The organism is Massilia jejuensis, from assembly GCF_042656795.1.
In the GTDB taxonomy this organism is placed as follows: Bacteria; Pseudomonadota; Gammaproteobacteria; order Burkholderiales; family Burkholderiaceae_D; genus Telluria; species Telluria jejuensis.
Window position 1 is genome coordinate 1 of the sequence record NZ_JBHSMS010000079.1, and the last position, 55,859, is coordinate 55,859.

Annotated in this window: 51 protein-coding genes, 1 tRNA gene and 1 pseudogene (1 of these 53 running past the window's edge); 20 read left to right on the plus strand and 33 right to left on the minus strand. The window is 65.3% G+C overall.

All coding sequences use genetic code 11. The features are described 5' to 3' along the window. Window positions 1-138: 138 nt before the first annotated feature. From rlmD to ACFPOU_RS21730, 7 genes are all read right to left on the minus strand, one after another. Window positions 139-1,488 (minus strand): 23S rRNA (uracil(1939)-C(5))-methyltransferase RlmD, encoded by a 1,350-nt coding sequence (gene rlmD, locus ACFPOU_RS21700; protein ID WP_379726422.1) that lies wholly within the window; start codon window positions 1,486-1,488, stop codon window positions 139-141. Between the two features lie 165 nt (window positions 1,489-1,653). Further along, complete coding sequence (rpoS, locus tag ACFPOU_RS21705; RefSeq protein ID WP_379726425.1) at window positions 1,654-2,670, minus strand: RNA polymerase sigma factor RpoS; 1,017 nt, start codon at window positions 2,668-2,670, stop codon at window positions 1,654-1,656. A 9-nt stretch (window positions 2,671-2,679) separates the two neighbouring features. Continuing rightward, window positions 2,680-3,615 carry a peptidoglycan DD-metalloendopeptidase family protein gene (locus ACFPOU_RS21710; protein WP_379726428.1) on the minus strand — a complete coding sequence of 312 codons (936 nt, stop codon included), beginning with the start codon at window positions 3,613-3,615 and terminating at the stop codon, window positions 2,680-2,682. Window positions 3,616-3,642: 27 nt separating this feature from the next. Further along, window positions 3,643-4,530 carry a protein-L-isoaspartate(D-aspartate) O-methyltransferase gene (locus ACFPOU_RS21715; protein ID WP_379726431.1) on the minus strand — a complete coding sequence of 296 codons (888 nt, stop codon included), beginning with the start codon at window positions 4,528-4,530 and terminating at the stop codon, window positions 3,643-3,645. Further along, entirely contained in the window at window positions 4,527-5,264 is a 738-nt protein-coding gene (surE, locus tag ACFPOU_RS21720) for a 5'/3'-nucleotidase SurE (RefSeq protein WP_379726434.1), read from the minus strand. The genes ACFPOU_RS21715 and surE overlap by 4 nt, the downstream gene beginning before the upstream one ends. A 274-nt stretch (window positions 5,265-5,538) precedes the next feature. Then, a complete protein-coding gene (locus tag ACFPOU_RS21725; protein ID WP_379726437.1) occupies window positions 5,539-8,181 on the minus strand; it encodes a tetratricopeptide repeat protein in 2,643 nt (880 codons plus the stop codon). A gap of 8 nt (window positions 8,182-8,189) precedes the next feature. Continuing rightward, window positions 8,190-8,798, minus strand: a complete 609-nt coding sequence (locus ACFPOU_RS21730; protein WP_379726440.1) for a toll/interleukin-1 receptor domain-containing protein — start codon at window positions 8,796-8,798, stop codon at window positions 8,190-8,192. A gap of 179 nt (window positions 8,799-8,977) precedes the next feature. Here ACFPOU_RS21730 and ACFPOU_RS21735 point away from each other — a divergent pair, with 179 nt between their 5' ends. Next, window positions 8,978-9,952: an NADPH:quinone oxidoreductase family protein gene (locus ACFPOU_RS21735; protein ID WP_379726442.1), complete on the plus strand. Its 975-nt coding sequence runs from the start codon at window positions 8,978-8,980 to the stop codon at window positions 9,950-9,952. Between the two features lie 9 nt (window positions 9,953-9,961). Here the strand turns inward: ACFPOU_RS21735 and ACFPOU_RS21740 are convergent, their stop codons facing one another. Together ACFPOU_RS21740 and ACFPOU_RS21745 are read right to left on the minus strand one after the other, a co-directional pair. Next, window positions 9,962-11,995 (minus strand): ATP-dependent DNA helicase, encoded by a 2,034-nt coding sequence (locus ACFPOU_RS21740; RefSeq protein WP_379726445.1) that lies wholly within the window; start codon window positions 11,993-11,995, stop codon window positions 9,962-9,964. A gap of 28 nt (window positions 11,996-12,023) precedes the next feature. Beyond that, the gene (locus ACFPOU_RS21745) at window positions 12,024-12,224 is read right to left on the minus strand and encodes a YdcH family protein (protein ID WP_056333185.1); all 201 of its coding nucleotides are present in this window, start codon (window positions 12,222-12,224) and stop codon (window positions 12,024-12,026) included. A 183-nt stretch (window positions 12,225-12,407) separates the two neighbouring features. Between ACFPOU_RS21745 and ACFPOU_RS21750 the strand changes: the two genes are divergently transcribed. Next, window positions 12,408-13,208, plus strand: coding sequence for a PP2C family protein-serine/threonine phosphatase (locus ACFPOU_RS21750; RefSeq protein ID WP_379726450.1), 801 nt, complete (start codon window positions 12,408-12,410; stop codon window positions 13,206-13,208). 34 nt (window positions 13,209-13,242) lie between these two features. Here the strand turns inward: ACFPOU_RS21750 and ACFPOU_RS21755 are convergent, their stop codons facing one another. From ACFPOU_RS21755 to ACFPOU_RS21780, 6 genes are all read right to left on the minus strand, one after another. Beyond that, on the minus strand, window positions 13,243-13,932 hold the full coding sequence (locus tag ACFPOU_RS21755; protein WP_379726453.1) for a hypothetical protein: 690 nt from the start codon (window positions 13,930-13,932) through the stop codon (window positions 13,243-13,245). A 16-nt stretch (window positions 13,933-13,948) separates the two neighbouring features. Next, complete coding sequence (gene zapE, locus ACFPOU_RS21760; RefSeq protein ID WP_379726456.1) at window positions 13,949-15,046, minus strand: cell division protein ZapE; 1,098 nt, start codon at window positions 15,044-15,046, stop codon at window positions 13,949-13,951. A gap of 137 nt (window positions 15,047-15,183) precedes the next feature. After that, entirely contained in the window at window positions 15,184-16,617 is a 1,434-nt protein-coding gene (lpdA, locus tag ACFPOU_RS21765) for a dihydrolipoyl dehydrogenase (protein ID WP_379726459.1), read from the minus strand. 14 nt (window positions 16,618-16,631) lie between these two features. Next, complete coding sequence (locus ACFPOU_RS21770) at window positions 16,632-17,003, minus strand: PspC domain-containing protein (protein ID WP_379726462.1); 372 nt, start codon at window positions 17,001-17,003, stop codon at window positions 16,632-16,634. A 90-nt stretch (window positions 17,004-17,093) separates the two neighbouring features. Further along, a complete protein-coding gene (gene odhB / locus ACFPOU_RS21775; RefSeq protein ID WP_379726465.1) occupies window positions 17,094-18,347 on the minus strand; it encodes a 2-oxoglutarate dehydrogenase complex dihydrolipoyllysine-residue succinyltransferase in 1,254 nt (417 codons plus the stop codon). An 88-nt stretch (window positions 18,348-18,435) separates the two neighbouring features. Continuing rightward, on the minus strand, window positions 18,436-21,297 hold the full coding sequence (locus ACFPOU_RS21780) for a 2-oxoglutarate dehydrogenase E1 component (RefSeq protein WP_379726468.1): 2,862 nt from the start codon (window positions 21,295-21,297) through the stop codon (window positions 18,436-18,438). A 427-nt stretch (window positions 21,298-21,724) separates the two neighbouring features. Between ACFPOU_RS21780 and ACFPOU_RS21785 the strand changes: the two genes are divergently transcribed. Further along, on the plus strand, window positions 21,725-22,186 hold the full coding sequence (locus tag ACFPOU_RS21785) for a DUF421 domain-containing protein (RefSeq protein WP_379726471.1): 462 nt from the start codon (window positions 21,725-21,727) through the stop codon (window positions 22,184-22,186). Window positions 22,187-22,415: 229 nt separating this feature from the next. After that, the gene (locus ACFPOU_RS21790; RefSeq protein WP_379726473.1) at window positions 22,416-23,036 is read left to right on the plus strand and encodes a CHRD domain-containing protein; all 621 of its coding nucleotides are present in this window, start codon (window positions 22,416-22,418) and stop codon (window positions 23,034-23,036) included. On the opposite strand, the gene gluQRS is transcribed toward ACFPOU_RS21790, so the two are convergent. Together gluQRS and ACFPOU_RS21800 are read right to left on the minus strand one after the other, a co-directional pair. After that, a complete protein-coding gene (gene gluQRS, locus ACFPOU_RS21795; protein ID WP_379726476.1) occupies window positions 22,997-23,944 on the minus strand; it encodes a tRNA glutamyl-Q(34) synthetase GluQRS in 948 nt (315 codons plus the stop codon). The genes ACFPOU_RS21790 and gluQRS overlap by 40 nt on opposite strands. A 53-nt stretch (window positions 23,945-23,997) precedes the next feature. Continuing rightward, window positions 23,998-24,492, minus strand: coding sequence for a nuclear transport factor 2 family protein (locus tag ACFPOU_RS21800; RefSeq protein WP_379726479.1), 495 nt, complete (start codon window positions 24,490-24,492; stop codon window positions 23,998-24,000). A 122-nt stretch (window positions 24,493-24,614) separates the two neighbouring features. Between ACFPOU_RS21800 and ACFPOU_RS21805 the strand changes: the two genes are divergently transcribed. Next, the gene (locus ACFPOU_RS21805; RefSeq protein WP_379726482.1) at window positions 24,615-24,980 is read left to right on the plus strand and encodes a hypothetical protein; all 366 of its coding nucleotides are present in this window, start codon (window positions 24,615-24,617) and stop codon (window positions 24,978-24,980) included. 141 nt (window positions 24,981-25,121) lie between these two features. Here the strand turns inward: ACFPOU_RS21805 and ACFPOU_RS21810 are convergent, their stop codons facing one another. The 7 genes from ACFPOU_RS21810 to ACFPOU_RS21840 all read right to left on the minus strand — a co-directional run bounded on the left by ACFPOU_RS21810 (window position 25,122) and on the right by ACFPOU_RS21840 (window position 31,310). Then, window positions 25,122-26,423: a citrate synthase gene (locus tag ACFPOU_RS21810; protein WP_379726485.1), complete on the minus strand. Its 1,302-nt coding sequence runs from the start codon at window positions 26,421-26,423 to the stop codon at window positions 25,122-25,124. Between the two features lie 64 nt (window positions 26,424-26,487). Beyond that, window positions 26,488-26,766: an FAD assembly factor SdhE gene (locus tag ACFPOU_RS21815; protein WP_379726488.1), complete on the minus strand. Its 279-nt coding sequence runs from the start codon at window positions 26,764-26,766 to the stop codon at window positions 26,488-26,490. Window positions 26,767-26,947: 181 nt separating this feature from the next. After that, window positions 26,948-27,658: a succinate dehydrogenase iron-sulfur subunit gene (locus tag ACFPOU_RS21820; RefSeq protein ID WP_379726491.1), complete on the minus strand. Its 711-nt coding sequence runs from the start codon at window positions 27,656-27,658 to the stop codon at window positions 26,948-26,950. A 50-nt stretch (window positions 27,659-27,708) separates the two neighbouring features. Next, the gene (sdhA, locus tag ACFPOU_RS21825; protein ID WP_379726494.1) at window positions 27,709-29,490 is read right to left on the minus strand and encodes a succinate dehydrogenase flavoprotein subunit; all 1,782 of its coding nucleotides are present in this window, start codon (window positions 29,488-29,490) and stop codon (window positions 27,709-27,711) included. 2 nt (window positions 29,491-29,492) lie between these two features. Beyond that, on the minus strand, window positions 29,493-29,861 hold the full coding sequence (gene sdhD / locus ACFPOU_RS21830) for a succinate dehydrogenase, hydrophobic membrane anchor protein (RefSeq protein WP_379726497.1): 369 nt from the start codon (window positions 29,859-29,861) through the stop codon (window positions 29,493-29,495). Between the two features lie 2 nt (window positions 29,862-29,863). Next, on the minus strand, window positions 29,864-30,289 hold the full coding sequence (gene sdhC / locus ACFPOU_RS21835) for a succinate dehydrogenase, cytochrome b556 subunit (RefSeq protein ID WP_379726500.1): 426 nt from the start codon (window positions 30,287-30,289) through the stop codon (window positions 29,864-29,866). Between the two features lie 253 nt (window positions 30,290-30,542). Next, window positions 30,543-31,310 carry a GntR family transcriptional regulator gene (locus tag ACFPOU_RS21840; protein ID WP_379726503.1) on the minus strand — a complete coding sequence of 256 codons (768 nt, stop codon included), beginning with the start codon at window positions 31,308-31,310 and terminating at the stop codon, window positions 30,543-30,545. A gap of 273 nt (window positions 31,311-31,583) precedes the next feature. On the opposite strand from ACFPOU_RS21840, the gene ACFPOU_RS21845 reads away from it, so the two are divergent. From ACFPOU_RS21845 to ACFPOU_RS21870, 6 genes are all read left to right on the plus strand, one after another. After that, window positions 31,584-32,573, plus strand: a complete 990-nt coding sequence (locus ACFPOU_RS21845) for a malate dehydrogenase (RefSeq protein WP_379726506.1) — start codon at window positions 31,584-31,586, stop codon at window positions 32,571-32,573. Window positions 32,574-32,672: 99 nt separating this feature from the next. Beyond that, entirely contained in the window at window positions 32,673-33,662 is a 990-nt protein-coding gene (locus ACFPOU_RS21850) for an HpcH/HpaI aldolase/citrate lyase family protein (protein ID WP_379726509.1), read from the plus strand. Beyond that, on the plus strand, window positions 33,662-34,186 hold the full coding sequence (locus ACFPOU_RS21855) for a hypothetical protein (protein ID WP_379726516.1): 525 nt from the start codon (window positions 33,662-33,664) through the stop codon (window positions 34,184-34,186). The genes ACFPOU_RS21850 and ACFPOU_RS21855 overlap by 1 nt, the downstream gene beginning before the upstream one ends. An 81-nt stretch (window positions 34,187-34,267) precedes the next feature. Beyond that, window positions 34,268-36,976, plus strand: a complete 2,709-nt coding sequence (acnA, locus tag ACFPOU_RS21860) for an aconitate hydratase AcnA (RefSeq protein WP_379726519.1) — start codon at window positions 34,268-34,270, stop codon at window positions 36,974-36,976. A 186-nt stretch (window positions 36,977-37,162) separates the two neighbouring features. Next, window positions 37,163-37,669 carry a hypothetical protein gene (locus ACFPOU_RS21865; protein ID WP_379726522.1) on the plus strand — a complete coding sequence of 169 codons (507 nt, stop codon included), beginning with the start codon at window positions 37,163-37,165 and terminating at the stop codon, window positions 37,667-37,669. A 292-nt stretch (window positions 37,670-37,961) separates the two neighbouring features. Beyond that, window positions 37,962-39,224 carry a DUF2863 family protein gene (locus ACFPOU_RS21870; protein WP_379726525.1) on the plus strand — a complete coding sequence of 421 codons (1,263 nt, stop codon included), beginning with the start codon at window positions 37,962-37,964 and terminating at the stop codon, window positions 39,222-39,224. Between the two features lie 79 nt (window positions 39,225-39,303). Here the strand turns inward: ACFPOU_RS21870 and ACFPOU_RS21875 are convergent, their stop codons facing one another. The 5 genes from ACFPOU_RS21875 to ACFPOU_RS21895 form a co-directional block, all read right to left on the minus strand. Continuing rightward, window positions 39,304-40,452: a serine hydrolase domain-containing protein gene (locus ACFPOU_RS21875; RefSeq protein WP_379726528.1), complete on the minus strand. Its 1,149-nt coding sequence runs from the start codon at window positions 40,450-40,452 to the stop codon at window positions 39,304-39,306. Next, entirely contained in the window at window positions 40,449-40,925 is a 477-nt protein-coding gene (locus ACFPOU_RS21880; RefSeq protein WP_379726531.1) for a CYTH domain-containing protein, read from the minus strand. Before ACFPOU_RS21880 ends, ACFPOU_RS21875 begins: the two co-directional genes overlap by 4 nt. Window positions 40,926-40,939: 14 nt before the next feature. After that, window positions 40,940-42,061: a M14 family metallopeptidase gene (locus tag ACFPOU_RS21885; RefSeq protein ID WP_379726534.1), complete on the minus strand. Its 1,122-nt coding sequence runs from the start codon at window positions 42,059-42,061 to the stop codon at window positions 40,940-40,942. A 94-nt stretch (window positions 42,062-42,155) separates the two neighbouring features. Further along, a complete protein-coding gene (locus ACFPOU_RS21890; RefSeq protein WP_379726537.1) occupies window positions 42,156-42,521 on the minus strand; it encodes a hypothetical protein in 366 nt (121 codons plus the stop codon). A gap of 204 nt (window positions 42,522-42,725) precedes the next feature. Then, a complete protein-coding gene (locus tag ACFPOU_RS21895) occupies window positions 42,726-43,016 on the minus strand; it encodes a KGG domain-containing protein (protein WP_379726540.1) in 291 nt (96 codons plus the stop codon). A gap of 352 nt (window positions 43,017-43,368) precedes the next feature. Here ACFPOU_RS21895 and ACFPOU_RS21900 point away from each other — a divergent pair, with 352 nt between their 5' ends. The 4 genes from ACFPOU_RS21900 to ACFPOU_RS21915 all read left to right on the plus strand — a co-directional run bounded on the left by ACFPOU_RS21900 (window position 43,369) and on the right by ACFPOU_RS21915 (window position 47,265). After that, window positions 43,369-44,238 (plus strand): hypothetical protein, encoded by an 870-nt coding sequence (locus ACFPOU_RS21900; RefSeq protein ID WP_379726543.1) that lies wholly within the window; start codon window positions 43,369-43,371, stop codon window positions 44,236-44,238. A gap of 354 nt (window positions 44,239-44,592) precedes the next feature. Further along, window positions 44,593-45,573: a glycosyltransferase family 2 protein gene (locus tag ACFPOU_RS21905; RefSeq protein WP_379726546.1), complete on the plus strand. Its 981-nt coding sequence runs from the start codon at window positions 44,593-44,595 to the stop codon at window positions 45,571-45,573. A gap of 56 nt (window positions 45,574-45,629) precedes the next feature. Continuing rightward, window positions 45,630-46,196 carry a D-glycero-alpha-D-manno-heptose-1,7-bisphosphate 7-phosphatase gene (locus tag ACFPOU_RS21910; RefSeq protein WP_379726550.1) on the plus strand — a complete coding sequence of 189 codons (567 nt, stop codon included), beginning with the start codon at window positions 45,630-45,632 and terminating at the stop codon, window positions 46,194-46,196. Further along, window positions 46,180-47,265, plus strand: a complete 1,086-nt coding sequence (locus tag ACFPOU_RS21915) for a glycosyltransferase family 9 protein (RefSeq protein WP_379726552.1) — start codon at window positions 46,180-46,182, stop codon at window positions 47,263-47,265. Before ACFPOU_RS21910 ends, ACFPOU_RS21915 begins: the two co-directional genes overlap by 17 nt. 6 nt (window positions 47,266-47,271) lie before the next feature. Here the strand turns inward: ACFPOU_RS21915 and ACFPOU_RS21920 are convergent. Both ACFPOU_RS21920 and ACFPOU_RS21925 read right to left on the minus strand, forming a co-directional pair. Further along, window positions 47,272-47,348, minus strand: a tRNA-Pro gene (locus ACFPOU_RS21920). Between the two features lie 112 nt (window positions 47,349-47,460). Next, a complete protein-coding gene (locus ACFPOU_RS21925) occupies window positions 47,461-49,347 on the minus strand; it encodes an MFS transporter (protein WP_379726556.1) in 1,887 nt (628 codons plus the stop codon). A 269-nt stretch (window positions 49,348-49,616) separates the two neighbouring features. On the opposite strand from ACFPOU_RS21925, the gene ACFPOU_RS21930 reads away from it, so the two are divergent. After that, window positions 49,617-49,835, plus strand: a complete 219-nt coding sequence (locus ACFPOU_RS21930) for a hypothetical protein (protein ID WP_379726559.1) — start codon at window positions 49,617-49,619, stop codon at window positions 49,833-49,835. Window positions 49,836-49,840: 5 nt separating this feature from the next. Here the strand turns inward: ACFPOU_RS21930 and ACFPOU_RS21935 are convergent, their stop codons facing one another. Next, complete coding sequence (locus ACFPOU_RS21935; RefSeq protein ID WP_379726562.1) at window positions 49,841-51,160, minus strand: homoserine dehydrogenase; 1,320 nt, start codon at window positions 51,158-51,160, stop codon at window positions 49,841-49,843. 20 nt (window positions 51,161-51,180) lie between these two features. Next, a complete protein-coding gene (locus ACFPOU_RS21940) occupies window positions 51,181-52,407 on the minus strand; it encodes a pyridoxal phosphate-dependent aminotransferase (protein ID WP_379726565.1) in 1,227 nt (408 codons plus the stop codon). Between the two features lie 181 nt (window positions 52,408-52,588). Between ACFPOU_RS21940 and ACFPOU_RS21945 the strand changes: the two genes are divergently transcribed. The 4 genes and pseudogenes from ACFPOU_RS21945 to ACFPOU_RS21960 form a co-directional block, all read left to right on the plus strand. Beyond that, the gene (locus tag ACFPOU_RS21945; protein ID WP_379726568.1) at window positions 52,589-52,975 is read left to right on the plus strand and encodes an Mth938-like domain-containing protein; all 387 of its coding nucleotides are present in this window, start codon (window positions 52,589-52,591) and stop codon (window positions 52,973-52,975) included. Between the two features lie 166 nt (window positions 52,976-53,141). Next, a complete protein-coding gene (locus ACFPOU_RS21950) occupies window positions 53,142-53,612 on the plus strand; it encodes a peroxiredoxin (RefSeq protein WP_379726571.1) in 471 nt (156 codons plus the stop codon). 220 nt (window positions 53,613-53,832) lie between these two features. Next, entirely contained in the window at window positions 53,833-55,617 is a 1,785-nt protein-coding gene (locus ACFPOU_RS21955) for a PhoH family protein (protein WP_379726575.1), read from the plus strand. Window positions 55,618-55,750: 133 nt separating this feature from the next. Continuing rightward, a pseudogene (locus tag ACFPOU_RS21960) lies at window positions 55,751-55,859 on the plus strand (IS110 family transposase); its annotated part runs 216 nt beyond the window's last position; the annotation flags it as partial.

Sequence of the window (55,859 nt, forward strand, 5' to 3'; positions counted from 1 at the left end):
AGGCCTTACCTCAGCGTTATACCGTACGTGTCCTCAAGAGAGACCTTAACTGAACGGCATTAGACTCGCGGGTCGGCTTTTTTGCGTCCAGGGACAGGCTTCGGTCCTGCGGCACCTTGCCCGCCTGCCCCGGCCTGGTCACGTCCCAGGCAAGTCGAATACCCCGATCGATTCAACGTGCGAGGTATGCGGGAACATGTTGACCACGCCCGCCTTCTTGAGCACATACCCGGCGCCGTTGACCAGCGCGCCGGCATCGCGCGCCAGCGTCGACGGGCTGCATGAGACGTAGACGATACGCTTCGGCAAAAACTCCGCGCGGCCAGCCGCGCGCAGCCCGGCCAGGGCCTCGGCCAGGGCAATGGCGCCATCGCGCGGCGGATCGATCAGCATGCGGTCGAAACGCCCGAGCGCCACCAGGTCTTCCGGCCTCACCTCGAACAGGTTCCGCGTATAAAAGCGTGTCTTTTCCGACAGCCCGTTGGCCCTGGCGTTTTCCAGCGCCCGCTCGCTCAGGATCGGGCTGCCTTCGATGCCGACCACTTCGCGCGCCTGCGTCGCCAGCGGCAGCGTGAAGTTGCCCAGGCCGCAGAACAGGTCGGCCACGCGGTCGTCCGGCTGGACGTCGAGCAGGCCGAGCGCCTTGTGCACGAGCGCGCGGTTGATCTGGTGGTTCACCTGGGTGAAATCGGTCGGCTTGAAGGGCATGCGCACGCCGAACTCGGGCAGCGTGTAATACAGCTCCTTGCCCAGCGGATAGAACGGGTAAACGGAATCCGGGCCCTTCGGCTGCAGCCACCACTGGATGCCCCACTCGTCGGCGAAAGCCTTGACCAGTTCCTCGTCCTTGGCGGTGAGCGGCGCCATGTTGCGCATTACCAGCGCCGTGCTTTCCTCGCCGACGGCCACTTCGATCTGCGGGACCTGGTTGTAGAGCGACATCGCGCCGATCAGTGCGCGCAGCGGCACCAGCATGGCGCCCAGCCGCGGCGGCAGGATATGGCAGAAGGTGATGTCGGCGACAAAGGCCGAGCCGCGCTCATGGAAACCGACCAGCACGGTTTCCTTCTTGGCCACCCAGCGCACCGACAGGCGCGCGCGGAAACGGTAGCCCCAGGTCGGCCCGACCATCGGGCGCATGATGTTTTCCGCCTTTACCTTCGAGATATGCCAGAGGTTGTCTTCCAGCGTGCGCCCCTTGATCGCCACCTGCGCCGTCGGTTCGAGATGCTGCATCGAGCAGCCGCCGCAGACGCCGAAATGCCGGCAGCGCGGCTCGACGCGCATCGAGGAAGCGCGCTGCAGCGTGACCATGCGGCCCGCTTCCCAGTTCTTCTTCTTGCGCTTGACCTCGTAGCTGACGCGTTCGCCCGGCAGCGCATCCTCGACGAAAACGACCTTGCCCTGGCTGCCGTCCTCGTTCTCGAGGTGGCCGACGCCGCGCGCGTCCGCGTCGAGCGACTTAATTTCAATAAAAGTTTCTTGCATTGGATAGGGGCGGGGCACAGGTCCCGCGCAGAAATCGTGAATATAGGGTGGGCGCTCCGGCCCACGCGCACGCGTGAACGGTGCAAAGCGGGTCAAGGACCGGGCCGATCGCCGCGAGCCCGCGACGGCAAGGCAGGCGCCTGACGGCTTACAAGACCGGCGGCATCATAACAAGGAATCGCGGACGACGCCACGGGCCGCCATCGCCCGCTTCAGCTTGACCAGGGCTTCCTGCTGGATCTGGCGCACGCGCTCGCGCGTCACGCCCATCTCCTCGGCCAGGGTCTCGAGCGTGGCCGGATCGTCGTTGTCCAGGCCGAAACGGCGCATCACGACCAGGCGCTGCTTGTCCGGCAGGCGCGTCAGCCAGTCGCGCACCAGCGCGGTCATTTCGTGCTGCTCGGCACGCGCATCCGGGCCGTCTTCCGGCTCGCCCGGCAGCATGTCCATCAGGCTCGAGCCGGGATCGTTGTCCAGCGGCGCATCGAGCGAGGCGGCATGCTCGGACAGGGCCAGGATGTCCTGCACCTCTTCCGGCGGGCGGCCGACCAGGCTGGCGATGTCCTCGACGCTGGCCTCCTTGCCGTCATGGTGCTGGGCTTCCAGGTGGTATTTGGCGCGCAGCACGCCATTGAGTTCGCGCACCATGTGCACCGGCAGGCGTACCGTGCGCGCCTGGTTCATGATGGCGCGCTCGATGCTCTGGCGAATCCACCAGGTGGCATAGGTGGAGAAGCGGAAGCCGCGCTCGGGCTCGAACTTGTCGATGGCGCGCATCAGGCCGATATTGCCTTCCTCGATCAGGTCGAGCAGGACGACACCGCGGTTGATATAGTGCTTGGCGATCGAGACGACGAGGCGCAGGTTGTGCTCGATCATCTTCTGGCGCGCCGCGAAGTCGCCCGCCTTGGCCAGGGTCGCGTAATGTGATTCCTGCTGGGCCGACAGCAGCGGCCGGGTGCCGATCTGGTTCAGGTAATGCTGGGTGGTATCGGTCGAGAGCTCGGCGGCGAGCACTTTCTTGAGTTCGTCGACACTGTCGACCTCGGCGACGGCGCCAGGAAGCAGCGCCCCGTCCCCGGGCACCTCGCGCTCGGCGCCGAAGCCCGCCTCGTCCGACGCGCCCTCGCCTTCCAGTTCGTCAGGCAGCTCGTCCTCCTGGGAATGCGGCGGCAGCGTCATTGGCTCTCTCTAACGGCTGGGCAAGAACCTCGACGGATCGACCGGTTTGCCCTGCTGGCGAATCTCGAAATGCAGCTTCACCGTATCGGCATCGGAATCGCCCATTTCGGCGATCACCTGGCCCTTGGCCACGTTATCGCCTTCCTTGACGACGATGGCGCGGTTGTGGGCATAGGCCGACAGCAGGCTGTTGCTGTGTTTGACGATGACGAGGTTACCATAACCTCGGATGCCGCTACCAGCGTACATTACTTTGCCGGCGCCCGCCGCCATGACTTGCTGTCCCGCGCGGCCCGCGATGTCGATACCCTTGCTCTTGCCTTCGTCGAAGGTGGCGATGATGCGCCCGTCCGACGGCCACATCCAGCTCAGCTTCTCGTCGTCGGTCGCGGTCACGGTGCTGCCGATGCGCGAGCCGTTCGCCACCACGGCGGCGTTCGCCGCGGGCGATACGGCCGCGGCGGCGGCCACGGTTTCGGCGCGCTCGCCGGCCTTGTCGCTGCGCGGCGCCTCGGCCGTGTCTTCGCCGTAGGCCTTCTTGTCGGCACGCGGCGTGGTCTTGCGGGGTACCACCGGACGGCTGTCGGGCGGCATCGGCACCGGCTGGGTCACGACGGCGGTGCTGGCGGGGCGCTCGTTCGGCACGACCCGCAACACCTGGCCGACCTTGATATCGTCCGGGTCGGCCAGGTTGTTCCAGGTAACCAGGTCGCGGTAGCTCTGGCCATGGTCGAAGGCAATGCGCAGCAGCGTGTCGCCGCGCCGCACGGTATAGGTGCCCTTGGCATCCTGGCGCGGTTCTTCCGTGCGCACCGGCGCCACGCGCGGCTTGGAGGGGGAGCCAACGGGACGCTCGATGACCGGCGCCTGGCGGGAAGTGGTGGTACAGCCGGCAACCAGGCCGAGCATGAGGGTCAGCAGGACTGAACGGGGTGTTAGTTTCATTCTCATCTAAAATTTATTTTGCAGCGCTCAAGCGGTGCCCGGCCGCAATGGCACGAAATGGCAGGCTTCCAGGGTTTCGCTGGTCCACTCCGACTTGCCGGTGCGGGTGATGCGCTGCAGATGTTGAACCTGGCCGCCGACGGGGGCCACCAGGCGCGCGCCAATGGCGAGCTGTTCAAGCAGGGCGCGCGGTACTTCCATCCCCGCCGCGGCGAGGATGATACCGTCGAATGGCGCAACCTGTGCGAGCCCGAGCATACCATCTCCGTAGTGCAAACGCAGGTTGGACAGGCGCAGCGAGCGCAGATTGGCCTTGGCAAGCTCATGCAGGGGCTTGATGCGCTCGATCGAATACACGTCTTGCGCGACCCGCGCCAGCACGGCCGCCTGGTAGCCGCAACCGGTGCCGATCTCGAGGACGCGGTTCATGGTTTTGCCGTCGGGCACGGCTTCGCGCATTGCCTCGATCATGCGCGCCACGATATACGGCTGGGAAATCGTCTGGTGATGGCCGATCGGCAGCGAGGCGTCGATATACGCCTGGCTCGACAGTGCCGGCTCGATGAACAGGTGGCGCGGCACCGCTTCGAGCGCGGCCAGCACCAGCTGGTCGCGCACGCCCTGCCCCGCGACGCGCGCGACCATGGCGCGGCGGATCGCCGCCGTCGCCATCAGGTCCGAGCGCTGCGCGGTCGGAATGCTTTGCGTGGGCGAAGCCGCATAGCCCGGCGGCTTGGGGCCGGGCTGGGGCGTGCGCGGCGGCTGGGAGCCGCCGATGGCATGCGCGGCGTTCCGGGTCGCGGTCTGGGGCGTGGCCACCGGTGCCGGCGTCCCCGGCTTGCGCGCGCCCCCGGTCACCGACGACAGCGGCAAAGGGAAGGTGCTGCGCTCCGGATGCTTGGTGCGGTCGTTCATGCCAGCCCCTGCGCCAGCAAGGCAAGCTGGGTCTTGTGCGTCAAGTCGACTTGCAGCGGGGTGATCGAAACCTGCCCCTGCAAGGTGGCGTGGAAATCGGTGCCTTCGCCGGCATCGCGGCAGGCACCCGGGGCGCCGATCCAGAAAATCTCGCGGCCGCGCGGATCTTGCGAGCGGATCACGGGCTCGGCCTGGTGGCGGCGTCCGAGGCGGGTCGGGGTCAGGGGGCCGAGCGCCTCGTAGGGCAGGTTCGGAATGTTCACGTTCAGCAAATACGGCGACGGCAACATGTCGAAACGGCGCTGCACCACGTCGCGCGCGACGCGGGCGGCGGAATCGAGGTGCTCCCAGCCGTGGTTGACCTGCGAAAAAGCGATGGCCGGGATGCCAAACAGGAAAGCTTCGGTTGCGGCGGCAACAGTGCCGGAATACAGGGTGTCGTCGCCCATGTTCTGGCCGTTGTTGATGCCGGAGACGACCAGGTCGGGCGGTGCGTCGCCCATGCCGGTGAGGGCGATGTGGACGCAGTCGGTGGGCGTGCCGTTGACAAAATAAAACCCGTTGGGAGCGCGCGTGACCGTCAGCGGACGGTCGAGCGATAGCGAGTTCGACGCGCCCGAGCGGTTGCTGTCGGGCGCGACCACGATGATTTCGGCGATGCTCGCCAGGGCATCGGCCAAGGCGTTGATACCAGGGGCGAGATAGCCGTCGTCGTTACTGATAAGAATTCGCATCCGGGGATTTTACCTGAAGCAACGCTTTTAACGCGCATTCGGGGGAGATAATTTCTCAGCCGTGGGGCATAACGAAGCTGCAACAAAACCAAGCTACGCCCCGCCGCCCCGTCCGTCAAGCCGGCACCGCGGCGTTGTCGCGAGACGACGCAAGGCTAGTGTGAGGCGCCGGGCGGGCCGTCGACGCCGGTGCGGCCGCCGCGTGACGGCGCACCGCACGACCGCGCTTGCCAGTCATTACCCGAGGCTTCCTCCTGCCTGCAAGAATAGGGTCTCAGCGCAAGGCAAGCGGGCGGCCGCCGGCGGCTTCGATCAGCGCGCCTTCGAGCGACGCGACCTCGTCTTCGGCGAAGGCCAACAGCGCATCCTTGTCGCCGGCATCCTGGTAGACCTGCTTGATCAGCCCCACTCCGCGCCGCCGCAGCGGCTGGGCGACCGTCGGCCGCAGGATCGTCTCGCGCAGGCTGTCGGCCAGCTGGCGCGCCTCGCGCGCGCGTCCGCCTTCGACCAGCTTGTGCAATTGGGAAAGCTTGTGTTCGAGCGGTTCGAACGACGCCGACTGGCCGGGTCCGGCCCGCCCCGGCGCCGGGCGCCCCGCGCCCATGGCACCGGGCACCGCGTCGCGCGGCGCAAAGTCGCCCGGCGCGGCGGCGCCCGGCGCGGCGGCGCCCGGCGCATCATGCAGGCCGGCCGACATCGCGCGCAGCTGCAGCAGGCGGTTGCCGCCCTCCTCCACGCTTTGCTCGAGACGGCGCGCGGCGGCGCTGTTGCCCTGGCTGGACAGGGTCTGGGCCAGCATCTGTTTGCTGCGCAGGGTTTCATGGTCGTCCATGCCGCGCAGGCGTTCGTGCAGGCTGACCACGTGCTGCTGCAGCCGGCGCGCTTCTTCCAGTTCGCCCTGCTGGCTGAGCGTGCTGGCCAGGCGCAGCAGCACGCCGAGCGTGTCGGGATGCTCCGAGCCGAGGCGGCGCTCGCGCGCCATGGCGAGCGATTGCTGCATGTCGCGCACCGCACCCAGGTCGCCCTGGGCGGCGAAGATCTCGGCCAGCGCCTCGCGCGCCTGCAGGGTGAGGGCGGCGTCGGCCCCGGCCAGGCGTTCGCGCACCCGCACCACGCTCTCCTGCAGCTTGCGCGCGTTGCCGAGGTCGCCCATGTCGCGCAGCAGCGTGGCCAGCTGCTGGGTGCAGCGCAGCGTGTCTTCATGCTCGGTGCCGAGCACGCGCTGGCGTCCCTCCAGCACCCGTTCGTAGAGCATGCGCGCGCGCGAATATTCGCCCTGCAGCGCCAGCGTGCGCGCCTGGCCCGCCACGGCCTCGAGCGTGGCGATGTGGTCCGGGCCGTACAGGCGCTCGCAGGCGTCGAGCACGGCGTCGTGCAGGGCAAGCGCCGGGCCGAACTCGTCCTGGCACGCCAGGGTGGCGGCCAGGCCCGAGCGTGCCGCCAGGGTCTCCGGATGGTCGGCGCCGGCCGCGCTCAGGCAGTGTTCGAGCAGCACTTCATACTGCGCGCGCGCTTCGGCCAGCCGCCCGCTGTCGCGCAGGACGGCGGCCAGCGCGGCGCGGCTGGCGCGGGTATCCGGATGGGCGTCGCCCAGCAGGCGCTGGCGCAGCACGGCGCTCTCGGCGAAGCAGTCGCAGGCGCCCTGCAGGCGCGCGCCGTGCAGGTAGAGTTCGCCCAGGCGCAGCAGCTCGCGGGCCAGCAGCACGGCGTTCGGATCGAGGGCCGGGGACGCGCCGCCGTGCCTGGCGCCGGCGGCCAGGCGCACGCGCGCGGCGTCGACCGCCTCGACCAGCTCGATCTCCAGGCGCGACTGCCACGGGAAGCGCCCCGCCGCCGCCCAGCCGAGCAGCGCCTCGATGGCGCGCGTCTGCGACAGGCGGTCGCCGTCGCGTTCGGGCAGCGCGCCCAGGTGCTGGGCGGCGCCGGCCGCCAGCGCGCCGTGCAGCTGGACTTCGTCGAGATAGCTGTCGAGCGAGAGCTGGGACAGGCCGTAGCAGTCGCGCAGCAGCTGTTCGAGCCGGGGCTGGTAGCCGGTGACGCCCTTCTGCGGGTCGCCCCGGCGCCACAGCATGCGGCGTTCCGGGTCGAAGCCGTCGACCCCGCAGGGCACCGGATAGACGAGCAGCGGGCGCTGGGCTTCCTCGTGGCTGCAGCGGTACTCGATGGCGCGCGTGACGACGCCCGCCAGCCCATCGAGGCTGCGCCCGTTCGGCGTGAACAGGCCGACCAGGCGGTCGGGCAGCAGCGTGGTGCAGACGCTCACGGCCGCCGAACGCCCGCCGCGGCAGTCGATGAGCACATGGCGGAAGTGGCGCGCGAGATGGGCCGCGAAGGCGCGGTACAGTGCCGGACAGGTCGCGAACAGGCCGTCCCAGTCCATGCGGTCGGCGCGCTCGCCGAAGCTGTCGTCGAAACAGCCGGCGCGCATCAGGTAGAGCGTGCGGCCCTGGTCGACGCGCTCGACATAGGCTTCCCAGTCGATGGCGTCGAGCACCAGCCGGGCGCGCTCCTCGTGGTCGTCGCCCCCGGTGCGGCCCAGGGCCTTGAGCTGCTCGCGGCAGGCTTCGAAGTATTCGAGCAGGCCGGGACGCGAGGACGGGGGCCGGGACCCGGGCCGTGCCGGCTCGTGCCGTGCGGGAGCGGTGCGTGCGCCGCCCGCGCGCGCGCCGCCGCGGTCGTCGTCGGTGCGCGCTCCGTCGTAACGCTCGTCGCGGCTCGGAAACAGGTGGTGCAGGCCCGGCGCCTCGGTGTCCCAGTCGATCATCAGCACCGGGGTCGTCGCATTCGCACGGCCGGCCAGCAGCACGGCGCTGTCGGCCAGCGCGATGCTGCGCGCGGCGCCGCTCTCGAAGGAATAGAAGGTGGTGACTTCGCCGGAACCGCCGATCGGCGGCAGCGTCAAACGGTTAATTTCCATGGAGCTCCTCATTTTTTTGGGAAAGTGAGATCCGGGACGGCACGCCACTCCGGTGGGACATCGGGGAGCACGAATTGGTTGCAGTCATGCCCGGGCGGCATGTAGATTTTCTGGTACTGGTAGTGCGTGGCGATCCGTTTCACCATCTTGCCGATATCGGGCAAAAAATCCGGATTCGATTTCAGGTCGGCCGTGGCCATCGTGTAATGGGAAAAATCGACGTAGAAGGACGAGGTGGCGATCTGCGGCGGCAGCCGGTCCGGGTGCTGGGTCATGACGACCGGGATGATCAGGTGGCTGGGCAGCGTGTACCACTGGCTGCGCTCGGCCTCGATCCGGCGCATGGCCTCGTATTCGCGCCGCGTATAGGCGTGCGCCTCGTACTTCGGGGTGTAGATCAGGACCATGCACACGCTCTCGCACATCGCGCGCGCGATTTTGCTGTCGAGGTCGTCTCCGCCGCCGAGCTGTTCGGTGTCGACGAAGAGTTCGTCCTCGTTGTCGAAATAGGGTTCGAGATAGCAGTGCAAGGCCTCCGCCAGCGCCGTCTTGAAGCGCTGCATCAAGGCGTGCTTTCCGTGGGCGTAACTGAAGAAACAGCCGTACCGAATCGCCATTGCCATTCCCCCAGTCAAGGCGCCGCCGGCCGCAGGCGCATCCATCACTCTAGCGCCGTGTTCTCTCATCATTTTGCGGACGCACAAACGCGTCAGCCACGCGGGGGCATTGCCAATATTTCGATTCCGTGAGGCATAATCTTAAAGAACCGGCAAGCAAACCAACCGAAGGAGATGGGATGAAAGCGATCGTATGCAAGGATTGGGGTCCGCCAGACAACCTGGAAGTGCAGGATCTGCCCGACCTGGTGCCGGGTCCGGGCCAGGCCGTGGTCGACGTGCGCGCGGCCGGCGTGAATTTTCCCGACGTGCTGACGGTGCAGGGCAAATACCAGGTGCGTCCGCCGCTGCCTTTCACGCCGGGTAACGAATTCGCCGGCGTGGTGCGCGCCCTGGGCGAGGGCGTGAGCGGCCTGGCCGTCGGCGACCGCGTGATCGGCTTCACCCAGACCGGCGCTTTTGCCGAGCAGGTGCTGGCGCCCGCCGCCGTGCTGATGCCGATGCCGCCCGGGATGGACTTCGCTACCGCCGCGGCGATCACCCTCACCTACGGCACCTCGCACCACGCCGTGGTCGACCGCGCCCGACTGCAGGCCGGCGAGACGATGCTGGTACTGGGCGCGGCCGGCGGCGTCGGGCTGGCGGCGATCGAGATCGGCAAGGCCCTCGGCGCGCGCGTGATTGCGGCCGCTTCGAGCGCGGAAAAGCTGGACGTCTGCCGCGCGCACGGGGCGGACGTGCTGATCGACTACACGCGCGAGGACCTGCGCGAGGCGCTCAAGGCGGCCACCGGCGGCAAGGGTCCGGACGTGATCTACGATCCGGTCGGCGGGCCCTACAGCGAACCGGCGCTGCGCTCGATCGCCTACCGCGGGCGCCACCTGGTGGTCGGTTTCGCCGCCGGCGACATTCCGAAACTGCCGTGGAACCTGATGCTGCTGAAAAGCGCCTCGGTGGTCGGCGTGTTCTGGGGCGATTTCGCACGCCGCGAGCCGCAGGCGAACCTGGCGGCAATGCGCGAGATGCTGGGCTGGATGGCGCAAGGCAAACTCAAGCCGCTGGTGTCGAAGCGCTATGCCCTGGCCGAGACGGCGCAGGCATTGAACGACATGGCCGCGCGCAAGGTGACGGGCAAGGTCGTGATCGTGCCGTAGGCCGGAGGTTTAGTGCGCCGCCGGCCGGAAGAACGCCAGCACCTCTTCCTGCACCCGCGTGCGCTTGAACGGCGGCAGGCTCTGCCAGATCCGCCGTCCATACGGCTTGCTGATCAGGCGCGGATCGCAAATCATCAGCACGCCGCGGTCGTCGACGTCGCGGATCAGGCGCCCCGCGCCCTGCTTCAGGGTGATGATCGCCTCCGGCAACTGGTGGTGCATGAAACCGTTCATGCCCTGCTTTTCCATCACCTCGATGCGCGCCGCCAGCACCGGATCGTCGGGCGGGGCGAACGGCAGCTTGTCGATGATGACCAGCGAAAGCGCTTCGCCGCGCACGTCGACGCCCTCCCAGAAGCTCTGGCTGCCCACCAGCACGGCGTTACCGGCATTGCGGAACGAGTCGAGCAACTCGGTGCGGCCACGCTCGCCCTGCACGAACAGCGGGTATTCCAGGCCGCGCTCGGCGAATTCGGTGCGCAGACGCTCGGCGACGCGGTTCACGGCGCGAATCGTCGTGCACAGGAAGAAGGTGCGTCCGCCAGCCGCTTCGATCACCGGCAGGGCGGCGTCGACGACGGCGTCGGTATAGCCCATCGAATTCGGTTCCGGCATGCCGGTCGGCACATACAGCAGGCCCTGGTCGCCGTAGTTGAACGGACTCGGCCAGGTGCGCGCCGGTTCGCCGGTCAAGCCCATCTGGTCGGCAAAGTGCTTGAAGTCGTTCTTCACCGCCAGCGTCGCGGACGTGAAGATCCAGGTGCGCGGCGTGCCTTCGCGCTGGCTCTGGAAAATCGGCGCGATCGACAGCGGCGTCTTGTGCAGCTGCAGCGAGGATGCGAAGGCTTCGACCCACAGCACGGCCGCCTGGTCGGCGTCGACCGCTTTTCCCTTCGCATCGGCCTTCCAGGCGTCGAAGGCCGCTTTCAGCTCGACCGCGCGCACGCGGCAGGCTTCCAGGGTTTCGGCGCGCTGGGCTTGCTCTTCGAGCACGCCGATCATGCCGTCGAGCTCCTCCTTCAGCGTCTGCAGCGCCGGGAAGAAGGCGGAGCCAGCCGGTACCTGCGGCAGCGACATGCGCGTGCCGCCTTCCGGGAAGGTCAGGCGCAGGTCGCGCGCGGCCTTTTCGACCACGGTCACGACCTTGGCCCAGTCCGGACCGCGCGCATGCGCCAGGCCTTCGGCCAGCACGTCGCGGCACAGCTCGAGCACCTGCGAGGTCGAGACCGACTGGCCGAAGAACAGCGTCGCCGTATCCGGCAGCTGGTGCGCCTCGTCGAAGATGATGGTGTTGGCCGAGGGCAGCAGCTCGGCCACGCCGGTGTCTTTCAAGGCCACGTCGGCGAAGAACAGGTGGTGATTGACCACGACCACGTCCGCCTGCTGCGCTTCCCGGCGCGCCTTCATCACGAAGCAGTCCTGGTAGTACTGGCACTCCGCGCCCATGCAGGTATCGCGCGTGGACGTGACGAGGTTCCAGACCGAGGCGTTCTCGGGCACCCTGGCCAGTTCGGCCTTGTCGCCGGAACCGGTCATCTTGATGAAGCGCGAAATCTCGCGCAGGTGGCCGACGTCGTCGCGCGAGCTCAGGCGGCCGTTCTGCAGCGTGCGTTCGAGGTGATAATGGCAGACGTAGTTCGAACGGCCCTTGAGCAGCGCGACCGAGACCGGCGCCTTCAAGGCCTTGCGGATGGTCGGGATATCGCGCAAGAACAATTGATCCTGCAAGTTCTTGGTGCCGGTCGAGACGATGGTCTTGCCGCCCCAGAGCAGCGCCGGCACCAGGTAGGCGAAGGTCTTGCCGGTGCCGGTGCCGGCCTCGGCCATCAGGACTTGCTGGCCTTCGATCGCGCTGGCGATGGCTTTCGCCATCTCGGTCTGCGAGGTGCGCGGCTTGAACGTGCCGACGGCGGGCGCGAGCGGGCCGCCGATCCCGAACAGGCGCTCGAGCTCGGCATCGTACTTGCCCGCCGGTTCTCGGGGAGTGTCATCGGCAGGCAGGCCGGCGCCGGCGGCGCCGGGCACGGGAAGGTGATCGGTCAAGGTCAACGTTTCGGTGATGCGAAGGCAATCAGGCCGGCACGTCCGGCACGAGTTGCATTTTCAGCAAGGTGATATGGTCTTTCAGCTGCAGTTTACGCTTTTTCAGGCGGCGCAGCTGGAGCTGGTCGGCATGACCGTCCGCCGTCAGCATGGCAATGACGGCGTCCAGGTCGCGGTGTTCGACGTCGAGTTCAATAATGCGGCGCTGGATGTCTTGGACATCGGTCATGATGGCGGTTCCAAACGAGTTTTTCAACGACGAAGGTGGGATGGCGGCGGGACAGGAGAAACAACTGTACCTGGATGAAGCTTACGGCTTGCAACGGGGATGCTTCTCGGTGCATAGTTTAATCTAGAGCGTCGTTGCCGCCAACAAAGATCGGCCCCTGAGCCACGGAAAGCATCAAAGTTTATGAATCTCTTCAAGATCGAGGCGGGTACCGCGCAGCACATCGGTAACCGTCCGCGACAAAACGACCGGGTCGCCCTCTTCACCGGCGCGCGTGCGCCCGGCCACGTGCTGGCGATCCTGTCCGACGGCCTGCACGGCCCGGCCGGCGCCGAGCAGGTGCTGCACACGGCCAGGCAGGTCTTCGACAGCTTCAAGCCGGGCGATACGGCGAACCCCGAGCGCCTGGCCCAGCTGCTGCGCGACATCGTGCAGGAAACCCATCTGGTCATCAAGATGAATGCCGTCACCACCGGCGAGGAAGCCCACGCCAGTTTCGTGGGACTGCTGCTGTCGCCGCACGGCGAAGCGGTCTGGGCCCATGTGGGCGACTCGCGCCTGTACCGCTTCGCGGACGGCGAGCCGGTCCTGCGCACCAACGACGACGCCTATATCGAGCACCTGGTCGGCACCGACAAGCTCGCGCTCGACGCGGCGCGCAATCACCGGCGCTCGAAAATCCTGCTCAATGTGCTGGGCAACAGCCGCAAGGAACCGTTCGTGACGGTCGGCTGGCAGATGGGCATGGCGCCGGGCGATCAGTTCCTGCTCTGCTCGGACGGCCTGTGGCATTTCTTTACCGACGCGGAGCTGGGCGCGGCACTGGCCAGGTCGACGCCGCGCCAGGCATCGGAGATGCTGATCAACAAGGCGGCCGAGCGCTCGCAGGGCAAGGGGGGAAACTGCTCGATGGCGATCGTGAAGCTGGTGAAAGCGCTGCCCGAAGGCACGGGCGTATTCGGGATCGGGCCGGGCCGAGGCTGAGCGCGGGCCTGCCTGCCCGCGCCGCGCGGCTGCCCTACTTCGCCGGAACGGGCGGCTGCCCGGCGGCGGCCTTGTCTTTTTCCGCTTGTTCGGCGGCGCGCTTGGCGGCGCGTTCGGCCTTGCGCCGGGCCACTTCGCGCTGGCGCTCTTCGGACTTGCGTTTGCGCTCTTCGAAGGCGGCGGCGTTCGCGGCCCGGGTGGCGGCGTCCGCCGGCGCGGCCGCCGCTTCCTGGGCGGCGCGCGCGTCGCGGCGCGCGACGCGGCCGGGGACCGAGGACCCACGCGGCGGCGGCGCCGGGCTGACCGTCTTCGGCGCGGCCGGCGGCTGGGCGGCGGTGGCGGCTTCCTCGGCCTGGAATTTCGCTTCGGCCTCGGCCATCGCCTTGTCGCGCTCCTCGACCTTGTTCTTGCGCTTGAAGTATTCGGCTTCGACCTCGATCTCGCGCTGGGCGGCCAGCGCCAGGCGGCGGCGCTCGTTCGCCTCGTCGAGACAGTTGTTCACAAAAAATTTCTCGTAGCAGAGCACCTCGCGTTCGGCATAGCGCGCCGCGATCGCGGCGCGCTCGGCCGCGACCGCGGCCAGGCGCTCGTCGGCCTGGGCCACCGAGGTGGTCGGCGCGAGCGCCCTGGCAACGGGCGCGGGACCCTTCGATGCGCAGGCAGCCACGAGGCTGGCCGCGAGAAGCGCGCCGGCATGGCGCAACATGGACTGTGCTCTGGTCATTTGTCTTCCTGTATTGTCAAGCAATGGCGTCGGCCGCGCCGCGCCGTTCGGCCAGCATGTATTCGCGCGACTGCATCTCGATGATACGCGAGACGGTACGGTGGAATTCGTTCGCCAGCATACCCTGGGTGTAGAGCTGTTCGGGCGCGACCGCGGCGGACATGATCAGCTTGACCTTATGGTCGTAGAACACGTCGACCAGCCAGGTAAAGCGGCGCGCTTCGGACGACTGGCCGGCCGACATCGCCGGAATGCCCGACAGGATCACGGTATGGAAGCGCGTGGCCAGCTCCAGGTAGTCGTTCTGCGAGCGCGGGCCGCCGCAGAGCGTGGCGAAGTCGAACCAGATCACGCCGCCCGCATGGCGCAGTGCGCGGATCTCGCGGTTCTCGATGTGCACGATCGGACTCTGGTCGGCGGTGTCGGCCACTTTCGCATACGCCTCGCGCAGCAGGCGGTCGGACGTCGCGTTGAGCGGCGTGTAATAGGCCTGCACCTGCTCCAGGGCGCGCTTGCGGTAGTCGTTGCCGGCGTCGACGTTGAGCACGTCGAGCTTGTCCTTCAGCAGCGCGATCGTCGGCAGCATGCGGTCGCGGTGCAGGCCGTCCGGATACAGCGTGGACGGTTCGTAGTTGGAGGTCATCACGAACGACACGCCGTTGTTGAACAGGGCCGTGAGCAGGTTGTACAGGATCATCGCGTCGGCGATGTCGGAGACGTGGAATTCGTCGAAGCAGATCAGGCGGTGTTTCCTGGCGATGCGTTTCGCCACTTCGTCGAGCGGATCGGCCACGCCCTTGAGTTCGTCGAGCTGGCCGTGCACGGCGCGCATGAATTCGTGGAAGTGCAGGCGCGTCTTGCGCACCACCGGGACCACGGAATAGAAGGAGTCCATCAGGAAGGACTTGCCGCGCCCCACCCCGCCCCACATGTAGACGCCGCGGGGCACGTCCGGCCGGTTGAGGAAACGCTTGAAAGCGGACGACCGCTGGGCCTTGTACTGGACCCAGTCGTCGTACGCCTGCTGGAGACGGTCGACCGCGGCCTGCTGGGCCGGATCGGAAGTGAAGCCGCGTTCGGCGAGGGCGTGCTGGTAATACTCTTGGACGTTCATGCAATGCAATCGTGAAAAAGCAGGGTGGACGGGTCGCCCTCCACCCGTTCACCCCACCGCTGCAAGCCGCACGGCGGCCCGTCCGGGCGAAGTGAACGGGTGGACGGGAGAGCCGTCCACCCCACGGTGCAACCTACTTAAAAGTTCAGCGAACGCTTGTCCACCGCCAGCGCCGCTTCCTTCACGGCTTCCGACAGCGACGGGTGCGCATGGCAGATGCGGGCGATGTCTTCGGACGAGGCCTTGAATTCCATCGCGACGACCGCTTCCGAGATCAGTTCCGAGGCGACCGGGCCGACGATGTGCACGCCCAGGATTTCGTCGGTCGCGGCGTCGGCCAGGAATTTCACCATGCCCGACGTGTCGCCCAGCGCGCGCGCGCGGCCGTTGGCCATGAACGGGAAGGTGCCGGCCCTGTAGGCCACGCCGTCGGCCTTGAGCTGCTGCTCGGTCTTGCCGACCCACGCGATTTCCGGCGAGGTGTAGATCACCCAGGGAATCGTGTTGAAGTTGACATGGCCGTGCTGGCCGGCGATACGCTCGGCGACCGCGACGCCCTCTTCCTCGGCCTTGTGCGCCAGCATCGGGCCGCGCACGACATCGCCGACCGCCCACACGCCCGGCAGGCTGGTGCGGCATTCGTCGTCGACGATCACGAAACCGCGCTCGTCGAGCTGCAGGCCGACCGATTCGCCATTCAGGCCGATCGTGTTGGGCACGCGGCCGATCGAGATGATCAGGCGGTCGAACGTCGCCACCTGCTCGGCGCCGCTACTGTCGGCGTAGGCGACGGTGACGTCGTTCTCGCCTTTGGTGATCGCGCCGATCTTGCAGCCCAGGTTGATCTTCAGGCCCTGCTTGATGAACAGCTTGTGCGCTTCCTTGGCGATCTGCTCGTCGACCGCACCGAGGAAGGTCGGCAGGCCCTCCAGCACGGTGACGTCGGCGCCGACGCGGCGCCACACGGAGCCCATTTCCAGGCCGATGACGCCGGCGCCGATCACGCCGAGCTTGCCCGGCACGGCTTCGATGGCGAGTGCGCCGGCGTTCGACAGGATCAGCTTCTCGTCGAATTCCGCGCCCGGCAGCTGGCGTGCGTTCGAACCGGTGGCGACGACCACGTTCTTCGCCGTCAGCGTGTCGACCGTCGGACCGGTGACGTCGATGGTGTAGCCGCCATCGAGCTTGCCGGCGAAGGCGCCGCGGCCGTGGAAGAAGGTGACCTTGTTCTTCTTGAACAGGAACAGGATGCCGTCGTTGTTTTGCTTGACGATGACGTCCTTGCGCTTGAGCATTTGCGGCAGGTTCAGTTCCAGGCCCGACACGTCGATGCCGTGCTCGGCGAAGGCGTGGCCGGCGTGCTCGAAGTGTTCCGAGGACTGCAACAAGGCTTTCGACGGGATGCAGCCGACGTTGGTGCAGGTGCCGCCCGGGGCCGGCTTGCCGGCCGCGTTGCTCCACTCGTCGATACAGGCGACCTTGAAGCCCAGCTGGGCCGCGCGGATGGCCGCGATATAGCCGCCGGGACCGCCGCCGATGACAACGACGTCGAATTGTTTTTCGTTACTCATGAATGATTCCTTATTTATTCTTCTGGAACAAAAATCCACAGCAGGAGATAGACCAGCGCGCCGAAGCCGGAAGTAAGAATGGTGAACACGGCAAAGACCAGGCGCCAGACCCAGGCATCCATGCCCAGGGTGCCGGCCAGGCCGCCGCAGACGCCGCCCAGCCAGCGGTCGGCGCGCGAACGGCGCAGCGCGCCGAAGTTGCTCACCCCGGGCCTGGGCCGGACACCGCCGCCGTTGCCGGTGGGGCCGCCATCCTTGTCCAGGTTGATGCGCTCGCCTGCCGGGGCGCCGGCCAGGACTTTTGCCTTGGCCCGTTCGAATTCGTCGAGGGTCAGCGCGCCGGCCTGGTGCAGTTCATGCAAACGCCGGATTTCATCGGAGATCATGGTGGTCCTCCCAATGGTGGGGTAGACGCGCCGCAAAACGGGCGCGTCCACCTCCTGATATGACGTCTACGACAGCAAATTACAACGCGCTTACAGGTCCAGCAGCAGGCGCGCCGGATCTTCCAGCGCATCCTTCATCGCGACCAGGCCCAGCACGGCTTCGCGGCCGTCGATGATGCGATGGTCGTAGGACATCGCCAGGTAGTTCATCGGACGGATGACGATCTGGCCGTTTTCGACGACGGCGCGGTCCTTGGTCGCGTGCACGCCCAGGATCGCCGACTGCGGCGGGTTGATGATCGGGGTCGACAGCATCGAGCCGAAGGTGCCGCCGTTCGAGATCGAGAAGGTACCGCCCGACAGGTCTTCCAGGGTCAGCTTGCCTTCCTTGGCTTTCTGGCCGAATTCACCGATCTTCTTTTCGATCTCGGCAATCGACATCTGGTCGGCGTTGCGCAGGATCGGCACCACCAGGCCGCGCGGCGAACCGACCGCGATACCGATGTCGAAGTAGCCGTGGTAGACGATGTCGTTGCCGTCGACCGAAGCGTTCAGGATCGGGTACTTCTTCAGCGCGGCAACGGCGGCCTTGACGAAGAAGGACATGAAGCCCAGCTTGACGCCGTGTTCTTTCTCGAACTTGTCCTTGTACTTGGCGCGCAGGTCCATCACCGGGGCCATGTTCACTTCGTTGAAGGTGGTCAGGATGGCGTTGGTCGACTGCGATTGCAGCAGGCGCTCGGCGATACGGGCGCGCAGGCGGCTCATCGGCACGCGCTCTTCCGGACGGTCGCCCAGCTGCGCGACCGGCGCGGCAACCTGCTGCAGGGCGGGCCTGGCGGCTGCCGGTGCCGGCGCCGCTGCCGCCGGCTTGTTCGCCACGGCGGCCAGGGCGTCGCCCTTGGTCACGCGGCCGTCGCGGCCCGAGCCGTCCATGCCGGCGGCGCTCATGTTGTTGTCAGCCAGGATCTTGGCCGCGGCAGGCATCGGCACGCCCGCCATCGCACCGGCGGCGGCCGGTGCCGCGGCCGGCTGTTCGATCGCGGCGTTCGGCGCGGCCGACGGCAGGGCCTTCACTTCCAGCGGGCTGACCTGGGCCGACGCTTCGGTATCGATGATCGCGATGGTTTCGCCGGCGACGACGGTGGCGCCGTCGGCCTTGAGCAGCTGCACGATCACGCCGGCGCTCGGGGCCGGCAGTTCGAGGACCACCTTGTCGGTTTCGATGTCGATCATGTTCTCGTCACGGCTGACCGGCTCGCCCACTTTCTTGTGCCACGACAGCAGCGTCGCTTCAGCGACCGATTCCGACAACTGGGGGACCTTGACTTCGATTTGTGCCATGTAAAACTCCGTTTGATTATTCTGTTTCTGTATTTATTGAAAACGCCAAAAAACCGGCCGTCTTGGAAACGGCCGGCATGGAGGACGATTATTTGGTCAGGATGAATCCCTTGAGCTTCGAGAACGCCGTGTCGAGCAATTCCTTCTGCTGCGCCACGTGCTTGTCCGAGTAGCCGACGGCGGGCGCCGCCGAAGCCGGGCGGCCGGCATAGGCCAGGCGCTGACCTTCGTCCATGTTTTCGAAAATGTTGTGCTGGATCTGGAACCACGGACCCTGGTTCTGCGGCTCGTCCTGTGCCCATACCACCTCGGTCGCGTTGCCGAACTTCTTCAGTTCGGCGCTGAACGACTTGTGCGGGAACGGGTACATCTGTTCCATGCGGATGATGGCCACGTCGCCGATGCCGCGCGTCTTGCGTGCGCCGACCAGGTCGTAGTAGACCTTGCCCGAGCAGACGATCACGCGCTTGACCTTCGACGCTTCGATCTTCTCGTCGGTCTCGCCGATGACGGTCTGGAAAGCACCCTTGGCGAGATCGGTCAGCGGCGAGCCGGCGTCCTTGTTGCGCAGCAGCGACTTCGGCGTGAAGATCACCAGCGGCTTGCGGAACTGGCGCACCATCTGGCGGCGCAGCAGGTGGAAGATCTGGGCGGCGGTGGTCGGCTGGACCACTTGCATGTTGTTGTCCGCGCACAGCTGCAGGAAGCGCTCGATGCGGCCCGACGAGTGCTCCGGACCCTGGCCTTCGTAGCCGTGCGGCAGCATCATCACCAGGCCCGAGGCGCGGCCCCACTTTACCTCGCCCGAGGCGATGAACTGGTCGATCACCACTTGCGCGCCGTTGACGAAGTCGCCGAACTGGGCTTCCCAGATGGTCAGCGTGTTCGGCTCGGCCGTCGAGTAGCCGTACTCGAAGCCGAGCACCGCTTCTTCCGACAGCACCGAGTCGATCACCGTGAATTGCGCCTGGTTGTCCGACACGTTCGCCAGCGGCAGGTAGATGCCCTGGTCCCAGCGCTCGCGGTTCTGGTCGTGCAGCACGGCGTGGCGGTGCACGAAGGTGCCGCGGCCGGCATCCTGGCCCGACAGGCGGATCGCATAGCCCGACGACAGCAGCGAGGCATAGGCCAGGTGTTCGCCCATGCCCCAGTCGAGGTTCATGTCGCCGCGCCCCATGCTGGCGCGGTCGGCCAGCACTTTTTCGACCAGCGAGTGCGGCTTGAAGTTGTCCGGCACCCTGGTGATGCGCTCGGCCAGGCGTTTCAGTTCGGTCAGCGGCACGGCGGTATCGGCCGCGTCGGTCCACTTCTTGTTCAGGAACGGCGCCCAGTCGACGGCGTACTTGTTCTTGAAGTCGGTCAGCACCGGATCGACCGTGTGCTTGCCGGCGTCCATCGCGTCGCGGAAGGCGGCCACGAGCTTGTCGCCTTCGTCCGCGGGGATGGTGCCTTGCGTGGACAGCTTTTCCGCATACAGCTTGCGGGTGCCCGGGTGCTTGGCGATCTTCTTGTACATCAGCGGCTGGGTCAGCGCGGGCGTGTCCTGCTCGTTGTGGCCCAGCTTGCGGTAGCAGATGATGTCGACGACGACGTCCTTGTGGAACTCGGTGCGGTAGTCCATCGCGATTTGCGTGGCCAGCACGACCGCTTCGGGGTCGTCGGCGTTCACGTGCAGCACCGGCGCCTCGATCATCTTGACGACGTCCGAGCAGTACAGCGTCGAACGGGCGTCGCGCGGGTCGGAGGTGGTGAAGCCGATCTGGTTGTTGATCACGATGTGCATCGTGCCGCCGGTGCCGTAGCCGCGGGTCTGCGCCAGGTTCAGGGTTTCCATGACCACGCCCTGGCCGGCGAATGCGGCGTCGCCGTGCACCAGGATCGGCAGCACTTCCTTGCCCTTGCGGTCGCCGCGGCGTTCCATGCGCGCCTTGACCGAACCCTCGACGACGGGGTTGACGATTTCCAGGTGCGAGGGATTGAACGCCAGCGACAGGTGGACCGGGCCGCCCGGGGTCGAGATATCGCTCGAGAAGCCCTGGTGGTACTTGACGTCGCCCGACGGCAGGTCGTCGGCGTGCTTGCCTTCGAACTCTTCGAACAGTTCCGAGGGCGCCTTGCCCAGGGTGTTGACCAGGACGTTCAGGCGGCCGCGGTGGGCCATGCCGATGACGATTTCCTGAACGCCCTGCTCACCGGCGCGCTGGATGGTCTCGTCCATCGCGGCGATGAAGGATTCGCCGCCTTCGAGCGAGAAGCGCTTGGCGCCGACGTATTTGGTGTGGAGGTAGCGTTCCAGGCCTTCGGCAGCGGTCAGGCGCTCGAGGATGTGGCGCTTCTTCTCGGCCGAGAAGGTCGGGGTCGAACGGATCGACTCGAGGCGCTCCTGGATCCAGCGCTTCTCGGTCGGGTCGCTGACGTACATGAACTCCGCGCCGATCGAGCGGCAGTAGGTGTCGCGCAGCATTTGCAGCAGGTCGCGCAGGGATGCGCTCTCGCCGCCGAAATAGGTGTTGCTGATGTTGAACTTGGTGTCGAGGTCGGCGTCGGTGAAGCCGTAGAACGACGGATCGAGTTCGGGAATCGATGGGCGCTCCTGGCGCTGCAGCGGGTCCAGGTTGGCCCAGCGCGAGCCGAGGTAGCGGTAGGCGGCGACCAGCTGGGTCGCGGCGACGCGCTTGCGCGCCATTTCCGGATCGGCTTCGGCGACGGCGCTGACGATGCGGATCGGGCCCTGCTTCGCGCGCTCGGCGAAGGAAGCGACGACCGACGAGTGAATCACGTCGGGACGCGCGGTGCCGTCGACGGCAGGCACGTTCTGCATGCTGTCGAAATAGGCGCGCCAGTTGTCGGGGACCGAACCTGGGTTGTTCAGGTAGGCTTCGTATAACTCTTCCACATACGGCGCATTACCGCCGAACAGGTACGAGTTCGCGGACTGTTGTTGCATCATTCTTGCTCACCTTTTCTTCGCGCTTCGCGAGTTTGGCGGGTTAATCTAACCTTCCGCGACACGGCCTGACCGGTTAGCGGATTGCAACTAGACATCATCAAGTTGTGGGGAAGGACAGATGGGGTCTTCACGCATCCTTTTGAAGACCACATGTTATTGCGGTCGACCACTCTGATCTTGCGCAACAGCGGGAGGTATTGTAACGCAACATACGGGGCGCATAAGGGGCAGCCTGCATTTTGTTGGCCGCACGAATGCCAATAGTTACCGTCCGCGCCCGCGCCAACGGCGGCACGCAACCGGTCCAGCCAATTCATCCCGTGACGATGTTGCTTTTTCCCATCGTGGTTCCGCATGCCTGGCGGACGGCGCCTCATTGGCAAAATGCTTACAATCGGCGCATCAGTTTTCAAGCGTCGGGGCGGCTATGTTCGATATGGATTTGGCGTGGTGGGAGTTTATCGCGCGCGGGGCGTTCGTCTACCTGGCGCTGCTGTTGATGGTGCGCCTGTCGGGCCGGCGCACGGTCGGCCAGCTCACGCCGTTCGACTTGCTGGTGGTGATGCTGCTGTCGGAAGCGGTTTCGAATTCCCTGACCGGTGGCGACAATTCGGTCAGCGGCGGCCTGATCATCGCCGCCACCCTGATCGTCCTGAATGTGGGCGTGGCCATGCTCTCGACCTACAGCCGGCGTGCATCGGAAATTGTCGACGGCAGCGCGGTCCTGATCGGGCGCAACGGCCAGTTTTTCGACAACGTGGTGAAACGCTGCCGCATCGCGGAGTCCGATCTGGAACAGGCCCTGCGCATGGCCGATTGCGATCGCTCGGACATGCAGACCGCATTCCTGGAAGCCGATGGCGAGATCACGATCCAGAAAAAGAAGTGATCCGTTTCACCTGAGAACATGATTCAGCCTGGTGGACAAGGCCGCGAAATCTGTATCGTATTCCTCCTGTCGCGCCCTTCTTTCCGCACATTCAATGTCCCTGGGCGCATTTTGCTCAGCGGCTCCTGCCCATCCGTACCGTGTGAGACTCCCGCCAAGGCTGTGCTAATTTTTTTGGCAGCGCCGCGCCGCGGCGCAACTGGATTCTTTCCTGATCAGGAGGTCTGCCATGAAACATCACCTGTCCCTGCTGGCCCTGGCCGCGGCCATGGTCTTCGTGCCCGTCGCCACCCAGGCCCAGACGACCATCATCAAGGCCGTTGCCAGCGGCCCGGCGGAAAGCCCGCCCAACGGGTCGACCGGCTCGAGTGTCGCCAGCTTCGAGTTCGACGGCGACCTGATGCGCGCCGAAGTTCCCTTCCGCGACCTGCTCGGCACCACCGTGGCGGCCCATATCCACTGCTGCACGACCGCGGCGTTCACCGGCGTCGCACCGGTCGCCGTGCCCCTTGCCGGCTTCCCTACCGGAGTCATCAACGGCATCTATACCCAGGCCTTCGACCTGAGCGACGCCTCGATCTATGCGCCGGACTTCCTGGCGGCCTTCGGCGGCACGGCGGCGAACGCCAGGACCGCGCTGATCGATGCCATCGGCGACAATACCGCCTACCTGAACATCCACTCGACCCAGTTCCCGGGTGGCGAGATCCGCGGTTTCCTGGTGGCGGCGCCGATTCCGGAACCGGCGACCTGGGGCATGCTCGGCCTGGGCCTGGCGGGATTGGGCTTGCTGGCGCGGCGCCGCGCGCGCTATGGCGGTGCCGGCTTCCCGGTCGGACAGGCGGCCTGACGGGAGGTGCCGGGGGCGCGCGCTTCCTGCTGCGCCAGCATGGCCGACCAGGCGGGAATCGCCGCTTGCCAGAAGGCGGCAAGCGAGGCCGGCCGTTCGAGCGGCAGCCCGAGAAAGCGCGCCGCATCGGTCAGGGCGGCGATGGCGGCCGGCTCGTCGCCCGGCAGCACGGCCAGCGCGCCGGTTTGCTTGGAGAGCTTTTCGCCTTGCGCATTGCGCACGACCGGCACATGCAGGTAGCGCGGCGTGGCCACGCCCAGCAATCGCTGCAGGTAGATCTGGCGCGCGGTCGAATCGATCAGGTCGGCACCGCGCACGATGTCGGTGATGCCCTGCTCGGCGTCGTCGACCACCACTACCAGCTGATAGGCCCAGTAGCCGTCGGCGCGCAGCAGGACGAAGTCGCCCGACTCGCTCGCCAGGTATTGCGTCTGGGGGCCGGCGAAGCGGTCGATGAAGGTGATCGCATCGGCGCCCGCGTCCGGCACGCGCAGGCGCAGGCTGCGCATGGCACGGCCCGGCGCCAGGCCAGGGCGGCAAGTGCCGGGATAGATCGCGGCGCCGTCGGGCGCGACGCCCAGGCGCGAATCGCGGATTTCGCGGCGGTTGCAGCCGCAGGGATAGGCGTGAACGCCGAGCTTGTCGGCCGCGGCCCGGTACAGGGGTGTGCGGCGGCTCTGCCAGACGACCTCGCGGTCGGAATGCATGCCGAGCGCGTCGAGCAGCGCGAGGATGGCGCGGTCGGCGCCGGGCACGCTGCGGCCCTCGTCGATGTCCTCGATGCGCACCAGCCACTGGCCTTGGTGGGCACGCGCGTCGAGATAGCTGGCAACGGCCGCCACCAGCGAGCCGGCGTGCAGCGGCCCGGTGGGCGACGGCGCGAAACGGCCGATGTAAGTGGTGCTCACGTTGGTGCGGGAAGGCGGAGAACGGGCCGATACGATACCACGGCGTCCAAGGCTTAGCGGGGCCCGCCCTTCCAGCCGTCCTTTTCCTCGAAATCCTTGATCAGCCGCGTCACCTGGCCGGCGACCTCGTTCGGCACGGCCATCGACAGTTGGTAGTGCACGATCTCGAAACTGGCGCCCTTGCGGCGCATGACGCCGCTGGCTTGGCAGACGCCCATGCGCGTGTCGAGCAGTTCGTCGAACCAGACGATCGATGTGTCGTCCGAAAAATAGACGTTGCGGCGCAGCGTCTTGAAATCCCAGGCCGACTTGCGCTTGAAATGAGGCTTGGCCCAGTCCTTGAACGCGTCGCGGCGCCAGCGCTCGGTCTTGTCGGTGCCGATGTAGATGCCGTCCTTGGCGATCTTGTCGAAATAGGCCGGACGGGCATGGGCCGCATCGTTGTGCCAGCGGTCGAGGAAGGCATTGGCCTGCTTCTTGAGCGCCGGGCCGGCCTGCGCCACGCAGGCGCACAGCATCAGGGATAGCGCGAGCAGCAAACGTTTCATGGGGGCGCTGGATGTTGACTGGGACATCGGATTCTACACAGCCGTATGTAACCAGGTGTATAGATTGCGAAAGTTTTTTAGATCAGGTATACATTTGGCAACATCACTTTAGTCGGCCGTGTATGCGCCCAATCCTGCTCTGTGTACTCAGCTTGCCCCTGCTTGCCCACGCGGAGCCGGGCGTGGCGGTGGCGGCGCCGGTCGCCGCCACCACGCCTGCATTGCCGCTGCGCGCGCGCCTGGACAAGGAGACGATCCGGGCTGCCATTGCCGCCCTGCCCGCGGAACGCCATCCCGATCCGGGCCGCCGCGAGGCGCCCGCACTGAGCGCCACCGCGCACGACGCCTTCGCCAGGGATTTCGCCGCCGCGCGCCTGCCGGACTGCCTGCATGCGGAAGGCCTGCGCAATCAGCCGACGTTCTTCCTGGGAGGCGTGCTGGCGTTGCCCTTCATCGCGGTGGCCAAGCTGCGCGGCGTCTGCCGATGAAACGCCGGGTGCTTGCGGCGGCGATCGGGCCAGGCGGGACCGGGCGCGCGGTCGGTCGGCACGCCGGCGGCAGCGGCAGCGCCACCAAGAAAAAAAGCGGGCCGCAACCGCGGCCCGCTTTTCATTGAACGCACGTCAACATCAACGCTTGTCGATCGAGGGCACGTCGCGCACCGGCGAACCGACGAACAGCTGGCGCGGACGGCCGATCTTCTGCTCCGGATCGGCGATCATCTCGTTCCACTGGGCGATCCAGCCGATGGTGCGCGCCATCGCGAAGATGCCGGTAAACAGGGAAACCGGAATACCCAGCGCCGACTGCACGATGCCCGAGTAGAAGTCGACGTTCGGGTAGAGCTTGCGCGAGACGAAGTACTCGTCTTCCAGCGCGATGCGCTCGAGTTCCATGGCCAGCTTGAACAGCGGATCTTCCTGCAGGCCCAGCTCTTCCAGCACTTCGTGGCAGGTTTCGCGCATCAGCTTGGCGCGCGGGTCGAAGTTCTTGTACACGCGGTGACCGAAGCCCATCAGCTTGACGCCCGAGTTCTTGTCCTTGACCTTCTCGATGAAGGACGGGATGTTGTCGACCGAGCCGATTTCCTTGAGCATCGTCAGGGCCGCTTCGTTGGCGCCGCCGTGGGCAGGGCCCCACAGGCAGGCGATGCCGGCAGCGATACAGGCGAACGGATTCGCGCCCGACGAGCCCGCCAGGCGGACGGTCGACGTCGATGCGTTCTGCTCGTGGTCGGCGTGCAGGATCAGGATGCGGTCCAGGGCGCGCACCAGCACGTCGTTGACCTTGTACTCTTCGCACGGGTTGGCGAACATCATGTGCATGAAGTTGGCGCTGTACGAAAGGTCGTTGCGCGGGTAGACGAAAGGCTGGCCGATCGAATACTTGTAGGCCATCGCGACCAGGGTCGGCATCTTGGCGATCAGGCGGACGGCGGAGATTTCGCGCTGTTCCGGATCGTTGATGTCGAGCGAGTCGTGGTAGAACGACGCCAGCGCGCCGACGGTGCCGACCAGGACCGACATCGGGTGCGCGTCGCGGCGGAAGCCGCGGAAGAAGAATTGCATCTGCTCGTGGACCATCGTGTGCTTGGTCACGTCGGCGACGAACGCGGTCTTCTGCCCGGCGTTCGGCAGTTCGCCGTTCAGCAGCAGGTAGCACGCTTCCAGGAAGTCGCAGTTCTCGGCCAGTTGCTCGATCGGATAGCCGCGGTACAGCAGCTCGCCCTTGTCGCCGTCGATGTAGGTGATGCTCGAGTTACATGCCGCGGTCGACATGAAGCCCGGATCGTAGGTGAACTTGCCGGTCTGGCCGTACAGCTTGCGGATGTCGATGACGTCCGGACCGATCGTGCCCTTGTAAATCGGCATGTCGATCGATGGGCTGCCGTCGGAGAACGACAGGGTTGCTTTGGTATCAGAGATGTTCATGGCACTTCCTTCTTGGGAGTGGATCTACAAAATATAAAACGAAAATGGGATGCCTTGGCAGCGTTCAGGCTTCGCGCAGGCGTGCCAGCAAGGAACGCACATGCGGCAAGTCGAGCTCGCCCTCGGGCTCGGCACGTCCGAGCAGCAGGTCCATCAGCGGGTTGTCCGCCAGGTCCAGCAAGCGGGTCAATGCATCGACGTCGTCATCGCTCAAAGCGGCCTCGTGCGCATCGAGGAAGCGCGTGAGGATCAGGTCGTTTTCGAGCAGTCCACGGCGCGCGCGCCAGCGCAGGCGGGCACGGTTGGCTGGGTCGGATTGATGCGCGCGTTGTTGCGTTTCCACACTAGAGTCCGTTGTTGGGTCAACACTATACTCCGGCTGCCGGGAATCGGCAGTACCGTACTTCTACTGTATTTGCGACGATATCGGGTGCGATGGGCGGTCGGCGGGCGTTCCGGCCTGCGTACGGCCCGGCGCATGGACTCGGGGAGCCCATGCGGCCAGAACGCCAAGGCAAACCGGCCTAGATCGCCCGGCGAACCAGCAATTCCTTGATCTTGCCGATTGCCTTGTTCGGATTCAGGCCCTTCGGGCAGACATCCGTGCAATTCATGATCGAGTGGCAGCGGAACAGGCGGTACGGGTCTTCCAGGTTGTCCAGGCGCTCGCTGGTGGCTTCGTCGCGCGAGTCGGCGATGAAGCGGTAGGCTTGCAGCAGGCCGGCCGGGCCGACGAACTTGTCCGGGTTCCACCAGAACGACGGGCACGAAGTCGAGCAGCAGGCGCACAGGATGCACTCGTACAGACCGTCGAGCTCTTCGCGCTCTTCGGGCGATTGCAGGCGCTCTTTCTCGGGGCGGATCGACTCGTTGATCAGGTAGGGCTTGACCGAATTGTACTGCTTGAAGAACTGGGTCATGTCGACGATCAGGTCGCGCACGACCGGCAGACCCGGCAGCGGACGCAGCACGATCGGCTGGGTCAGTTCGTTCAGGTTGGTCGTGCAAGCCAGGCCGTTCTTGCCGTTGATGTTCATCGCATCGGAACCGCAGACGCCTTCGCGGCACGAGCGGCGCAGGGCCAGCGAATCGTCGACGTCCGACTTGATGCGCTGGAGCGCGTCGAGCAGCATCTTGTCGGTGTCTTGCAGTTCGACGGTGACGTCTTGCATGTAAGGCTTCGAATCCTTGTCCGGATCGTAGCGGTAGATCTTCAGGTGGACTGTGCGTGCCATGTTTTACCTATCTGTTCGGCCGGTCTTCGGGACCGGCCACAAAAACGTTCTTAGAAAGTACGGGCCTTCGGCTTGAAGGTCTCGACGGTCAGCGGCTTCTGGACCACTTCCTTGTACTCGAGGCGGTTGTTCTCCGAGTAGAACAGGGTGTGCTTCATCCAGTTGGCGTCGTCGCGCTGTTCGTAATCGCTGTGCGCGTGGGCGCCGCGCGATTCTTTTCTGGCCTGCGCCGAAACGATGGTTGCCTTCGCGGTCTCGATCAGGTTGTCCAGTTCCAGCGCTTCGACGCGCGCGGTATTGAACACCTTCGACTTGTCCTTGAACGAGACGTGCTTGCGGCGCTCGTCGAGGACCATGATTTCCTTGACGCCTTGCGTGAGCAGCGCATCGGTGCGGAACACGCCGCAGTACTTCTGCATCGTCGCGCGGATATCGTTGGCGACGCCCTGCACTTTTTCCGAGCCGGTCGAGGTCTCGAGGCGGTTCAGGCGGTCCAGGGCGAAGTCCGACGCGTCGGCCGGCATCGGCTTGTTGGTCTTCTGCTTCAGGTTCGAGGCGACCACGTGGTTGCCGGCGGCGCGTCCGAAGACGATCAGGTCGAGCAGCGAGTTGGTGCCCAGGCGGTTGGCGCCGTGGACCGAGACGCAGGCGCATTCGCCGATGGCGTAGAGGCCGTTCACGATCTTCTGGCCGCCGTTCTTGACGTCCGGCGTGACGACCTGGCCGTGGATATTGGTCGGGATGCCGCCCATCTGGTAGTGAATCGTCGGCACGACCGGAATCGGCTCCTTGGTCGCATCGACGTTGGCGAACTTGTGGCCGATTTCCAGGATCGAAGGCAGGCGCTTCTTGATGGTGTCGGCGCCGATGTGGCGCAGGTCCAGCAACACGTGGTCCTTGTTCGGACCGCAGCCGCGGCCTTCCTTGATTTCCTGGTCCATCGAACGCGAGACGAAGTCGCGCGGCGCCAGGTCCTTCAGGGTCGGCGCATAGCGCTCCATGAAGCGTTCGCCGTTCGAGTTGATCAAGATACCGCCCTCGCCGCGGACACCTTCCGTGATCAGGACGCCCGCGCCGGACACGCCGGTCGGGTGGAACTGCCAGAATTCCATGTCCTGCAGCGGCAGGCCGGCGCGCGCGGCCATGCCCATGCCGTCGCCGGTGTTGATGAAGGCGTTGGTCGAGGCGGCGAAGATGCGGCCGGCGCCGCCGGTGGCGAAGATGGTGGTCTTCGCTTCGAGGATCATGATGTCGCCGGTTTCCATTTCCAGGGCCACCACGCCGACGACGTCGCCATCGGCATCGCGCACCAGGTCCAGGGCCATCCACTCGACGAAGAAGTGGGTGCGGGCGCGCACGTTGCGCTGGTAGAGCGTATGGAGCAGCGCATGGCCGGTGCGGTCGGCGGCGGCGCAGGCGCGCTGGACCGGCTTCTCGCCGAAGTTGGCGGTGTGGCCGCCGAACGGGCGCTGGTAGATCGTGCCGTCCGGGTTGCGGTCGAACGGCATGCCGAAGTGCTCGAGCTCGTAGACGACCTTGGGCGCTTCGCGGCACATGAATTCGATCGCATCCTGGTCGCCCAGGTAGTCGCCGCCCTTGACGGTGTCGAACATGTGCCAGTACCAGTCGTCTTCGCTCATGTTGCCCAGCGAGGCACCGATGCCGCCCTGCGCGGCCACGGTGTGCGAGCGGGTCGGGAACACTTTCGACAGCACGGCCACGTTCAGGCCGGCTTCGGCCAGCTGCAGCGACGCGCGCATGCCGGAACCGCCGGCGCCGACGATGACCGCGTCGAAGCGGCGGGTAGGGATTGCAGTTTTAATGGCTGCCACGATTACACACTCCAGAGAATTTGCACAGTCCACGCGGCGCAGGCGAGCAGCGCGAGCACCGTGGCGATCTGCAGGGTCAGGCGGATGCCGACCGGTTTGACGTAGTCCATCCAGATGTCACGCATGCCGACCCAGACGTGGTAGTACAGGCCGAAGAAAGTGACCAGGGAAAATAGCTTGAACCACTGGCGCGAGAACAGTCCCGCCCAGCCTTCGTAGGTAAAATTCTGTGCGGTCAGAAAAGTGCCGAGCAGGATCAGGGTGTAGACCACCATCACAATCGCGGTAACGCGTTGCGCCAGCCAGTCCTTGACGCCGTAGTGGGCGCCGACGACCAGTCTGTTGGCGCCGATATTATTCTTTTTAGCCATTTTCAGAACACTCCAAACAATTTCAGGCCGACGAGCACGGTCAAGGCCAGGCTGATGACCAGCACCCAGCGCGCGGTCTTCTGGGCTGCGTCCTTGTCCAGCGCCAGGTGGTTATCCATGAACAGGTGGCGGATGCCGGCGGTGAAATGGTGCAGGTAAGCCCACGACAGGCCGAGCAGGATGAGCTTGGCGAACGGGTTGTCGACGATGCCTGCGAAGTGCGCGTACGAGATCTCCGAGCGCAGGCTTTCCTGCAGCAGGTACAGCAGGAACGGCAACATCAGGAACATGACGAACCCGCTGATGCGGTGCAGGATCGAGACGATCGCCGCAGGCGGCTGGCGGTACTTCATCGTGATATCCGTAATGTGGATATTACGGAACTCCGGCCGTCCTTTTCTTGTGGCCTCTCTCACGGCTTCGGACATACAACACCTCCCTTAACAGACAAAATGTGATTAACCCTTAATTTTCGCCGATTTTTTGCGCCGCACCAAGATCCATTAGTCGAATATTAGTGGGTCAAAGTTGGAACCGGGTTTTGTTCGGCGCTTTCTAGCAAACAACATATTTTAAACGCATAGCGCCGTTCGTGCCGGGCGCGGCGCAGGAGCGGCCCGCGGGCGCCGCACGCGGCATCGGCGTGCGGCCGCGCCGGTGCGCCGGCACGCGCAGCCCCTCTTACGACAACGCGTTCTGGTAATGATGCTGCACCGTCAAATACAGCCCACGCCGCAATTCGACGGGCCGGTCGCCGTAGGTAAACGAGACCCGGTCCGCGCATAGCAACGGCGTTCCCTCGGCAACGTTCAGGTAATGCGCGGCGGTGCTGTCGGCCCCGACCGCCCGGATCCGCTCGGTCGCGCGGATCATGCGCGTGCCGAACTCGGACTCGAACAGGCCATACATTGGACCCTTGTACTCGACCAGGCGTTCGGCCGTCAGCCCCTTGAACAGCTGGCCCGGCAGCCACAGTTCCTCGAGGATGGTCGGCGCGCCGTCGAAGGACAGCACGCGCTTGATGTAGACGACCGCGTCGCCCGACTTCAGCTCCAGCAGGCGCGTCACCTCGGCCGGGGCGCGGATGCGCTTGACCTCGACGATGCGGTTCTCGGGGGGATGCGGCAGGCCCTCGTCGGGCATCAGTTTCAGGAAGCGGAAATGGGCGCGCTCTTCATGGTGGGTGGCGACGAAGGTGCCCTTGCCCTGGCGCCGGACGACCAGGTTCTCGGCGGCGAGCTCGTCGATCGCCTTGCGCACCGTGCCCTGGCTGACCTTGAAGCGCGCGGCGAGTTCGACTTCGCTCGGCATCAGCTCGCCCGGCTTCCACTCCCCGGATTGCAGGCTTTGCGTGATCAGCGCCTTGATTTGCTGATACAGCGGCCGGAACGAAGGCGAGGCAGTGCTGCCTGGGCCATCGCCGACAAGGGGGGTCGGGACAGGATTCATAGACCACGATTTCACCACAAAAGCCCTTCCCCGTCCAGTGTGCACTTGACAACATATGTGTCTTATATAAGACATATGATATAGATTGACGGAAGGACGGCCGGGGACTACACTCGCGGTCGACCGGGCATCCGCGCAGGTGCGAACCGCTTGCTGGGCGCCCACGAGAAACCATGCCGGTTTTGGTATCATTGCAGTTTTCCCCGGCCGACGCTCGGGAACAGGCGTATCCTCGGCTTCGACCGTTTTCATTCCCATTTTTGGAGATTCATCATGGCTAAAACCCCAATGCGCGTTGCAGTTACCGGCGCAGCCGGCCAGATCGGCTATTCCCTGCTGTTCCGTATCGCTAACGGCGACATGCTGGGCAAGGACCAGCCGGTCATCCTGCAATTGCTGGAAATCGCCGACGAAAAAGCGCAGAAGGCGCTCAAGGGCGTCATGATGGAAATCGACGACTGCGCCTTTCCGCTGCTGGCCGGCATGAGCGCGCACGCCGACCCGATGACCGCCTTCAAGGATGCCGATTTCGCCCTGCTCGTCGGCGCGCGTCCACGCGGCCCCGGCATGGAACGCAAGGACCTGCTCGAAGCCAATGCCCAGATCTTCACCGTGCAGGGCAAGGCGCTCGACGCCGTCGCTTCGCGCAACGTCAAGGTGCTCGTCGTCGGCAATCCAGCCAACACCAACGCCTATATCGCCATGAAATCGGCGCCGTCGCTGCCGGCCAAGAACTTCACCGCCATGCTGCGCCTGGACCACAACCGCGCCCTGTCGCAAGTGGCGGCCAAGACCGGCAAGCCGGTCGCCTCGATCGAGAAGCTGGCCGTGTGGGGCAACCACTCGCCGACCATGTACGCCGACTACCGCTTCGCCACCATCGACGGCCAGTCGGTCAAGGACATGATCAACGACGACGCCTGGAACCGCGACGTCTTCCTGCCGACCGTCGGCAAGCGCGGCGCCGCGATCATCGAAGCGCGCGGCCTGTCGTCGGCAGCCTCGGCCGCCAACGCGGCGATCGACCACATGCACGACTGGCACCTCGGCACCGGCGGCAAGTGGACCACGATGGGCATCCCGTCGGACGGTTCGTACGGCATTCCGGCCGAGACCATGTTCGGTTTCCCCGTCACCGTCGAGAACGGTGAATACACGATCGTCCAGGGCCTGGAAATCGATGCTTTCTCGCAAGAGCGCATCAACCTGACGCTCAAGGAACTGACCGAAGAGCGCGAAGGCGTGGCGCACCTGCTGGCCTGAGCTGCCCGATTGCGGATGGGCCGGCACGGCATGCCCCTCCGCTGAACTTTCCGTGCCGCCGTTCCGGGCGGCACGGCTGTTGCGACGACTGAACCCACCATGCACCCTTCCGAGGTTTTATTCCAGGGCAAACGCCAGCCGCTCCTGCTTCCCGCCTGCGATCACTATTGCGGCTCGGAGAAGCTGATGCGCAAGTCGATGGCCCTGCAACAAGAGCTTGGCCCCGTCTTCGACATCACCTTCGACTGCGAGGACGGCGCCGCCGCCGGCAGCGAAGCGGCCCACGCGCAGCTCGTCGCCTCGCTGGTGAACGGCGAGGACAACCGCTTCGAGCGCATCGGCGTGCGCCTGCACGACATCGACAGTGCCCATTTCATCCAGGACGTGGTCGCCATCGTCGGCGCCGCGGCCGCCCGCCTGGCCTATGTCGTGCTGCCCAAGCCCAACGGCGTCGACGACGTGCGCCGCGCGCTCGAGATCATCAACCGCGTGGCGCTGCCGAACGGCCGCGCCGCCCTGCCGGTGCATGTGCTCATCGAAACCCACGGCGCCCTGCGCGAAGCCTACGACATCGCCGCCCTGCCCCAGGTCGAATGCCTGTCCTTCGGCATCATGGACTTCGTCTCCTCGCATTACGGCGCCATCCCGGCGGCCGCGATGCGCACGCCGGGACAGTTTACGCATCCCTTGGTCGTCCGCGCCAAGCTGGAGATGGTTGCGGCATGTCATGCGCACGGCAAGGTGGCCTCGCATAATGTCACGACCGAGATCAAAGACAGCGCCGTTGTGGCTAACGATGCACAACGCGCCGGCGCCGAATTCGGTTTCACGCGCATGTGGAGCATCCATCCGGACCAGATCAAACCGGTCGTCAAGGCGTTCACGCCCCGCTTGTCGGAAGTAAACGAAGCGACCAATATCTTGCAGGAAGCGATGGCGGCGAACTGGGGGCCGATCGCCCAGCATGGACGCTTGCACGACCGCGCCAGCTACCGATATTATTGGACCGTTTTGCAGCGCGCGAAGCTGGCCGGCCTGGCGCTGCCCGAATCCGCGGCGGCAATCGTCAACCAAACGGAACCGAACTAATGGCCACCTCCCCCAAGCAGCTCCTTGCCGCCGGCGCCTTCGCGCTCGCGGCCCTCGGCCTGTGCGCCGCTCCGGCAGCGGCCGCACCCGAGAAAAACCACCCGAAGGCCGCCGACGTCGCCAAGGCGAAGAAAGCGGCGGTGTCGACAGCGAAGCCGAAGAAAGCGGCGGCGGCCGAAGACGACTGGGCGCCGCTCGACGAAGCCGAACCGGACATCACCGACACCAAGGTGACCGAGTACACCTGCGAACTGAATAACAAGGTCACCATCTACAGCAACGAAAACGACGACGCGCACATCGCCCTGCGCTGGAAAAAGCGCCTGCACCGCCTGGACCGGGTCGGCACGACCACCGGCGCGCTGCGTTTCGAGAACACCAATTTCCGCCTGATCTGGATCGGCATCCCGTCGAAGGGCATCCTGCTCGACTCGCGCCTGAACCGCCAGCTGGCCAACGAATGCAAGAGCGCCGAGCAAAGCAAGCCGCTCCCGACTGCTGGTTCCGAAGAAATGAAAAGCTGACGCTGCACTTGCGTCCTACCTGTTGCAAGATATTCGTACCGAATTGAAGCAATAACAAGAAACCCCACTGAAGGAGAGCTTATGTCTCGCAACACCCTGAACACGCTGAAGGACTTCCCGCTCGCCGCGGGCCGGTCCGGCCAGTTCTATTCGCTGCCGGCGCTGGGCGAAAGCCTGGGCGTGAACCTGTCGCGCCTGCCGGTGTCGATCCGCATCGTCCTCGAGTCCGTGCTGCGTAACTGCGACGGCAAGAAGGTCACCGAAGAACACGTCCGCCAGGTTGCCGGGTGGAACGCAACCGCCGAGCGTACCGACGAGATTCCTTTCGTCGTCGCGCGCGTCGTGTTGCAGGATTTCACCGGCGTGCCGCTGCTGGCCGACCTGGCCGCGATGCGCAACGTCGCCGCCAAGACCGGCGCCGATCCGAAGAAGATCGAGCCGCTGGTGCCGGTCGACCTGGTCGTCGACCACTCGGTCACGATCGACCACTTCCGCGAGCCGGGCGCGCTCGACCTGAACATGAAGCTGGAATTCCAGCGCAATAACGAGCGCTACCAGTTCATGAAATGGGGCATGCAAGCCTTCGACACCTTCGGCGTCGTGCCCCCGGGCTTCGGCATCGTGCACCAGGTCAACCTGGAATACCTGGCACGCGGCGTCATGCGCCAGGGCGACACCTTCTATCCCGACACCCTGGTCGGCACCGACTCGCACACCACCATGATCAACGGCGTCGGCGTCGTCGGCTGGGGCGTGGGCGGCATCGAAGCCGAAGCCGGCATGCTGGGCCAGCCGGTCTATTTCCTGACCCCCGACGTCATCGGCGTCAACCTCAAGGGCAGGCTGCGCGAAGGCTGCACCGCGACCGACTTGGTGCTGACCGTCACCGAACTGCTGCGCAAGGAAAAAGTCGTCGGCAAGTTCGTCGAGTTCTTCGGCGAAGGCACCCGTTCGCTGTCGACCACCGACCGCGCGACCATCGCCAACATGGCGCCGGAATACGGCGCGACCATGGGCTTCTTCCCGGTCGACGACGCCACCGTCGACTACTTCCGCGGCACCGGCCGCACCGAAGATGAACTGGTTGCCTTCGAGAACTACTACAAGGCCCAGGGCATGTTCGGCATCCCGCAGGAAGGCGAGATCGACTATACCCGTATCGTCACCCTCGACCTGTCGACCGTCACCCCGTCGCTGGCCGGCCCGAAGCGTCCGCAGGACCGTATCGAACTGGGCAACGTGAAGAACAACTTCACCGAGCTGTTCAGCAAGCCGACCACCGAGAACGGCTTCAACAAGGCCCCCGGCGACCTGCACAAGGTCTACGAGACCAGCAACGGCGTGCGCGTGAAGAACGGCGATATCCTGATCGCCGCGATCACCTCCTGCACCAACACCTCGAACCCGAGCGTGCTGCTGGCCGCCGGCCTGCTGGCCAAGAAAGCCGTCGAGCGCGGCCTGACCGTCGCGCCGCACATCAAGTCGTCGCTGGCCCCCGGCTCGCGCGTGGTCACCGAGTACCTGACCGCCGCCGGCCTGCTGCCTTACCTGGACAAGCTGGGATTCGGCGTCACCGCCTACGGCTGCACCACCTGCATCGGCAACGCCGGCGACCTGACCCCGGAACTGAACGCCGCGATCGTCCAGAACGACATCGTCGCCTCGGCCATCCTGTCGGGCAACCGTAACTTCGAAGCACGCATCCACCCGAACATCCGTTCGAACTTCCTGGCCTCGCCGCCGCTGGTCGTCGCCTACGCGATTGCCGGCAACATGACGAAGGACCTGATGACCGAACCGGTCGGCCGCGACACCAACGGTGTCGACGTCTACCTGGGCGACATCTGGCCGAGCTCGCAGGAAATCGGCGCCCTGATGAAATTCGCGATGAACTCGGAAGTGTTCAAGAAGAACTACGCGGACGTCAAGGGCAATCCGGGCGAACTGTGGGAGCGCGTGTCGACGACCGAAGGCCAGGTCTACAACTGGCCTGAATCGACCTACATCGCCGAGCCGCCGTTCTTCGCCGACTTCGAGATGACCCCGAAAGCGGCCGCCACCGGCGTCACCGGCGCGCGCGCACTGGGCGTGTTCGGCGACTCGATCACCACCGACCACATTTCCCCGGCCGGTTCGATCAAGGAAGACGGTCCAGCGGGCAAGTGGCTGAAGGACCATGGCGTGCTCAAGGCCGACTTCAATTCCTACGGTTCGCGCCGCGGCAACCACGAGATCATGATGCGCGGCACCTTTGCCAACGTGCGCATCAAGAACAAGATGATCCCGGCCAAGCCTGACGGTTCGGCGGTCGAAGGCGGCATCACGATCCACCAGCCGAGCGGCGAACAGCTGTCGATCTATGACGCGGCCATGAAGTACGTGGCCGAAGGTACCCCGACCATGATCTTCGGCGGCGAAGAATACGGCACCGGCTCGTCGCGCGACTGGGCGGCCAAGGGCACCCAGCTGCTGGGCGTGAAAGCCGTGGTCGTGCGCTCGTACGAGCGCATCCACCGTTCGAACCTGGTCGGCATGGGCGTGCTGCCGCTGCAGTTCATCGGCACCGACAGCGTCGAAACGCTGGGCATCACCGGCCGCGAAACCTTCGACCTGAAGGGCCTGGAAGGCGAGATCAAGCCGCAACAGCTGGCGACCCTCGTCATCCACCGTGAAAACGGCGAGCGCAAGGAAGTCCAGGTGCTGCTGCGTATCGACACCCCGATCGAAGTCGACTACTACAAGCATGGCGGCATCCTGCCGTTCGTGCTGCGCCAGCTGCTGGCGGCATGATCTTCCCGGGCCCGCTTCGCGGCGGGCTCGCGGCAGGCAAACGGGGCTGGAACCTTCGCGGGTTCCAGCCCTTTTCATTTGAATGCGGCGGTATGTCGTGCCTCAAGCGTATAGATGAGATTTTGCTTGAAATTTTATTAATAGCTGAGAAAATGGAGATCAAGCGAACCAGAACGGGGTGTCCATATGCGTACGAAAGCGACGATTGCGATCACGGCTGTCATGGCCTTGCTGCTGGGCTGGCAGCACCTCGACGGCGGCGTGCCGGCACACCACCTGCTGGCCGACCCGGCCCTGCCGGCGCTGTCGAACTGGTGGGGCCTGCTGACCCTGCCCGCGCTGGCCTGGATCCTCCTGGGCCGCATCGAACGCCGCCGCCGCGCCGCGCCGACCGCGGCCCATGGCGACTTCGCGGCCTTCACGGGCGCGCTGGTGTTCGGCGCCATCCTGTCGCTGCTGTTCACGGCGGGACAACATGGCGCAACCGACACCATGCTGCTGGTCCTGGCCGTGCTGGCCGTGTTCTATCCGGTCTACCGCGCCGCCAGCGTGCTCGGCTTCGTCATCGGCATGACCTGGACCTTCGGCGCCGTGCTGCCGATGATCGCGGGGGGCCTCTTCGCGGCGGCGGGCTGGGCGATCCACCACGGGGTGCGCTTCCTGGTGTCGCGGGCGATGGTGCTGCGCCGCTGAGTCAGCACCCGCGCAGGCATAGCCCCCTTCGCGTGCAGGGGCCGGCGCACCGAAGCGGCGACCGGCGTGGCGCGTCATCGGTGAGCAGGATGCCCGTCATCGTAGCGGCCGAGGGATTCGGCGCTTCACTGCGCACCACAGCGCACGACAGCGCACGGCAGCGCACCAAGCGCCTCCCTTTCCGTTGTGTTCATGGCATGTGGCCGAATCAACTACAATACCGGGGATAAGGGTTTATCATGACCCCTCGGACTTTTGATCCTCACCTATTTACAAGAGACTCTTCAGCGCTATGCGTCGTCCTTCCAAAGATTCATCTAATAAACTTTCCGCAGAAAGCCAGCGTCTCTCCAGCATCGCTCAAGCCATCGTGCAGTCTGCCAGCCGCGTCGAGGAGCGCACCTGGGAGCGCCAGCTGGATGCGCAACTGCAGAAACTGCTCAAGACCAATCACCAGGAAAGCATCGACGCCGCGCTCAATATCCTGTTCAAGGACGACCTGGCGGCCTACGACGTGCTGATGGATGGCGTCGAGGCGGTCAGCGAATCGTCGACGATGGTCGAGCAGGGCAGCGATGGCGGCGAAGTCACCTGGCAAGCCCTGCTGGTGGCGGCGCCGATCCTGGCCTGGACCCGTTTCTCGATCGGCTCGGGCACGATTCCCACCGAACTGCTCACGACGCTGTCGGCGCATTTCGCGGCCCACTTGCTGGCCGAAGGCACGCAGCTGGCGATGGCGCCGACGCTGTACGCGATCGACCAGTTGCCGCGCACCCATGCGGAAACCTATGCGCTGACCCACAAGCTGGCCCAGGCCGCGCACAAGGGCGCGAGCATCAAGCCGTCCGTGCGCACGCCGGAAACGGCGCCTTTCCTGGCCGACACCCGCTACCTGCTGGTGACGGTGGTGGCCCCGGTCGGCGCGCCGCTGTTCCGCTGGCAGGAAATCCAGCACCAGATCAATTTCGAGGCCGAGCGCAACAATGCCCTGGCCGCCTGGCGCGAGCAGGCCACCGCCAACATCGCGCGCCTGATGCCGGGCTGCGGCGTCGAACTGTTGCTGCCGGAAGCGTATTACGTGGCTTGCCGCGAAGCCGACAAGGCGATCCGCCCGGTCTCGATCCGCGCCGCCGTGCACTACCTGACCAACACGCTGGACGTGGAAGCCTCGGACTTGCGTGCCGTGATCGCCGGTTTCGGCGAGGAAGCGGCCGAGGGCATGACCGACGAATACCGTGTCGGCTTCACCCTGCGCCAGAGCGCCGAAGTGGTCTACGGCATTGTCTGGCCGCTGTACGGCCAGGAAGACGACGAGGGCACGCCGATGGAAGGTCCGGGCGCGGGCGGCTTGCTGCCGGCGCCTTTGAGTCCGATCAACGAGATCATCGCCCACCTCAACGAAGCGGGCGTCACCCACATCAAGCGCATCAACGAGTTGTACGTCGCCGAGTACTGCGACGATTGCGGCGCGCCCCTGTTCGCCGATCCGACCGGAGAACTGGTGCATGCGGAGATGCCGGAAGATACCCCTGCCGGCACCGAGCACTTCCACTGACCGGACAGCCTCGCAGCGATGAAAGCCGGCGCCGATGGCGCCGTCTTTCATCTTGCATCCCGCATCTTGCCCGATGCCGTCAGCGGATGGCGCCGATCACGCGCTTGCCGAATTCGGCGGCGTTGCCGCCATGCCAGCGCCAGACGATCACCAGGTCGTGCTGCGGCGATACCAGGATCGTATTGCTGCCCGCGCCCAGGGCGGCATAGGCGGTGGTCGGCATGCCCGGCAGGTTCTTGCCTTTGGTATTGAGCCACCAGAGGTAGCCGTAGTCCGGACCGTGCGCGCTCGGGCACAAGGCTTGTTCGACATACTCCGGCGGCAAGACCTGGCGCCCGTTCCAGGCACCGTCGCGCAGCCACAGGTAGCCGAAGCGGGCCATGTCCCAGGAATTGATCCACATGCCGCCGCCCCAGCGCGTGCCGCCGCTGACCGACGGCACTTGCCTGCCCTTGAGTTCGACATAGCTATTGGTGTACGGCACCCACTTCCAGGTGGTCGAGGCGCCGATGACGTCCATCACCTGCTCCTGGAACACATCCGGTACCGGCTTGTCGAACACCCGCAGCAGGGATAGCGCGAAGCGGTTGATGCGTACGTCGTTGTATTCGTAATGACTGCCCGGCGCGCCCAGGGTTCTCGGCATGCGCTCGCCGGCGCCGAAGGCTTCCTTGCCGATGAAGTCGGCGTTCTTGCCCCACAGGCTGCCCTCCCACTCGCTTTCCTGCTGCAAGTGCTGCTTCCACGTGACCTGTGCATTGCGCGGCGAGGCGTAGCCGCCGTCGCGCACGCGCCCGGCCACCGGCTCGTCGAGCTTGCCGATGCGGCCCTCGCGCAGCGCCACCCCGGCCACCGTCGCCAGCATGCTCTTGGCCACCGAATAGGTCGGGTCGACGAAGGCCGTATCGCCGAACTCGGCCACGACATAACCCTTGTAGATGACGAGCCCGTTGGTGCGGGCGCGGCGCGTCGGCAAGGAACCGAGACGGGTGCCGAAGGTCGCTTCCTGGTCGGAAAAATCCAGCGCCCGTTCGGTTTCGTGGCCCTGCGCATATTCGACGGCCGCGGCCAGCGCCGCCGGGTCCATGCCCAGCGCGGCCGGCGCCTTGCGGGCCCATTCGCCGGGCGCAGGAAAATAGGGCGCCGGCGGCGCAGCCAGCGCGCCGCAATACGCCACTAGCGCGACGGCGCCGCTAGCGCGTGCCCAGCGCCGGGTGAAGGTAGTCATGGTGCATCTTTCCAGGAAGAGTAAGGATGGCTGACCAGGTTGGAATTGAAATAGCGGGCGTCGTGCGTGACTTCCGCGCCGATCCAGTCCGGCTTCTCGAACGCTTCGTCTTCGCTGGCCAGTTCGATCTCGGCCACGGCCAGCCCGGCATTGGCTCCCAGGAATTCGTCGACTTCCCAGACATGCGCGCCGACCGTAATGCGGCGGCGATATTTCTCGATCAGGGGCGGCGGGCACAGCGTATCGAGCAGCTCGGCCGCTTCGCCGACCGGGATCGGATACTCCCATTCGCCACGCGTAGCGCCCTGGCTCTTGCCCTTGATCGTCAGGGCGGCGTGCTCGCCCTCGATGCGCACGCGCACCACGCGTGCCGGGTCCGCGCTCAGGTAGCCCTGGCGCAGCAGGGTCGCTTCGCCCAGGGCGCGCCAGGCGTCGCCCTGGAGCAGGAACTTGCGCTCGATCTCGACGCCCACGCCCGGCTCCCGGCTCAGCCGAGCGACTGCAGGATCGGCTGCAGGATCGCCGCGCCCAGGGCCGCGCTGCGCGCGCCGTTCCAGCCGGTATGGCTATTGGGCAGATCGGCGTTATCCTTGAACGGCATTTCGAGCGTCAGCGACAGGCATTTGAAGGTGTGGCCGACATACTTCGAGGCCAGGGTCAGCAGTTCCTCGTTGTACTTGCTGGCAGGGTAGCCATACACGTTCTGGAAGTCCGGGCTGGCAGCCATGTACTGGGCCACGAAAGCCTTCTGGCGCGCTTCGCGCTCGGGCGTGAAATCGGCCAGCATCTCGTTGCCCGCCACGAAGTTGTAAGGCAGCGCTTCGTCGCCGTGGATGTCGAAAAACATGTCGACGCCGGTCTCGTGAATCTTGTTCTTCACGCACAGCACTTCCGGGCTGCGCTCGAGCGTGGGCGTCATCCACTCGCGGTTCAGGTTGGCGCCGGCCGCGTTGGTGCGCAAGTTGCCGCGTACCGCGCCATCCGGATTCATGTTCGGCACGATGTAGAACACGGCGCGCTTGAGCAGCTTGACCGCGACCGGATTGGCGTCGTCGAGCAGCGCATCCATCATGCCTTCGACAAACCATTCAGCCATGGTCTCGCCCGGGTGCTGGCGTGCAATAACCCAGATCTTTTTCTCGGCAGCCGGGTTGCCGATCAGGACCAGGTTCATGTCGCGGCCTTCGACCGTGCTGCCGATATCGATCACGCGCGCGATCGGGTTCTCCGCCACTTCGCCCAGCAGGCGCAGATGGCGCTCCCAGCTGTAGGGTTCGAAATAGGCGTAGTAGATACTGTCGAGCTCAGGGGTGTGCTTGACCGTCATGACCTGGCCGTCGAAGCTGGTCGGCACTCGGAACCAGTTCTCGGTGTCGTAGCTGGCGGCGACCTGGTAGTTCTCGAAGCCCTTCGGATAGGTTGCCTGGCCGGCGTTGAGGAAACGGATCGTGCAGGCGTGGCCACGCGCGCCTTGCAGGCGGAAGTGGAACCACTGGTGAATGTCCGCGTGGCTGTCGCGGCGCAGGTTCAGGTCGATCTGTTTCGCGCTGTCGGCTTGCACCACTTCAATGGCGCCTGAATCGAAATGCTGGCTGATTTTGATAGGCATGGCTGGTCCTCGGTTGGCCGGTGTACGAAGTCAAGGATGATACCGGATCCGCGCACCCGGCCCGCCGCACGCGCGGGGAGCCGGGGGCCGCGCATCACGCGTCGAGGTCGATCAGGTCGCGGCTGTAGAGCGCCATGACCTGGCGCATCAGTTCGACGTTGCTGCGGTCGAGGACGAGCACCAGGTTCGGCGTACGGTCGAGGTTGAAGGCCATGCGCAGCTTGCCCGGCAGCTCGCGGCAATTGAGCGTGAGCGCGCGCGGGTTGGCCGGATTGTCCCAGTCGTGCTGCGTGATCTGGGGCGGTGGCAATGCGGGCGCCTGCAGGGCCGGGTCCTGGTTGACCGGCATATGGTCGAGCAGCCAGAAAACCATGGACGCCGGGATGTGCAGGCAGACATCGCTTGCGCCCTCCGTGGCGAACTTGCCGAGCAACGAATTGCCGACCCGATCGCACGCCATGGACATGCTCTTTACTTGACGAATGACCGCTGCTTTCACCACGATGTTCCTCAGGGGTTGTTTGAAAAGGCGCAGCGATTCTACCCCATCCGGCCGCCATGGCGTGCGGTTTTGGCATGAAAACGGGGAGCAGCGCTCCCCGTGGATACTCCTTCCCGCCGCCCTGTCCCGCCCTCGGCAACGCACCGGAGGCGGCAGGTGGCCTTACTCTTTCGAACCGCGGCTGCCGCCCTTGGTCGAGCTGCGCGAGCTGCTGCCCGAACCGGCGCTGGCCGATTGACGGTTGCCATGGCTCATGCTGCCGGCGCGGCGTGCTTCCTCGGAAGTGAATTCGTGCGCGGTACCCTTCTGGTGGGCTGCCTTGCCACCCTGGCTGGCGATTTCGCGCTGACGCTGCGGATCCATCGATGCGAAGCCGCGATTGCGGGTGCCGCCCGCACTCTGGCTGTTGGATTGATTACCGCCTTGCTTGTTACCCTGGTTACTCGAAGCCATGATCGTGTTCTCCCTGTTCACTTATTGAACCGCCGCGTCCTGCGGCAGGCTTGGCCCTTGCTCATCGAGCGAGGCCGATGAGCGCAGGCCAATTTCATAGTAGGCACGCGAATTGGATGAGGGTATAGGACATTTTCAGCTGACTTTGTAGGACAACAGGCGACAGAAAATGCAGAAATGCAATAGGCTGCTGCTGATCACTATTCCCATCAGTTGTTGTCCTACACACTATCGATGCGTCTTCCTATACTGAAGCTGTGCGCGGGCGCGCATGATGGCAGGATTGGGCGGCGCCGACAGGTTCCTGTCGATCCAATCCCGCCAGCGAAATCGCTCATTGAAAGGAAACGACATGGACGCAAATCAACGCAGCGAAATGAACAACCAGACGAATAATGGCGGCAACGAAAAGTGGAACAAGAATGCCAAGGGCAAGACCGCGCCCGACGCGCCGCTCGACCATACCTACCCGAACAGCGAATCGCTCCAGCAAGGCCGCCAGGGCGTGGACCAGATGACGACCCCGCAAAGCGGCATGGGTCCGGGCCAGTTTGCCGAAGACAGCAGCCGCTGGGACTTGCCGGGCGGCTCGATGCAAACCCAGCAGAGCGGCGGCAGCGGCCCTCAGCAGGGCCTCAGCGACAGCCACCAGCGCCAGATGGAACAGCGCTCGGGCGCCTATGGCGAACTGGAGCTGCCGGTAGGACGCCGGCCCCACGATAGCGGCACCTCGCTCCTGCACCATGAAGGCAAGCAGGCGGGCAATACCCAGTCGTCCGCCCGCATGAATCCGCAGGATCCGCGCCATCCTGAACTACAGGGCGGATCGCTCGGCCACCAGCATGGCGCCGGGCAGTCGATGCAGTCGGGCTCGGGTGGACAATCGTCGGGCCGCTCGCAAAGCAATCCGGCCGGCGACGCATACACCAGCACCGACCGTGCCGGCTCGCAAACCGGCGCCGGCGGACACGCGGCGGGCGCCGAAGAGGCCGGCACGCACCAGTCGAACGACACCACCGGCGGCCTGCCGCGCAGCCCGGGCAATGCCGGTCCGCGCGGCGACAATCCAGGCTGGAAGCCGGGCGGCAGCATGCAGCAGGACCCGGACCGCGTGCACGAGTCGAACGATGCCGCGGGCGGCTATCCGAAAAGCCCGGCCGGCGCCAACAAGCTGGCCGGCGACCAGAAAATGGACGACGACACGGGCTTCTCGCGCGGATGAGCACCGTAGTGTAAAGGCCTGAAATAAACGGCGGCGCGGATGCGCCGCCGGCATCTCCCTGCCCGCCTCGCGCGGGCATTTTTTCGTCCTTTTAACGGATAACGAAGAGAAAACGATGTAGGACCATTCCTACACATAGTCAGCAATGTTTATGGCCCTTCGATCGCGCCCCGGGGCCGGCGAAGCGGCGTCAGCCTTGATCCAGATTCAGGCCGGGCGATCGCGCCGGAACTCGACCTTCGGTCGCCGATCGAACCAACCGCAGCATCGCGCCCCGCCAGGGCGTTCCTGCGCGATGCCGTGCTGCCGCGCCAGCGATGGACAAGCAAGGCCCACCCACCTACTGGAGGACGCATGCCAGCTATCACGCCAAGAACAGCAGCCAGCGCGATCGGGGTCACGGTCGTGGTGCCGACCCGCGGGCGCCGGGAGTTGCTCGAGCGCTGCCTGGACGCGCTGACGCGCCAGACCCTGCCCGGCAACTGCTACGAAATCATCGTCGTCGACGACGAGCCGAACCACAACACCCTGCACCTGGTGGCCGGCTGGCGCGCCCGCACGCTCGAGCGCGGCCCGCGCCTGGTCTACCTGCCCAATGCCAACCGGCATGGCCCGGCTGCCGCGCGCAACCTTGGCTGGCGCAGCGCCAAGGCCGCGATCGTCGCCTTCACCGACGAAGGCGCCGTGCCCTCGCCATCCTGGCTGGCGCAGGGCCTGGCCGCCTTCGGAACCGAGACCGACGTGCTCTACGGGCGGCTCGACACCTCGCCGCCGGGACGCCCGGTCAAGGGCAACGCATTGCGCGTAGCCAACTGCTTCTGCCGCAAAACCATCCTGGAGCAGCTCGACGGCTTCGACGAGCGCTTCGGCAAGGCCCGCCACTGCGACGCCGATCTCCACTTCCGGCTGCTGGCCCTGAAGGCCCGCATCGCCCGCGCGCCCGAGGCGCTGGTCGTGCTGGCGGTCGGCCCCGCGCGCTGGGGCGCGAGCCTGGGCCGCACGCGCAGCGCCGTGTTCGACGCCCTGCTCTACAAAAAGCATCCGCGGCTGTACCGCGAACGCATCGCCGCCGCCCCGCCCTGGGACGACTACCTTGCCGTGGCCGCGCTCCTGGTGGCGCTCGGCGCCCTGCTCGCCGGTCGCGACGCCCTCGCCCTCGCAGCCGGACTGGGCTGGCTGGCGCTTACCGCGCGCCTGTGCCGCCAACGCCTGCGCGGCACGGTCGGCCGCGCCTCGCACATCGCCGACGTCGTCCTCACCTCGGCCCTGATCCCGCCGCTGGCCGTGTTCTGGCGCCTGCTCGGCGCCGTTCGCTACCGCGTCCGGTTCACCTGAGGCCGACACGGGCTCCGGCTTCCTTACCCGCACAGAGACAACATGGTGGTCCAGGCATGAAAGCGATTTTTCTCGAAAAGGACAGCACCCTGGTCGAGGCGCTGCCGTGCAATGTCGAACCGCGCCGCATCCGGCTCAGCAGCGGCGCCGGACCGGCGCTGCGCCTGCTGGCCCGGCTCGACTACCGTTTCTTCGTCGTCAGCCACCAGACCGGCATCGCCTTGGGCCGCTCTTCCGTGGACGCCATGCATGCGGTGAACGACCGCCTGAGCGATCTGCTGTTTCGCGAAAACCTCAGTCTCGACGGCTTTTACTACTGCCCCCACGATCCGCAAGGCACGCTGGCGCCGTATGCGATCAGCTGCCATTGCCGCAAGCCGCTGCCCGGCCTGCTGCTCAGGGCCGCGCTGGATCACGGCATCGACTTGCGCGCCTCCTGGATGATCGGCGACATCCTGCACGACGTCGAGGCCGGCAACCTTGCCGGCTGCCGCACCATCTTGCTCGACAATGGCAACGAAACCCAATGGCGGCTCGGCCCGCGCCGCATCCCCACCCGCATGGCGCCCGACCTGTACGCCGCCGCCGTCCTGATTGCCGCGCACCATGACCATGACGACTGACTGGAACGCAGCCGCCCACCTGCTCTGCGTGCGGTTCGAGGAGCCCGCCGACATCCTGGCGTCGACGCCGGCCCTGCGCGCGCTGCGCGCCCAATGTCCGCAGCGCAGGATCACCCTGCTCTCGTCGCCCGCGGGCGCCGCGCTCGGCCCGTATCTGCCCGACGTCGATGCCGTGCTGGCCCATGAGGCGCCGTGGACGCCCGGCGGCGCGCGCGCACCGGCGCCATCCCACCTCGACTGGATTGCCACGCTGGCGGCGCGCCGCTTCGACGGCGCCGTCATCTTCACCCGTCATGACCGGAGCGCCCTGCCCGCCGCGCTGCTGTGCCAGCTGGCCGGAATTCCCTTGCGCGCAGCCTATTGCCGCGAAAATACCGCCCAGCTTCTCACGCAGCCGATCGCCGATCCCGGGCCGGGCGCGCTGCTGCGCCACGACGTCCAGCGCCAGCTCGATCTGGTGCGCCGCCTCGGCGCGGAGATCGCGGACGAGCGCCTCGCATTCGTCCCCACCGTCCAGGACACGCTGGCCGTGCGTGCGCGGCTGCATGCCGCCGGCATCGATCCGGCCGGACGCTGGCTGGTCTTGTACCCCGGCGCCGGGGTCCAGGCCAGGTGTCATGGGCAGCACGATTGGCGCAGCCTGGTCGCCGCGCTGCACGCGCGCATCGGCTGCCCGCTGGTGCTGGTTGGCGACGCGCACGATCCGGCCCGCAGCGATGGCATCGACGGCATCGATACCGCCCCGGAAGCCCGCATCCTCTCGCTGGCCGGCCAGCTCGACGTCGGCGGCCTGGGCGCCTTGCTGGCGCAGGCATCGCTGGTGATCGGGCATCGCGGCTTGGGCACGCAGCTCGCCGCGGCGGTCGGCACGCCGGTCGTCCATTTGCAGACGCAAGGCAGCCCACACGGGATGCCGTGGCAGGTGCCAAGCCGCGCCGTGCCACTGGCGCCGGCGCAGGTGCTGGAAGCGGTCTGCAACCTGCTCAAGCAGACCGAGGCCGATCGGACAGCGGCGGGCCGCGGACGCCAAACGAAAAAGGCCAGTCCGAAGACTGGCCTTTCCGCTTGATTTTCTTGGTCGGGGCGAGAGGATTCGAACCTCCGACCCCGTGCACCCCATGCACGTACGCTACCAGGCTGCGCTACGCCCCGACTAGCCAGCAATTATACCTGAGACGCAAAATTTTTCTCAGATTTTTGTGATGCCTGAAGCAAGATTACGATGGACGGGTCGATCGGATCCAAGGGCCCCGCACGCCCCTAGTTACTTCCACTCTCCGCGCAGCGCCCGCACCTGTTCGTACAGGTACTCCGGCGTCGCCTCCTGCGGCGCGACCGGCATGCCTACCGCCAGCGCCAGCTTCGAGCGCAAGCCGCGCGAGAACGAGCGCTCGAACAGATTGCCCGGATCGCGCGTGAATACGCTGCCCCACAGGCCGCGCAGCGCCATCGGAATCACCGGCACCTTGCTGCGCTCGACGATTTTCGCGATGCCGCCGCGGAACTCGTTCATGTCGCCGGTCGAGGTCAGCTTCCCTTCGGGAAAAATGCAGACCAGGTCGCCCTCGTGCAAGGCCTGGGCGATGTCGATGAAGGCGCGTTCCATCATGAACGGGTCTTCCCTGGCCGGTGCGATCGGAATCGCCTTTGCCGTGCGGAAGATCCAGCCCAGCAGCGGCATCTTGAAAATGCGGTGGTCCATGACGAAGCGGATCGGACGCGGACTGGCCGCGCCGATCACGATGGCGTCGACATAGCTGACGTGGTTACACACCAGCACGGCCGGGCCCGCGTCCGGAATGCGTTCGACGTCGACGGTGGCGACCCGGTGGATCGTGTGGATCAGCAGCCAGGCCAGGAAGCGCATCAGGAATTCCGGCACCAGCGAGAAGATGTAGACCGCCACCACGGCGTTCAGCAGGGCCGTGACGAGGAACATGTCGGGAATCGAGAAGCCCTGTCCCAGCAGCAGGATGGCCACGCCGGCGGCGGCCACCATGAACAGCGCGTTCAGGATGTTCATGCCGGCGATCGTGCGCGAGACGTGCTGCGGGTCGCAGCGCGTCTGGATCAGCGCGAACAGCGGCACGATGAACAGGCCGCCGAAGACGCCGATCAGGACCAGGTCGACCAGGATGCGCGCCGCACCCGGCGTGGCCAGCAGCGCGAACGCATCGACCAGTGCGGTATTGGTGTAGGCCTGGCTGGCGAAATACAGGTCGATGCCGAACAGCGACAGGCCGATCGAACCGAACGGCACCAGGCCGATCTCGACCTTGCGGCCGGAGAGTTTTTCGCACAGCAGCGAGCCGACGCCGATGCCGAGCGAGAATACGGTCAGCAGCAGCACGAAGACGCTGTGGTCGCCGTGCAGGTAATCCTTGGCATAGACGGGGAATTGCGACAGCACCAGGGCGCCGTAGAACCAGAACCAGGAGTTGCCCAGCATTGACAGGAAAACCGTGCGGTTTTGCGCGGAAAAGCGCAGGTTGCGCATGGATTCGGCCACGAAGTTGTAGTTGATCCGCAGGTCGGGCGCGGGCGCCGGCGAGGCCGGGATGCGCCAGCTGGCGGCCAGGCCGATGAGCGCCATCGTCAGGCTGGCGCCGGCAACGAGCTCGATGCCGACGGGTCGGTAGGACACCAGCAGGGCGCCCGCCACTTCGCCCAGCAGGATGCCGACAAAGGTGCCCATCTCGACCACGCCATTGCCGCCGACCAGTTCTTCCGGCTTCAAGTGCTGCGGCAGGTAGGCGTACTTGACCGGCCCGAACAGGGTCGAATGCACGCCCATGCCGACCACGGCGGCAATCAGCAGCCACAGCGTATGCGTCATCCAGCCGATGCCGGCCACCAGCATGATGGCCACTTCGAGCAGTTTGACGAAGCGCGCCAGCCTGCCCTTCTCGACCTTGTCGGCAATCTGGCCGGCGGTAGCGGAGAATACGACATACGGCAGGATGAACAGGCCCGGGATCAGGTTGTTCAGCAGCCCCGGGTCGAGCGATGTCCAGGACAAGGCGTCATATGTCAGCGCCACCATCAGCGCCGTCTTGAACAGGTTGTCGTTGAAGGCGCCGAGGAATTGGGTCCAGAAAAATGGCGCGAACCGGCGCTGCGACAGCAAGGAAAATTGGCTCGACTGGCTCATGCGGAGGCCCGTGGTAAAGAGAGGGGTAATTTACAATAGCGCTGCGGGCGCCACAATCGTTATATTGCCTGGAATTATCTTTGCGCTGGAATACGGGCCTGAGAACCGATGTGCAGCAAATGGCCACGGTACAGGCCTTCAGCGCGTTCGCGCAAGGCTACTGGTTGTTCACAAAAGCAACTGGAGTAAGCGCAGGAAACGGCTTGATGGACAACAAACGTGTAGTCTCGACTGCTTGTTGTGCAGCGCAGCGTGAGTAGAATGCTCGGATGAATTCGCCCAAGTTCCCCTCCATCCTGCGCGGCGCGCTTGACGCACCGTATGACGACATCGAGCACGCCTTACTCGACCTCACCACTGCCTCGCTCGACGACGAGGACGGCGTGTCCGCCCCGAGCGTCGATGAATTCGCGCTTGAATTCCTGGTCGAATGCAGCCGCCCGCCGCGTGCGGACGATCGCCCGCGCGCACGCAATGCAGGCAGCTGACCGAATCAGCTGAGCGTTTCCAGGCGGATTCGGATCACCTTGCCGACCACCGAAGCGAGGCCTTCGATGCGGGCAATGGCTGCATCGACTTTCTTTTCCTGGGCTTGGTGGGTGATCATGATGATGTCGGTGCGCACGTCGCCACGGGTTTCCTTTTGCAGGACCGCGTCGATCGAAATCCCGGCATCGGCCAGGATGCGGGTCAGGTCGGCCATCACGCCGAGCTGGTCCTTGACGTGCACGCGCAGGTAATAGCTGGTCGTGATGTCCGACATCGGCAGGATCGAGACGTCGGTCATTTCGTTCGGCTGGAAGGCCAGGTGCGGCACGCGGCAGTACGGGTCCACCGTCGCCAGGCGCGTGACGTCGACGAGGTCGGCGATCACGCTCGATGCGGTCGGTTCCGCGCCGGCGCCCTTGCCGTAGTACAGGGTCGAACCGACGGCGTCGGCCTCGACCAGTACCGCATTCATGGCGCCCTCGACATTGGCGATCAGGCGCGCTGCCGGGATCAAGGTCGGATGCACGCGCAGTTCGATGCCCTCGACGCCGTCCACGACCGAGCGGCGCGTGATGCCGAGCAGCTTGATGCGGTAGCCAAGTTGTTCCGCGTAACGGATGTCGTCGGCCTGCAGCGCGCTGATGCCTTCGACGTGGGCCTTTTCGAACTGGACCGGGATGCCGAAGGCGATCGCCGACATGATGGTCAGTTTATGGGCCGCGTCCACGCCTTCGATGTCGAAGGTGGGGTCCGCTTCGGCATAGCCGAGCTCCTGGGCCTTCTTCAGCACGACGTCGAAGTCGAGCCCCTTGTCGCGCATCTCGGACAGGATGAAATTGGTGGTGCCGTTGATGATGCCGGCCACCGAGTCGATGCGGTTTGCGGTCAGCCCTTCGCGCAGCGCCTTGATGATCGGCACGCCGCCGGCGACGGCCGCCTCGAAGGCCACCATCACGCCCTTTTCCTGGGCGGCGGCGAAGATCTCGTTGCCGTGCAAGGCCAGCAAGGCCTTGTTGGCCGTGACCACGTGCTTGCCGTTGGCAATCGCCCGCAGCACCAGTTCGCGCGGCAGTTCATAGCCGCCGATGAGTTCGACGACGATGTCGACGTCCGGGCTGTCGACGACCAGGAAAGGATCGTCGACGATCTGGCAGTTGCCGTCGGTCAGGCGGCTGGCGCGTTCGGTATTTCGGGCGGCAACCATCGTGATCTCGATGCCGCGGCCGGCGCGGCGGCGGATGTCTTCCTGATTGCGTTGCAGCACATTGAAGGTGCCTGCACCGACGGTGCCGATGCCGAGGAGGCCAACTTTGATGGGTTTCATGGTCGATTAATAATGGGTTGTCAGCGCGCGTGGCGGCGTCGGAAACCGTCGAGGAAGCGTGCGATGCGCGCACAAGCATCCGTCAGGTCGTCGGAATTGGGCAGGAACACCAGCCGGAAATGGTCAGGCGACTTCCAGTTGAACCCGGTGCCCTGCACCAGCAATACCTTTTCCTCGCCCAGCAGGTCGCAAATGAATTGCTGGTCGTCGGCAATCGGGTACATCGCCGGGTCCAGGCGCGGGAACATGTACAGCGCCGCTTTTGGCTTGACGCAGCTCACTCCCGGAATATCGGTCAACAGCTTGTGGGCAAGGTCGCGCTGCTTGAGCAGGCGCCCGCCGGGACCGACCAGGTCGTTGATGCTCTGGTAGCCCCCCAGCGCGGTCTGGATCGCGAATTGCCCGGGGGCGTTCGCGCACAGGCGCATCGAGGCCAGCATGTTCAGGCCGTCGATATAGTCTTTCGCATGGCGCTTTTCGCCCGACACCACCATCCAGCCTGCGCGGTAGCCGCAGGAGCGGTAGTTTTTCGACAGGCCGTTCAGGGTGACGAACAGGACATCGTCGGCCAGCGAGGCGATCGAGTCGTGCTGGTGGCCGTCGTAGAGCACCTTGTCGTAGATCTCGTCGGCATAGACGATGAGGCTGTGCTGGCGCGCCAGCTCGACGATCTCGAGCAGGATCTCGCGCGGGTACAGGGCGCCGGTTGGGTTGTTCGGGTTGATGACGACGATGGCGCGCGTATTCGGCGTGATTTTCTTGCGCATGTCGGCGATGTCGGGCATCCAGTCGGCCCCCTCGTCGCACACATAGTGCACCGGGGCGCCACCGGCCAGGCTCACGGCCGCCGTCCACAGCGGATAGTCCGGCGCCGGCACCAGTACCTCGTCGCCATTGTTCAGCAAGCCCTGCATGGCCATGACGATCAGTTCCGACGCGCCATTGCCGAGATAAATATCCTCGATGCGCACGCCGGCGATCTTCTTTTGCTGGGTGTAGTGCATGACCGCCTTGCGCGGCGCAAACAGGCCCTTCGAATCCGTGTAGCCGGCGGCGCCGTGCATGTTGCGGATCATGTCCTGCATGATTTCGTCGGGTGGATCGAAACCGAACACGGCGAGATTGCCAATGTTGAGCTTGATGATCTTGTGGCCGTCGTCTTCCATCTGGCGTGCCTGTTCCAGCGCCGGGCCGCGAATCTCGTAGCACACCTCGTCGAGCTTGTTCGATTTCAGAATCGGTCGCAAATCGTCACCTTTTTTTGTCAGCTACCGTTGCCGCATGTTGCAGTGCGAAAAATACCATTCTGCCGAAAGCGCACAATTTAAGCAACCTCGGGTCCGCCGTGCACGCAAGAGCGGCAAACGTGACGGAAAGGTTACAATGACAGTCCATCCTTAGCCCTAGCACGCCCAGCGCGCATCGACGATGAAGCTTCATTCCGACAACACCCAACAATACCAGACCGTCACCGGCTACGATGCCTCGGCTGTGGAAATCAATGCCCAGCGTTTCGATTACAGCCTGCTGGTGATGCCGGAGACGCCGCCCCGTCCCTGGGAAGTGACGCGCTTCGAGGATTTGCAGGCGGCGCATTTCGAGCAGATTGCCGCGGACGTGCCGGACGTCGTCATCCTCGGCACGGGCGAGCGCCAGCGCTTCGTGCATCCGCGCCTGATCGCCGCCCTGTCCGCCCGGCACATCGGCGTCGAGTCGATGGACAGCCAGGCTGCCTGCCGCACCTATAACGTGCTGATGGGCGAAGGCCGCAAGGTGACGCTGGCGCTGATCATCGAGGGCGCCGCCGCGGCTTGACGCAGGCGGCATAAAATTGCCCTATTGAATGGCGGCGGCCTGCCCTCATATTGGACAGGTTCTTGACATATCGACATGCTAGACTTCCGCCTGTCTCGATGGCCGATTATCATGAGCGCTATGCAGGATGGCACGAGGCCGATCCTGCCCATACCAGGAGAACCCCGTGGCCGACAGCCCCAGCGCAACACCTGTAGAAAACTTTTCCGCCGCCATGACCGGCGACAAGACCTTCGAGCTCGGCGGACGTCCAGCCAAGTACACGGTGCTGTATTTCTACCCGAAGGACAACACCCCCGGCTGCACCACCGAGAGCCTGGCTTTCCGCGACCACCACGACGCCTTCCTCGCGGCCGGCACCGAAGTCTACGGCATCAGCCGCGATTCGATGCGCTCGCACGAGGGCTTCAAGTCCAAGCTCGGCCTGCCGTTCGAGCTCATTTCCGATCCGGATGAAGTCGTGTGCAACCAGTTCGGCGTCATGAAGACCAAGAATATGTATGGCAAGCAAGTGCGCGGGGTGGAGCGCAGTACGTTTGTCGTTGACGCTCACGGTCGATTGGTGAAAGAATGGCGTGGCGTGAACGTCCCCGATCACGTCGATGAAGTGCTCGAATTCGTGAAGAGCCAGCCGTAACAGATGGCTCCGGTCGATCAACCTTCTGCTGGATAGCCCAGTCATTTTGAGTCAACCGTTTTATTTCAGCATCATTTCAATCTGGCAGCCTGCCACGCCGGTTCTTCCGGCCCTGGCCCGCGCCCCCAACGTATTTCCAGTCGCATCGAACCCGCCCGGCAGCACGTCCCACGACGTGCTGGCGCGAGGCGTCCTCCACTTTTTTTAGATTGAGACCCTGATGCCACTACCAAAAATGCCTACCAAGCCGGCCACGCTGCTGCCGGTAAACGATTATCCGAAAGCCGAACCCGGCAAGTCCCCCGTGCGCGCGGTTGCCGCAGCGCCGGTGGAAACCGATCCCGTCGAAGACCTGATCAGCGGTAAAGCCGTCCCCGCTTCCAAATCGAACCGTGCGCGCAAGGAAAAGAGCGCGCCGCTGGCCGCCGTTCCTTCCACCCAGGGCGAAGCGGCCGCCTGGCCGGCGCGTGCCGGTGCCGCTGCCGGCACCGTCGCCAAGCTCAAGGAAACCGATATCGCCGAGCCGCATCCGGCCAAGCACAAGCCGGTCGAAGTCACCGTCAAATCCTCGACCAGCCGGCGCGCCGACAAGGCCGGCGCCACCAAGGTCTTCGTGCTCGATACCAACGTGCTGATGCATGACCCAACCAGCCTGTTCCGTTTTGAGGAACACGACGTCTACCTGCCGATGATGACGCTCGAGGAACTCGACGACCACAAGAAAGGCATGTCGGAAGTCGCGCGCAATGCCCGCCAGGTCTCACGCACCCTCGACGCCCTGATCGCCAATGTCGACGACGACGCCATCGAAACCGGCATCGAATTGTCCAAGCTGGGCAACAAGGATGCGAAGGGCCGCCTGTTCTTCCAGACCAGGCTGCAGAGCGGTCCGCTGCTGCCGGAGGGACTACCGGTGGGCAAGGCCGACAACCAGATCCTGGGCGTGGTCAAGGCGATCGCCGCCGAGCAGCCGGACCGCGCCATCGTGCTGGTGTCGAAAGACATCAACATGCGCATCAAGGCACGCGCGCTTGGCTTGCCGGCCGAGGATTATTTCAACGACCACGTGCTGGAAGACACCGACCTGCTGTATTCGGGCATCGTCCAGCTGCCGGACGACTTCTGGGACAAGCACAGCAAGAACATGGAGTCCTGGCAGGAAAACAAGAACGGCAACAACGCGATGTTCTATCGCGTCACCGGCCCCTTCATTCCGAGCCTGCTGAACAACCAGTTCGTGTTCCTCGAGCCTTCCGGCGGCGAAGCGCCGATGTATGCGCAGGTCAAGGAAATCAACGGCAAGACCGCCGTGCTGCGCGTGCTGCGCGACTATAGCCACACGAAAAACAGCGTCTGGGGCATCACCGCGCGCAACCGCGAGCAGAATTTCGCGCTGAACCTGCTGATGGACCCGGAATGCGATTTCGTCACCCTGCTCGGCCAGGCCGGTACCGGCAAGACCCTGCTGGCCCTGGCCGCCGGCCTGGCGCAAGTGCTGGAAACCAAGCTCTACAACGAAATCATCGTCACCCGCGTCACGGTGCCGGTGGGCGAGGACATCGGCTTCCTGCCGGGTACCGAGGAAGAGAAGATGTCGCCGTGGATGGGCGCTTTCGACGACAACCTGGAAGTGCTCAACAAGTCCGACACCGACGCCGGCGACTGGGGCCGCGCCGCGACGCAGGACCTGATCCGCTCGCGCATCAAGATCAAGTCGCTCAACTTCATGCGCGGCCGTACTTTCGTGAACAAGTTCCTGATCATCGACGAGGCGCAGAACCTGACGCCCAAGCAGGTCAAGACCCTCGTCACGCGCGCCGGGCCCGGTACCAAGATCCTGTGTCTCGGTAACATTGCGCAGATCGACACGCCGTATCTCACCGAAGGTTCGAGCGGCCTGACCTATGTGGTCGACCGCTTCAAGGGCTGGAGCCACAGCGGACACGTGACGCTGGCGCGCGGCGAGCGTTCGCGCCTGGCCGACCACGCGAGCGAGGTGTTGTAAGCGTTTTCACTCCGTTTTCGCTGCAAAAAAAAACCTGCGCGCCGCAAGGCCCGCAGGTTTAATGAGATGGTCACCCTCCACCCTACAAGTTACTAAACTTGTAGGGTGTTGTTCTTTCTGGACGGAGGCCATCATGCAAGACATTACGCTTATCGGCATCGACCTCGGCAAGCACAGCTTCCACGTGCACTGCCAGGACCGCCAAGGCAAGGCCCTGCTGCGCAAGAAGTTCAGCCGCAAGC

What these genes read in the sequence shown, in the direction of transcription:
- rlmD (WP_379726422.1), bottom strand. Translation starts at nt 1,488, where the DNA reads ATGCAAGAAACTTTTATTGAAATTAAGTCGCTCGACGCGGACGCGCGC.
- rpoS (WP_379726425.1), bottom strand. Translation starts at nt 2,670, where the DNA reads ATGACGCTGCCGCCGCATTCCCAGGAGGACGAGCTGCCTGACGAACTG.
- ACFPOU_RS21710 (WP_379726428.1), bottom strand. Translation starts at nt 3,615, where the DNA reads ATGAAACTAACACCCCGTTCAGTCCTGCTGACCCTCATGCTCGGCCTG.
- ACFPOU_RS21715 (WP_379726431.1), bottom strand. Translation starts at nt 4,530, where the DNA reads ATGAACGACCGCACCAAGCATCCGGAGCGCAGCACCTTCCCTTTGCCG.
- surE (WP_379726434.1), bottom strand. Translation starts at nt 5,264, where the DNA reads ATGCGAATTCTTATCAGTAACGACGACGGCTATCTCGCCCCTGGTATC.
- ACFPOU_RS21725 (WP_379726437.1), bottom strand. Translation starts at nt 8,181, where the DNA reads ATGGAAATTAACCGTTTGACGCTGCCGCCGATCGGCGGTTCCGGCGAA.
- ACFPOU_RS21730 (WP_379726440.1), bottom strand. Translation starts at nt 8,798, where the DNA reads ATGGCGATTCGGTACGGCTGTTTCTTCAGTTACGCCCACGGAAAGCAC.
- ACFPOU_RS21735 (WP_379726442.1), top strand. Translation starts at nt 8,978, where the DNA reads ATGAAAGCGATCGTATGCAAGGATTGGGGTCCGCCAGACAACCTGGAA.
- ACFPOU_RS21745 (WP_056333185.1), bottom strand. Translation starts at nt 12,224, where the DNA reads ATGACCGATGTCCAAGACATCCAGCGCCGCATTATTGAACTCGACGTC.
- ACFPOU_RS21750 (WP_379726450.1), top strand. Translation starts at nt 12,408, where the DNA reads ATGAATCTCTTCAAGATCGAGGCGGGTACCGCGCAGCACATCGGTAAC.
- ACFPOU_RS21755 (WP_379726453.1), bottom strand. Translation starts at nt 13,932, where the DNA reads ATGACCAGAGCACAGTCCATGTTGCGCCATGCCGGCGCGCTTCTCGCG.
- zapE (WP_379726456.1), bottom strand. Translation starts at nt 15,046, where the DNA reads ATGAACGTCCAAGAGTATTACCAGCACGCCCTCGCCGAACGCGGCTTC.
- lpdA (WP_379726459.1), bottom strand. Translation starts at nt 16,617, where the DNA reads ATGAGTAACGAAAAACAATTCGACGTCGTTGTCATCGGCGGCGGTCCC.
- ACFPOU_RS21770 (WP_379726462.1), bottom strand. Translation starts at nt 17,003, where the DNA reads ATGATCTCCGATGAAATCCGGCGTTTGCATGAACTGCACCAGGCCGGC.
- odhB (WP_379726465.1), bottom strand. Translation starts at nt 18,347, where the DNA reads ATGGCACAAATCGAAGTCAAGGTCCCCCAGTTGTCGGAATCGGTCGCT.
- ACFPOU_RS21780 (WP_379726468.1), bottom strand. Translation starts at nt 21,297, where the DNA reads ATGATGCAACAACAGTCCGCGAACTCGTACCTGTTCGGCGGTAATGCG.
- ACFPOU_RS21785 (WP_379726471.1), top strand. Translation starts at nt 21,725, where the DNA reads ATGTTCGATATGGATTTGGCGTGGTGGGAGTTTATCGCGCGCGGGGCG.
- ACFPOU_RS21790 (WP_379726473.1), top strand. Translation starts at nt 22,416, where the DNA reads ATGAAACATCACCTGTCCCTGCTGGCCCTGGCCGCGGCCATGGTCTTC.
- ACFPOU_RS21800 (WP_379726479.1), bottom strand. Translation starts at nt 24,492, where the DNA reads ATGAAACGTTTGCTGCTCGCGCTATCCCTGATGCTGTGCGCCTGCGTG.
- ACFPOU_RS21805 (WP_379726482.1), top strand. Translation starts at nt 24,615, where the DNA reads ATGCGCCCAATCCTGCTCTGTGTACTCAGCTTGCCCCTGCTTGCCCAC.
- ACFPOU_RS21810 (WP_379726485.1), bottom strand. Translation starts at nt 26,423, where the DNA reads ATGAACATCTCTGATACCAAAGCAACCCTGTCGTTCTCCGACGGCAGC.
- ACFPOU_RS21820 (WP_379726491.1), bottom strand. Translation starts at nt 27,658, where the DNA reads ATGGCACGCACAGTCCACCTGAAGATCTACCGCTACGATCCGGACAAG.
- sdhD (WP_379726497.1), bottom strand. Translation starts at nt 29,861, where the DNA reads ATGGCTAAAAAGAATAATATCGGCGCCAACAGACTGGTCGTCGGCGCC.
- sdhC (WP_379726500.1), bottom strand. Translation starts at nt 30,289, where the DNA reads ATGTCCGAAGCCGTGAGAGAGGCCACAAGAAAAGGACGGCCGGAGTTC.
- ACFPOU_RS21840 (WP_379726503.1), bottom strand. Translation starts at nt 31,310, where the DNA reads ATGAATCCTGTCCCGACCCCCCTTGTCGGCGATGGCCCAGGCAGCACT.
- ACFPOU_RS21845 (WP_379726506.1), top strand. Translation starts at nt 31,584, where the DNA reads ATGGCTAAAACCCCAATGCGCGTTGCAGTTACCGGCGCAGCCGGCCAG.
- ACFPOU_RS21850 (WP_379726509.1), top strand. Translation starts at nt 32,673, where the DNA reads ATGCACCCTTCCGAGGTTTTATTCCAGGGCAAACGCCAGCCGCTCCTG.
- ACFPOU_RS21855 (WP_379726516.1), top strand. Translation starts at nt 33,662, where the DNA reads ATGGCCACCTCCCCCAAGCAGCTCCTTGCCGCCGGCGCCTTCGCGCTC.
- acnA (WP_379726519.1), top strand. Translation starts at nt 34,268, where the DNA reads ATGTCTCGCAACACCCTGAACACGCTGAAGGACTTCCCGCTCGCCGCG.
- ACFPOU_RS21865 (WP_379726522.1), top strand. Translation starts at nt 37,163, where the DNA reads ATGCGTACGAAAGCGACGATTGCGATCACGGCTGTCATGGCCTTGCTG.
- ACFPOU_RS21870 (WP_379726525.1), top strand. Translation starts at nt 37,962, where the DNA reads ATGCGTCGTCCTTCCAAAGATTCATCTAATAAACTTTCCGCAGAAAGC.
- ACFPOU_RS21875 (WP_379726528.1), bottom strand. Translation starts at nt 40,452, where the DNA reads ATGACTACCTTCACCCGGCGCTGGGCACGCGCTAGCGGCGCCGTCGCG.
- ACFPOU_RS21885 (WP_379726534.1), bottom strand. Translation starts at nt 42,061, where the DNA reads ATGCCTATCAAAATCAGCCAGCATTTCGATTCAGGCGCCATTGAAGTG.
- ACFPOU_RS21890 (WP_379726537.1), bottom strand. Translation starts at nt 42,521, where the DNA reads ATGGCGTGCGATCGGGTCGGCAATTCGTTGCTCGGCAAGTTCGCCACG.
- ACFPOU_RS21895 (WP_379726540.1), bottom strand. Translation starts at nt 43,016, where the DNA reads ATGGCTTCGAGTAACCAGGGTAACAAGCAAGGCGGTAATCAATCCAAC.
- ACFPOU_RS21900 (WP_379726543.1), top strand. Translation starts at nt 43,369, where the DNA reads ATGGACGCAAATCAACGCAGCGAAATGAACAACCAGACGAATAATGGC.
- ACFPOU_RS21905 (WP_379726546.1), top strand. Translation starts at nt 44,593, where the DNA reads ATGCCAGCTATCACGCCAAGAACAGCAGCCAGCGCGATCGGGGTCACG.
- ACFPOU_RS21910 (WP_379726550.1), top strand. Translation starts at nt 45,630, where the DNA reads ATGAAAGCGATTTTTCTCGAAAAGGACAGCACCCTGGTCGAGGCGCTG.
- ACFPOU_RS21915 (WP_379726552.1), top strand. Translation starts at nt 46,180, where the DNA reads ATGACCATGACGACTGACTGGAACGCAGCCGCCCACCTGCTCTGCGTG.
- ACFPOU_RS21925 (WP_379726556.1), bottom strand. Translation starts at nt 49,347, where the DNA reads ATGAGCCAGTCGAGCCAATTTTCCTTGCTGTCGCAGCGCCGGTTCGCG.
- ACFPOU_RS21930 (WP_379726559.1), top strand. Translation starts at nt 49,617, where the DNA reads ATGAATTCGCCCAAGTTCCCCTCCATCCTGCGCGGCGCGCTTGACGCA.
- ACFPOU_RS21935 (WP_379726562.1), bottom strand. Translation starts at nt 51,160, where the DNA reads ATGAAACCCATCAAAGTTGGCCTCCTCGGCATCGGCACCGTCGGTGCA.
- ACFPOU_RS21945 (WP_379726568.1), top strand. Translation starts at nt 52,589, where the DNA reads ATGAAGCTTCATTCCGACAACACCCAACAATACCAGACCGTCACCGGC.
- ACFPOU_RS21955 (WP_379726575.1), top strand. Translation starts at nt 53,833, where the DNA reads ATGCCACTACCAAAAATGCCTACCAAGCCGGCCACGCTGCTGCCGGTA.